Here is a 54,759-nt window from a genome sequence, read left to right on the forward strand (position 1 = left end):
CATCCAGCCCATTGGCTCTCATGGCGGTGGACACGATACGGATGTTTGCAAGATTGCGTGCCAGAATCCCCGTGTCGGTCAGGGCAATCGCATCGCTATAAGCCTCATCCAGCCAATGCGGGCCTTCGACCCAGATGTAACCGCAGCTGTTATCCAAAAAATAGTTCGCCTCGTGACGCCCAATGACCTTCTGATTGAACAGAAATGATCCTTCCTGACCTGTCAGCGGAGATTTGGGCATGCTCAGTCTTGTCCATTCATTTCGATGGGTAGATGGGCTGGAAGAGGCGCCCCGCTTCCCTCTCCCAGATGTTCAGAGGGTGCAACTGTCGTCAATCCCGGATCGATATAAAGCCGCGCTCCGCGAGACAACATGAGCTGATGCAGCATGACATGTTCGCAAACTAAACGGCCGTCACCATCTCGACAATCGTATTTCAACCCCTCAAGCCTCTTAGTGCGATAGAGGCCCAATCCGGCGAACGCACTTTGAACCGGGATCATCGGGGCCTCTATGGGTATGTGATACTGGCGACCGAAAATTACATCCTTCAGTAGTTGTTGCCGCCACCGGCGGCGATGAAACAACGGTTTTCTCGAAGAATGAATACGTTGCCAGACGTCTTCCTCACACCAACCAGCGCATCGCAAAGCATAAAGATCATAATATGCCGGTAAAGCGTTCCCGAACACGCCATCCCAATTTGGCGTTCCACGCTCCAACGCCCTCAGAACAGAATCCGCGCTTAGGTGCGTGTTGGGTCCATCAAGGTCGAGAATCAGCGTCGCATCGTAGAGAGGTTGCACAGAAAACAACCGCTCCAAAACCGCATTTCGAGCAAACGTAATCCGTTCCACCCGGTTCGGTATTTCATTCGACAAGCCATCAAGTGTGAGGATTTCGGCTTGCGGCAAGCGGTTAGCAAAGCTTGCAAGAACCTTTCCCGTTCCATCGGAATTGTCATTCGTCGCGATTACTATCCGGCTTTGATCCAGTCGTCCGCACAAATCGTCGATCCGGGCAAGCGTTTTGACCAGCGCATCACCACCGTCTCGTACCACGCCAATAATATTTAAAGATTGCGACAACATCTATGACAGCCAAACTCTAGCAATGCGGGTAGATTTGGCAATAAAGAAACGGCCCGAAGGCCGTTTCCAATCAATGCAGCTTCGCCTCGACGTCCGCGATGGACGCGTCGATCAGCTTGTTGGCCTGCGCGGCGGTCATCTGTTTGGCCAGAACCTCGGCAGCTGCGGCCACGGCTACCGAAACGGCCTGGTCACGCACTTCCTTGATGGCCGAGGCCTCGGCGGAAGCGATCTGATCACGCGCAGCAGCCAGACGGCGGGCGATGGACTTCTCAAGATCGACCTTGGCCTGCTCAGCGGCCAGAACAGCATCTTGCTTGGCTGCGGCGACGATGGCGTCGGCCTTTTCCTGCACTTCACGCTGCTTGCGCTCGTACGAGGCCAGCAACGTCTGGGCTTCTTCACGCAGTGCGCGTGCTTCGTCCAGTTCCGCTTGGATGCCCGCGGCACGGTTATCCAATGCGCCACCGATCATCGAAGGCACCTTGAAGTAGAACAGGACCGCAATGAACACAAGGAACGCGATGAGCACCACGAAGTCGGTATTGCCCAGTGAGAAGAACGGGCCAGTGGCAGCAAAGGCCGGGCTGGCTGCGCCTGTAGTCAGGATAAGGGCAAGAATGTTGCGCATGACTCTTATCCTTTCACTCGTGTATCGACGGCACCAGCGATAGCGCCGGCATCGGCCTGACCACCCAGAGCGGCAACAAGCTCGGCCGCCGTATCCTTGGCAACCACCTGAATGCTCTCCAGCGCACCGGCACGGATTTCGGCGATCGCCTTTTCCGATTCAGCCGCCTTGGCTGCGATTTCCGCATCTGCCTTGGCGATGGCGTCATCCAGATCGGCCTGGATTTCCGCACGGGCCTCGGCAGCGATACGCTGTGCCTCAGTCCGGGCATCGGCCAGCGCTTTGTTATAGGCATCTTCAGCCTCGACCGCCTTGGCCTTCAGGTCTTCGGCTGCGGCGAGATCGTTGGTGATGGTTCCCGTCCGCTCGGCCAGAATTGCCGCAATACGGGGCAGAGCCACGCGCGACAGGACCAGAAAGACGACGACCAGCGTAACGACGAGCCAGAAGATCTGGTTCGGGAACCAGTCAAAGCAGAGCTGCGGCATCCCGATGGCCGAGCCATGGGAATCCACGCATGCGCCTACAATTTCTTCGGCAATGGGTTCAGTCGCCATGTTGTCCTCCGTCGGAACGTTGTCTTTACAACAGGTGGGCCGCTATGGCCTGGGCCCACCTGCGCGTAAGGATCAGGTTCCGCAGATTAGACGGCGAACATCAGCAGCAGCGAGACCAGGAATGCGAAGATCCCCAGCGCTTCTGCGAATGCGATACCGATGAACAGGGTTGCAGTCTGCGAAGCAGCTGCCGAAGGGTTGCGCAGGGCGCCGGCCAGGAAGTTGCCTGCAACGTTGCCCACCCCGATTGCGGCTGCGCCGGAACCGATTGCTGCCAGGCCTGCGCCGATGTGTGCGAGATCGCCTTCCATGATGAGTTCTCCTTACGATTTGGAAGTTTCGATGTTGGGTTATCGTTCCTGTGTTCAGGGTAGTCCCTGATCAATGATGCGGATGCAGAGCGTCCTTGAGATACACACAGGTCAGAATGGTGAATACGTAGGCCTGGATGAAGGCCACCAGAATTTCGAGACCGTACATTGCGGTGATCGCCAAAATCGAGACCGGCGAGATCACAGCGACAGCGGCAAAACCTGCGAACACCTTGATCACTGCGTGGCCTGCCATGACGTTACCGGCAAGACGAATGGAGTGACTGACAGGGCGCACGAAGTACGAAATCAGCTCGATAACCGCCAGGATCGGACGCAGCGCCAATGGCGCGCTGGACACCCAGAACAAGCTCAGAAAGCCTGCGCCGTTCTTGACGAAACCCAGGACAGTCACGGTCAGGAACACCGATAGTGCCAACGGAATGGTGACAGCGAAATGTGATGTCGTCGTGAAAGAGGTCGGGATCAGCCCCAGGAAGTTCGCGGTGACGATAAACATGAACAGTGTCATGACATAAGGGAAGTACTTGACGCCTTCCTTGCCGCAAATATCCTCAAGCATCTTGTAGATGAAGCCATAGGCCAGTTCGGCAATCGACTGCATCCGCGTCGGGACGATACCGCGCTTGGAAGTGCTCAGCACCAGCAGGCCGATGATCGCCAAAACCGCAAAGAACATCCACAACGTCACGTTGGTCGGCGTGTACCAGGCAATCGCGTCGCCGCCAAACAGCGGCTTGACGATAAACTGGTCCATCGGGTGGAAAACCAGGCTGCTGCCTTCTGCGGCGTGTTCCGCGCCTTCGGCTCCGTGTGCTGTGGTGGTCTCGGTCGCCACGTTCAGTCCCTCTCGTCCTTGCCGGCCTCAGCATCGGCCGCTTTCTGTTTCGCCTGAACCTCTTGCGCGCTGCGGAGCATGACTTTCACCCCGGCGGCAAGGCCCAGCAATGTGAAGAGCACCAGAAAAATCGGGATTGTCCCGAACAGGTTATCCAACCCGTATCCGATGCCAAATCCGATCCCGAGACCGGATACCATTTCGATGACCATCCTCCAGGCAAGTTCGCCGCCGGATATGTCAGCGTCCGCGCGAGGCTTGGGCTGTTTGGCCTTTTTTGCCGCGTCGATCTTGGCCTCAAGCTGCGCCATACGCTGCTTTTGGTCATCTTCGGTCACAGGCGTTTCCTTCGCACAGTCTTGGACATGGTGCTAAGGGCGCGACGGGGCAGAGTCAACGCTGTTGATTGCGGCAGATGAATCGTCATAACAAACTATTATTAAATGATTTTTTTAAAAATCGCACCTGTCGACCTTTGACGCCCGCCGCTCTGTTAGCGCCAAATACCTGGATTCCACATATTCAACCAAATGGTTGACGATAATACACGCATGTGGTTCTGCCAGAGCATGAACGATGATCTCGACACCATATTCTCGGCCCTTGCCGACCCCACCCGGCGCGCCATTCTGGCGATGCTGCTAGAGGACGACATGGCCGTGACGGACGTGGCCGAGCCATTCGAAATGTCGCTCGCCGCGATCTCGAAGCATCTGATGATCCTCACCCGCGCCGGCCTGATCTCACAGGAAAAACGCGGGCGGGTGAAATGGTGCAAACTGGAACCGGACGCAATGCGCGATGCTTCGGTCTGGATGCAAGGGTTCGGGCAATTCGAACCAGTGAATCTGGATGCATTTGAACGTTTTCTGAGAACTGAACTGGACAAACAGCCCGGCGAACAGGGCTAGGCTATACGCCTTGAATTGCCTCAACCGAGACTATGGCGCCGGACGCGTCCGCCCGACACCGCCAAAGCGTCGTGGATCCCGCAACACTCACAGTCAGTGAGGTTCCCGCTGAATCCGCGTCAATCGAAACAGTCTCGACACCGCTTGGCCGTGTAACGCTTTCTGCTGCGACCAGCGCCTCACAACTTTCCTGCAGCGCCAACTGTTCCTGCTTGCTCGTCGATCCACACGCCACAACGACGCCCAATATCAGCGTCATGCCATATGCCTTCATGTTTGCCCTTCCCCGATTACCTGTTCGCATGATGACCGCAACGCTGCCATATCCTCCAACAAATTCAAGCCTCAATCCGGAATACTGATCGAGCCTGCCTGAACCGACGTGCGTCCTTTTAACAAGAGCAGCAAAGCCAATACGGTCAGCGCGATTCCGACCAGCACTAGCGGCCCCGGAACGCCTTTGCCCAAAGCAATTTCCCATAGGATCACCCAGCTTGGCGTTAGATATGTATAAGCCATCACCTTGGCCGACGGCAGGTGAAGCGTCGCATATTGCAACAGCACGAAAGTGACCGCACTGGCACAGATGGCGACATAGAAAAGGCCAATCCACACGATGGCAGGCAGAGCCAGCCAATCCGTAGCAAGCAGATCCGACCAACCATATGCTGTGAGAAGGCAGCATCCCGCCAGCAGCATACCAAATGTAAACACCACCGGCGGCTCTCCCCGGTTCAACTTGCGCACCATTGGGGTATAGATCGCATGGGCCACGCAGCCCCAGAAATAGATGACTTCGCCCTGCCCGATCTCAAAAGCTTTGAATGCAAGCCAATCCGCACGAAAGATGACCCAAAGCGCGCCGATGGCACCGATCAAGAGCGCCGTTGCCATATAGCTTGTGGTAATCTGCCGCAACAATATCCAGCCCGCGAGTGCCGACAGGATCGGAGTCAGGGTAAACACGGCCGCAGCACTGACAGGAGGCGCGGTTTTCAGCCCCTCGAACATCAGCACGAAATACGCCGCAAACAACCCGCCCAGAACGAAATATCGCCAAGGGGCCTTGGCTGCACCAATCGGAAGGCCGGTCGTCATTGCGGCCGCCACTCCGATAACGACAGCGGCAATGACAAAACGCGCAGCATTCAGAGCGGCAGGCGAAATCTCGTTTGCAATCATCGATCCCAACGAAAAGCTGCCCGCGACCAGCGCCGAAAACGCCAGCATGGCCAGATGGCCGCGGGTCTCGGGGCTCATGTTTTCCAGTCCTTGGCCCGTTGTTTGATAAACTTCAGGAACGCCTGAACCTTTGTCGTCCGGTGCAGATCGACATGCGTGACCAACCAAAGTTTGCCTGACCATTCGGGCAGAGGCTCCATGACCTCGACCAACTCAGGATATCGGGCCGCATCCCATCGCGCCATGAAACCGATGCCTGCCCCGGCCAGCACTGCCTCACGAGCCGAATAGTTGTTCGTGCACCGAAAACCAATCGCCTCATTCGGCGCGTTCTGGCGCAGCCAAATGGCAAAGGGCGCGCGACTGTTTTCATCGTCGTATCCGACAAAAGAATGGTCTGCAAATTCAGATACACCCCTTGGCAATCCATTGCGACCCAAATAGGATTGGCTGGCATAGAGGCCGACATCCTGCGGGATGAAGGGTTGCACGACATTGTCCGGCTGATCCGGGGCCGCCCCTGCACGGATCGCAACATGAGCCTCACCATATTCCAAACGAAACAACCTGTCGCCGGTAAGATAGCGCACGATCAGGCCGGAATGCATAGTCCTAAACTCTGAAAGAACCGGCACGATCAACGGCGCCAGCGACGCCAAAGACGTGACCACCAACTCACCCGAAACATCATCGCCGCGCCCCTTCATCCGGCCGGCCAGTTGATTGAACTGATCCTCGGTTGCCTGCGCCACCCGTAACAGGTCTTCTCCGGCCTCGGTCGGCGTGTAGCCACGCGCGTGCCGCTGAAAAAGTTTGACACCCAATCGCGCCTCGATCGCGTCTATGTGGCGAATAACCGTGGCATGATGAACACCCAGCACATCGGCCGCACCGCTGACGGTTCCCATGCGAGCCACCTGATACGCGGTGCGCACTTCGTCCCAATTGTCCATGATACGTGCTTTCCAATGTGCGAATTCCAACAATAGCTGTTAATATATCTGAGTTTTGTTCGCTGATGCAACAAACATATGAGGCGTATCACATGAATTCGCCAACCACTGGATATCACGAAATGACCCGCACAATTCTCCACATCGACGCTTCGGCCCGCCGCACCGGCTCAACCACACGCGATCTTTCAAACCGTATCGTCAAGCACCTCGGTGCCCAGCGTATCATCCGTCGCGATCTGGCGACACCTTTGCCGCTTCTGACCGAAGACTGGATCGACGCCAACTTCACATCGAAAGACGATCGCAGCGCAACTCAGCAAGACTTGCTGTCCCTTTCGGATGAATTAGTCAGTGAATTGCAGGCCGCTGACACTATTGTCATAGGTTTGCCGATCTACAATTTTTCGGTCCCCGCCGCCTTCAAGGCATGGGTAGACCTGATCGCCCGCGCCGGTCTTACCTTTGCCTACAGCGACTCCGGCCCTCGCGGGCTTCTGGACGGAAAGCGGGCCATTCTTGCCATCGCTTCCGGTGGCACCGCTGTCGACTCGGAAATCGACTTCGCCACCGGTTATATCCGCCACGTTCTGGGGTTCATCGGAATAAATGACATCGACATCATCGCCGCCGACAAGATGGCGATTGCTCCAGAAATAGCTTTGAAATCCGCCCAGGAAGCGGTTGCAAAACTGGCGGCCTGATATCTCCGCTGGCCAAGGTCGGCTTTACCGTCCAATCTGAACTCTGGTTTCATCAATCGGATTGGACGGGTTCATGAAAAAGATCGGCATTCTCGGCGGCGTCGGTTGGGCTTCGACGGTGGACTACTACCGGGCCATTTCCGAAGGAGCAGGTCGGCATTTTGCCAAACTCGGGCATGGCTCGCCGCTTCCCGTACCGCCAATGACCATCGAATCCGTAACTCAGGCCCACACCCGTGCGCTGCGCGGTCAGCCCGGCGATGAAGAAAGCTGGGCCGGTTTCGATGCCGTTTTTCGCAACGCCATGCTGGTTTTGCAAAACGCGAGTTGTGATTTCGCTATCATTGCCTCAAACACACCACACGCTCGGCTGCATGCCATTCGACGGGGCGTCGATATGCCGATCCTCAGCATCTTCGACGCCACTGCCAAAGCGACTGCAGCCACAAAGGTCGAGACCGCGCTGGTTCTTGGAACCTCCGTCACGATGCAGGCCAGAGGTTACGCGGACAGGCTCTCGCGGGAAAACATCTCGGCTAATGCGCCCCTGTCCGATGCTGATATCGCCGAAATGCAGGCGATGATTGACAGCGATTTCTATGGCGGCGCGTCTAAGACGGCCCGCGACAGGCTTTTGGCATATTGCGACCGCCACGCCGAACCGGGCACTGCAATCCTGTTGGCCTGCACGGAATTGCCGCTGGCCTTTCCCGATAACTTGGATGACCCGAGCTTCCAAGCCGATGGGCACTTGTTCATCAACCCCTCTGCCGCCCATGTCGCATCAGCGCTCCAAGAGGCGCTGGCCGACGATTGAGCGACCAGCCTTCATCTTTTAATTGATACTCCCGTCGCAGGCGCGCTCCTCAAGGCACGTTCTGTCAGGTCAACCAGTTCACGGTACACCCGATCCGCTCAAAGAACGCCATGACATCATCTCGGGGCATGGCAAGCGTACGGTCATTGACCAGAGGATGCATATAAATAACTTCAGCCTCTTTCGCAGCCGCGTCCATGAAAAAGCTGACCCCGTTTTCAACGCCGTTGATCATCGCCAGCGGACTGACCGCTCCGGGCCGAATGCCCAAATTCTGCATCAGGCGATCAGCAGAGCCAAAGGACAGGTTACCGACGCCCAGCTCAGCTCCGAGTGCCTTCAGGTCGATTTCGCGGTTTTGCTCCAGCGTCACCAAATAGTTGCGTTTCTTCTTGTCGCGCAGATAAAGGTTCTTGATCCGAAGGGGATTTTCGTCCGGAACCATGAACTGATCTTCAACGGCCTTCGACTCCTCAACAGTGCGCAGGGGAATATGCTTGTGCAACTTGTAGCCGAGTCCCCATACCGCAAGCTGTTCCAGCAAAGCATCGGAACTGCGCGGAAGACTGTCCTGAAATGCTGATGATGCGTCCATGAAACCCTCCTGAAATCGCGAAATGCTCATGACGCAACAGGTCGCGCGATGCAACCGCTTGATCCACGCGGTCAAACCGGTGTTAACCTCTGGTCATGAAAATCACGCGGAATACCCCCGAACAACTGATCCTTGCCGACACGCCTTGGTTCATTGGCATCATGCTGATCTTCTTTATTCTGGCCTTCGTCGGCCCCGGTATTCTGTTGATGAGCACCGGTGGCGAGAACGTCTGGTTTGGCTTGGCGTTTGCCGTCATGGGGGGTGGATTGGGGTTTGCCGCCTTTTGCGTCTTTGTTCGGCGAGTGCAGGTGATACTGGACCGGCACCGCAACCGCATCACCATCCGCCGCCAGTCGGTTTTTGGCTACGAAGCGGTCGAGCACATATTGTCGAACCTGTCTCATGCAGAGATCGAAAGCACCACCGCCAAACGCGACAATGGAACAACGACGGTTTATCGCCCCGTTCTGGTTCTACGTGGCGGTATGAGCAAGGGCAGGCACCCAATTGTCGAGACGTTTTCCAGTGGACAAGGCTCGCACCGGCTTGTCACGGCCGTCAATGACTGGCTTCCCGCCCGGGAGGTTGACTCAGACGGTAAATCGGCTTAAGCCCGCGCAAACACCCGGAAGTGTGAAACCTTCCGGTCCCTTGAGTCACTCAGGGATCGCCCCCCACCAGCGAGTTTCGCCCGTGGGGGCAATGCCATTTGGCATTACCCCCACGTTTAGTTCGGTGGGAGGGGGCAATTGTGTATTTAACCGGCGCTACCTAGCTAGAGAGTGCCACATCTAAACCGGCTAAGGAGGCCGAAGGCATGTTTGAAAATCTATCCGAACGCCTTTCCGGCGTCTTTGATCGGCTGACCAAACAGGGTGCCCTGTCCGAAGAAGACGTCAAGACCGCCCTGCGCGAGGTCCGCGTTGCCCTGCTTGAGGCCGACGTCTCGCTGCCGGTGGCGCGTGAATTCGTTAAGAAAGTGCAGGACCAGGCGACCGGTCAGGCGGTGACCAAGTCGATCACCCCCGGTCAGCAGGTCGTCAAGATCGTGCATGACGCGCTGGTCGATACCCTGCGTGGCGAGGAAGACCCCGGCAAGCTGAAGATCGACAACCCGCCTGCCCCGATCCTGATGGTCGGTTTGCAGGGTTCGGGTAAGACCACCACTACCGGTAAACTGGCCAAGCGCCTGAAAGAGAAAGAGGGCAAGAAGGTCCTGATGGCCTCGCTTGACGTTTATCGCCCGGCGGCGATGGACCAGCTGGCGGTTCTGGGCGCGCAGGTCGGCGTTGATACGCTGCCGATTGTACCGGGCCAGAAACCCGTCGACATCGCCAAGCGCGCCAAGCAGCAGGCCACATTGGGCGGCTATGACGTCTATATGTTGGATACCGCCGGTCGTCTGCATATCGACGAAGTGTTGATGGACGAGGTCGAGCAGGTCCGCAATGTGGTTGACCCGCGCGAGACCCTGCTGGTGGTTGACGGCCTGACCGGTCAGGTCGCCGTTGAAGTAGCCGAAGAATTCGACGCCAAGGTCGGCATCTCGGGCGTGGTCCTGACCCGGATGGATGGGGACGGACGCGGTGGTGCGGCGCTGTCGATGCGCGCGGTGACTGGCAAGCCCATTCGCTTCGTCGGTCTGGGCGAAAAAATGGACGCGCTGGAGACCTTCGAGCCGGACCGGATCGCCGGTCGTATTCTGGGCATGGGCGACATCGTTGCCCTGGTCGAAAAGGCCCAGGAAACGATGGAGATGGAACAGACCGAGCGCATGATGAAGCGCATGGTCAAAGGTCAGTTCAATATGAACGACCTGAAGATGCAGCTGGAACAGATGATCCAGATGGGCGGCATGCAGGGCATGATGGGCATGATGCCGGGCATGGGCAAAATGGCCAAGCAGATGGATCAGGCGGGTCTGGACGACAAGATCCTGCGCCAGCAGATCGCCTTGATCCAATCCATGACCAAACGCGAACGCGCCAACCCGCAGCTGCTGCAAGCCAGCCGCAAGAAACGGATTGCTGCCGGTTCGGGGATGGAGGTCAGCGACCTCAACAAGCTGCTCAAGATGCACCGGCAGATGTCGGACATGATGAAAAAGATGGGCAAGATGGGTAAGGGCGGCATGCTGAAACAGGCCATGAAAGGGATGTTCGGCAAAGGCGGCCCCTCGCCCGAAGACATGGCAGCCGGCATGGACCCCAAGGCTCTGGAACAGGCGGCCAAGGCGATGGGCGGCAAAATGCCCGGCGGTCTGCCCGGTCTGGGCGGCGGCATGGGTCTGCCTCAGGGCCTGAGCGGGTTTGGCAAGAAGAAGTAATGAACGCCCCATCGGCATATCCCTGGGAGACTCCGGCCACCGGCCCCGCAGCCGCGCTGGCTGCGCAGTTGGGTGCTTTGGTGCCGCGCATCGAGACCGCGCGTCTGATCCTGCGCGCGCCCGAGTTGCGGGATTTCGAGGATTATGCCGAAATTCTGGTGTCAAACCGCGCGCGCTATATGGACGGCCCGTTTGACCGCAAGGGCGCGTGGCAGGATTTCACACAATACGTTGCAGGTTGGATGCTGCGCGGCGCGGGCGTTTGGACGATAGAGGACAAGACCACCAGAATCGTCATGGGTTTTGTTTCGGTCGCCATGGAGTTTGGCGATCATGAGCATGAACTGGGCTATATGCTGACCGCCACCGCCGAAGGTCGGGGCGTCGCGTCAGAAGCCGTTGCCGCCGCGCGCAGCTTTGCGCTGGAAATCCACGATCTGCCCTCTTTGGTCAGCTATGTTGACCCGGACAATGTCCGCTCTGCGGCAGTGGCCCGCCGTGTCGGGGCATTGCGCGACACGCAAGCTGAAACTGCCTTCGACGAACCCATTCATGTGTATCGCCATTCTCCGAGTGACTCCAACGGCGGGATGGAGGCATACGCATGATCGACCTTCAAATTCCCACTCTGACAACCGAGCGCCTGATCCTGCGCGCGCCGTCTGTTGACGATCTAGAAGCGGAGGCCGATTTTTTCGCCTCTGACGCGGCAAGGTTCGTCGGCGGGCCACTGCGCAAGGATGAAACTTGGCGATCGATTGCCATGTTGCTGGGCCACTGGGCAATTCGCGGTTTTGGTTTCTGGGGTGCCGAAGAAAAAGACACCGGCGCTTACGTAGGCCGGATCGGTCTTTGGTTTCCCGAAGGCTGGCCAGAGCCCGAAATCGGCTGGACACTGATGAGCCATGCCACTGGCAAAGGCTATGCGACCGAGGCCGCGCTGGTCGCGCGCAGCTATGCTTATGACGTATTAGGCTGGGAAACCGCAATTTCGCTGATCGATCCGGCAAACTTGGCCAGCAAAGCTGTCGCCAAACGGTTGGGTGCAGAGTTCGATTGCCACTATGAACACCCAAAATTCGGCACTACGGAAATCTGGCGACATCCCGCCCCGGCTGATCTGGTGAATGGCGGCGTGGAGGCCTACGCGTGACCAACTCAATCCCGACCCTCGAAACCAAACGACTGATTCTGCGCGGACCCGAGCCCGAGGATTACCCGAATTTCAAGGCCACGTTCACCAGCTATCGCGCCCGCTTCATGGGTGGACCGCTGAACCCTTATGAATCGTGGATGCTCTATGCTGCCGAGATCGGCCATTGGCAGATTCGCGGCTATGGCATGTGGATGATCCACGACAAAAAAACCGACAAGACCTATGGCATGGCCGGCGGATGGAAACCGGCGGGCTGGCCCGAGGCCGAGATCGCCTGGGTGATCTGGCCGGATGCGGCGGGTCAGGGCTATGCGCTTGAAGCCACCCACGCGGCGCGGCGCTACTTCTATGACATACTCGGCTGGGAAACCGCCGTAAGCTATATCGATCCGAAAAACCTCGACTCGATCCGTCTTGCGGAACGGCTCGGGGCCCAAAAGGATCACGAGGCAGCGACGATCGACGGCAGCGACGCAGTCTATCGCCATCCGTCGCCGGAAAAGCTGCGCAGCTCGCAGCTGGCGCATGGTATCGAGATGGAGATCGGACACTATGCCGACCCACTGTTCAAACCGAAAGGATGGGCCCTTGACTGAACCCATATCCGATCCCGTAGCACGCGCCGCAGAACTGCTGAAAGAGCACCGCGAAAGCATCGATCGCCTGGATGCGATACTTGTCTATACGCTGGGCGAGCGGTTCAAGCACACGCAGGCCGTTGGCAAGCTCAAGGCAGAACACGACCTTCCCCCGTCCGATCCAGCCCGCGAAGAGGCACAGATCGCACGACTAGAAGATCTGGCGAAAACGGCCGACCTGGACCCCGATTTCGCCAAGGCTTTCTTGAATTTCATCATTCAGGAAGTCATCAGACACCACAAGAAACACCAGGAATAACGGGATGCGTCCCGTCAACGCCATCAAAGGAGACACACAATGGCAATGAAAATTCGTCTGGCCCGTGGCGGCTCGAAAAAGCGCCCCTTCTATCGCATCGTGGCGGCTGACAGCCGCATGCCGCGCGACGGCCGCTTCATCGAAAAGCTGGGCACCTATAACCCGCTGCTGCCGAAAGACAGCGAAGAACGCGTGAAGATGGATATGGAGCGGGTCCAATACTGGCTGGATCAGGGCGCGCAGCCTACCGACCGTATCGCGCGCATGCTCGAAGCCGCTGGCGCCAAAGACAAGGCCGAACGCAGCAATCCGAAAAAAGGCACTCCGGGCAAGAAAGCTCAGGAGCGTGCCGAAGAGAAAGCAGCGAAGGCCGCTGAAGCCGCCGCACCGGCCGAAGAATAAGCAGGGCGCGCGTGCAGGATCAGGTCTTCAGCGCAGATTTCCGCACGCAGTTCAACCTGTTGTTGCGGCTCCGGCGCGACGTGCGCCGGTTCCGCACCGATCCTGTGGACGAGGCAGTGCTGGCGCACTGCCTCGACGCATTTCGGCTAGCCCCATCGGTAGGATTGAGCGAACCCTGGCGCGTGATCCGCGTCGAAACCCAAGCGGCTCGCAGAGCTGCACTTGAGAATTTCGAAACCGCTAACGCCGAAGCGCTGTCTGGCTATTCCGGCGAACGTGCCCGGACATACAGTCGGCTGAAACTGTCGGGCATGAAAGACGCCCCAATTCAATTGGCGGTATTCTGTGATGATGCGACTGACAAGGGACAGGGACTGGGCGCGGCCACGATGCCCGAGATGCGGCACTATTCCGTCGTTGCGGCGATCACCCTGTTCTGGCTCAGCTTGCGGGCCGAAGGGCTGGGACTGGGTTGGGTTTCGATCCTTGACCCTGATCGGCTGAACCGCGATCTGGACGTGCCGGAAAATTGGCGACTTATCGGATATTTTTGTTTGGGCTGGCCGCACGAAGAATCCGACACGCCAGAACTGGAAACCGCAGGCTGGGAAGCACGTGACCAGCAACTGACAGTCCGAACACGGTAGAAGCATATGTTCAGGCCCATCCGACTAGTTCTGTTCATGGCAATCGCCTTTGTTGTCGGAGTATTGTACGAACGCAATGCTCATGCGGAAAGATGCCTTGATGCCGGGGGGCGTGTTGTGTCCAGACTATGTGAAGGAGGGCAAAGATGAGCGACCTGATTTGCGTCGGCACGGTTGCGGGCTCTTTTGGGGTGCGGGGCGAAGTGCGCCTGAAGAGCTTCTGCGCCAATCCCGAGGATATCGAAACCTACTCCCCTCTGACCGATGAAGGCGGCTCGGAGCGTTACCACCTCATTATTACTCGCCCGATCAAGAGTGGTTTCGCTGCCCGTCTGGGTGGGGTCGAAACCAAGGAACAAGCCGACGCACTTAAGGGCTTGCGCCTGTTCGCGCGCCGCGATCAATTGCCTTCGTTGCCGGATGACGAATTCTATCATGCGGATCTGATCGGGCTTGAAGTGGTCGACACAGGCGGGGCGGTACTGGGCAAGGTCAAATCAGTCCAGAACCACGGTGCGTCCGACCTACTAGAAATTCAGGGGCCGGAGTTAAAAAACACCGTACTTTTACCGTTCACAATGGCTGCGGTTCCAACTGTGGATCTGACTTCTGGCCGCATCATTGCCGACCCGCCAGAGGGGTTGTTTTGAAACATGACCGACGCTCCCGCCCGTTCGCATGGCCGAAAGGCCATTCGCCCGTCTCTGAAACCCCGTGAGCTTATCGAGCCGACACCCGATCTGCACGGTGTCTGGAAGGCCAAGATCATCACGCTGTTCCCGTCGGCCTTTCCCGGCGTGCTCGGCGAAAGCCTGACTGGTAAGGCGCTGCAGGAAGGGCTGTGGCAACTCGAAACTATCGACCTGCGCCAGTTCGGCATCGGTAAGCATCGAAATGTCGACGATACACCAGCGGGTGGCGGGGCGGGCATGGTGTTGCGCGCCGATGTTCTGGGTGCCGCAATCGAACATGCGATGGACGGCGTTCGGGGTAATTGGCCCCTGATCTATCTCAGCCCACGCGGACGACGGATGGACCAGCCATTGATGAAGAACCTTGCACGATGCGAAGGCGTGACCCTTCTGTGCGGTCGATTCGAAGGCGTCGACGAGCGCGTTCTAGAACACTATGGCGTTCAGGAAGTCAGTCTCGGGGATTTCGTGATGACCGGTGGCGAAATCGCTGCGCAGGCTCTCATCGACGCCACTGTTCGCCTGATCCCCGGCGTTTTGGGCAATCAGGCTTCGGCGGAGGAAGAGAGCTTTTCTTCGGGCCTGTTGGAACACCCGCAATACACCCGCCCCGCCGAATGGAAGAATCGGCCCATCCCCGACGTGCTAATGTCAGGTCACCATGGTAAAGTGGCCGAGTGGCGACACGATCAGTCGAAAGAAATTACCCGGACCCGCAGGCCGGACCTTTGGGAGACATACCAACGGGAGAAAAATCCAGCAAAAAACTGATCCGGTTCTAAATGAGGGCAAACATCCTCGTGTTGCCCTCATTTGATTTTGATATCCGAGCTATTCGTCAGTACCACGGATGCAAATTTTTGCGGTTTGCTATGCACTCAACGCTTCACTTGGCGCGTCGTATTCTTCATACCCCAACACACGAACTGATCCTGTCGCGACAAGCTGCTCGATTTCGCGCCTAGTAAGCGATGCGCGCGCGGTTGGTCCGAATCCTTCCCCGCCACGCACGCCCATCCGGGTCAACACGCGTGAAAGGCGCAGTTTTTGGATAGCGCTTACCAGGGTCATCGACATTTCACCCGGATAGAAGCTCTCCGACGCGACCCCGTGAGCATAGACCAGCGCGTGTTTTTCCAGCAGGATATGGTAGTAGGTCACGCTTTCTTGCCCTTCCAGAACCGTTACGCCCGGATGGCCGACAAAGCCACACGCAGGCGCAAGGGCTTCGTCCACACCGAAATGCATCTCTAGCCCCGCTCCGGAAACGGCAATCTTGTGTTGCGGTGACAGGATCAGCGGCCGCGAAGGAAGATCCGCTCCGAATGCGCCGGTTTCGATCTTGATCGGGGCCACGTTTTGGTCTGCGTTCGACAGTTCATAACGGCTTGCACCAATCCAACGGATGGCCATCGGGGCGCCGTCTGCGACCAGAACAGTATCCCCAACCTGCATTTCCTCAACCGATACCTCTCCCCGAGGCGTCAGAATCTTCGTTCCTTCAGCAAAACACAGAGGTGTCGGAGGCGGATTTAGGTCAGTGTTCTGAACTTCGATGGCACCATTGCCAAAAGCATCCATTTCGGCCTGCGTCGCGTCGCTTTCCGGCAGGAATGTCAGACGGGTTGTTTCGCCAGCAGTCGGATAGTCATAAACGACGATAGTGTAGACCGGATCGCCCTCGAACTGGTCTGGAACCTGACCAGCCCCCTGATTGTTCAATGTGGGAAGCGTTGCGACCATGTCCAGCGAGAAACTGTAAACCTGCCCCCCAATCGACACCACAGTATCGGGGTCAGGCGTCACGGCATCGCCCTCAAGTACGAAATCCCCATCAGCTCCGCCGAGCGTTTGGTCGAGAAACTCGATCTGAACGGCCGGAGCACCCGTTAGGTTCAAGTTAGCGTTATTGGCCGTGTTGCTGTCGGTCCGCGCCCAGTAGATTTCTGCCATGTTGCCCTTCCCTTTTACTTGGCGTCAACTTTTGCCCGACCGGTGTCAAAAAGACGACGCGTATTTGTTAACATTGTGAAAACGGAGCTATGTCAAGCTTCTACGAGGGCTGTCAGCGTGAAACTTCGACACCGTCGTGAAAAAGTGACTTACCCCGGCATATTTGCGGCTTGCATTGCGCACAACAGAACATGCAATTGCCTTGCCCGAATCCCTATCCGATCTCTCCCGCCTTCCATCGCAACCAGACTTCGGGCCCGCTACGAAAGACGTTGATATCGACCTTTCCGTTCACACCTGGAACCAGACCCGTTCCGGTATATTGCCAAAACCTCCAGAATGCCCCGGGATACACCTGACGCGGATGCCCAGCCACGGAACGTAGCCAGAAATCCGTTCCATGCAGCTTTCCGATTCCGGTGTCTCGATAGAAATCGACAGTGGTATAAACAATAGGACGTCGACCATAGTGCGCTTCGAGAATGGTCAGGAAACGTTCCGCCTCAGCTCTGATCTTGGTGCCATCCGGCCGCAGTGGACAAGTTTTCGAGCGGTGGTTCCATTCCATGTCCAGCACATGCGGCAGATCCGCTCCTTTGGGGACATGACGAATGAACCAACGCGCCTGTTCTGCTGCAGGGCGGCAGAAGTAAAAATAGTGATAGGCCCCCCAAGGCACCCCTGCCGCCTGCGCCCCGCGCCTGTGGTTGTCAAACATAGGGTCAACTACATCGCCGCCCTCGGTCGCTTTGATGAACACGAAATTTACGCCCGCAGATCTGGCGGTGGGCCAATCGATATCTCCCTGCCAGCGGGACACATCTATGCCATGAATAGGAAAGGACTCTGGGCCGCGTCCTTCCCAACTATGCGGGTCGGCATCGCCGAATTCGGGATAGGTCACCAGGGTCAGGGCCATGGCTGAATAGTCAGTTTGCAGGTTGGGTTCAGATTCAGGTACGCGCCGCCCACATGATGCAATGACAAAAAGAGATAATAAAATCGGCAATAGAAGACGCATTGGACTGCTCCGACTCAAATGTTATTAGTGCTATTTGCCTCAGGCTGACAGGATGCGCGTTCTGCGTGGAAAGACAACATTCCAAGTTCATGAAAGTTGGAAATTCGCCGATCCACCACCACGAATGAGGGCTTGAATCCAAGCGCGTTATTCCGTAAACGACCGCAATCCGGAATCGCTTTTTGCGACTCCGGTGTTTTGGTTTGTTTCGCATCCTTTCGTCCGGCTTTCTTCAGCCCGGGCACTTGCGGGCAGGCTGAACCGAGGAAACATTCGACCTGACCTCTGGCGGGCTGCACACGCGGAACCCGATGAAGACCAAGAGCTCTCAGGCCGTTCTCAACTTCGTGGACCAACCACGAGCAGATAGGAGAATTGCGATGGACCTGATCGCACAGCTCGAGGCGGAACAGATTGCCGCCCTGGGGAAAGAGATCCCCGACTTCAAAGCCGGCGACACCATCCGCGTCGGATACAAGGTGACCGAAGGCTCGCGCACCCGCGTACAGAACTACGAAGGCGTCTGCATTTCGCGCAAGAACGGCAGCGGAATTGCCGGTTCGTTCACCGTTCGCAAAATCTCGTTCGGCGAAGGTGTGGAACGTGTGTTCCCGTTGTATTCGACCAACATCGAAAGCATCACCGTCGTTCGCCGCGGTAAAGTCCGCCGCGCCAAACTGTATTACCTGCGTTCGCGCCGCGGCAAATCGGCCCGGATCGCAGAAGTTACCAACTACAAGCCCAAGGCTGGCGCCGAGGCGTAAGGAGCGGAAAGATGAAAAAAGACATCCATCCCGACTACCACATCATCGACGTCAAGATGACCGACGGCACCGTGGTTCAGATGAAATCCACCTGGGGCTCCGAGGGTGATACCCTGGCCCTGGAAATCGACCCCTCGTCGCACCCGGCATGGACCGGCGGTTCGTCGCGCCTGATGGACGCGGGCGGTCGCGTTTCGAAGTTCAAGAAGAAATACGAAGGTTTGGGCTTCTAATCCCGTCACCTTCTCAAAACAAAGGCCGCCCGAAAAAGGCGGCCTTTTCTTTTTCCCGACCCCGGCTCAGGTAAGATCCACCGTGTCTGCATCAGGCGCGTTTTTCTTGACCGACTCGATGCCGTTGTCCCGCGCAGCAGCGCTTTCATAGACTTCGCTGGTGCCTATGACCTGACCATTGGTAGCTTTCAGGTTGAACATCCATTTGCCGTTGCTGGTATCCTTGCGCTCGAATCGCGCGTCATCTTGTGCGTTCTTCTGCACAGACTCGATTCCGTTTTCAGCGCTGGCGCGTTGCTTGTAACCTTCGCTCGCCAGAATGACCTGTCCGTTGCCTGCTTTGAGTCGGAAACGGAATTCACCGGCCTTATCCGTGTAAAGCTCAAATTTCCCTGCCATGATCTGAAAACCTTTCTTGTTGACGATAAGATTTAGGAAATCTACCCGCGATGGCCGCATTGGCAAACCTTTTCCGACCGTTACGTGGAGCCAAGGGTTTCTGTCCTGCCGCAGGGGCGCTTGCATAGGTTTCCGCAAGGCGGAAATTCGACACGAAGTACAGGTGACTCTGCTTCCCTTCGCCATTCACACAACATATAGTGTGCGGCAACAATTCGCCGACAAGGGCGTGGGAGACGAGAAGGACAGGCATGGCACACATTATCGTGGTCGGGAACGAAAAAGGTGGCGCGGGTAAATCGACGGTTTCGATGCATGTCGCTACGGCGCTTGCCCGTCTTGGCCACTCGGTCACGACACTGGACCTTGACCTCCGCCAACGCAGCCTGGGCCGGTATTTCGAAAACCGGCGCAACTTTCTGAACGGCGAGACGCTGGCGCTGCCGAGCCCGGACCATCACGATCTACCCGAAATCGACCCGGCCACATTGAAGCCCGGAGAAAACATCTATGACCATCGCCTGTCGGCTGCCGTATCCAGACTGGAGGGAGACAGCGATTTCATTCTGATCGATTGCCCTGGCTCGCACACCCGTCTCAGCCAAGTGGCGCATTCACTGGCCGACACGTTGATCACCCCTCTCAATGACAGTTTCATCGATTTCGATCTTCTGGCGCGTATCGACAGCAAAGGGGAAAAGATACTCGGTCCGTCGGTTTATTCCGAGATGGTGTGGAACGCGCGACAGTTGCGGGCACAGGCAGGGTTGAAACCCATCGACTGGGTGGTGGTGCGCAACCGCGTCGGCACCCAGCGCATGGTGAACAAGGAAAAGATGCAGCGCGCGATCGAGATGCTGTCCAAGCGCATCGGCTTCCGCATCGCTTCGGGCTTTTCCGAGCGGGTCATTTTCCGCGAATTGTTCCCGCGCGGCCTGACCCTGCTGGACCTAAAGGACATTGGCGTCAAGCAGCTCAACATCTCGAACATCGCTGCGCGTCAGGAACTGCGCGACATGATGCGAGAACTGAACCTGCCCGGCGTCGAAGTGGACTTCTAATCCGGTTTCCGGAACCACGTGAACAGTTCCTTCGGCTCGGTCACCCCACGCAGCATGTAGCGGCCCAGTGAAACCAGTTCATGCTCGCAACCTTCGGCGGCACGGGCGACGTCGTCGGACATCAAAATGCTTTGATCCAGCGCACGATGCATCCCGGCAATCCTTGACGTCTGGTTCACGGCAGGCCCGATTACGGTAAAATCCAGTCGGCTTTCAGCACCGATGTTGCCGTAAAGGATTTGTCCTGCATGCAGTGCAAGAGTGAAACCGGTTGTCGGCAGCCCCGCCTCGGCCCGCGCCATGTTCATTTCATCCATCCTGTTCTGCAACAGGGCAACCGCCTGCAGTGCCGCAAAGGCATCTTGGCGACTATCACCCACGTCGAAGATTGCCATCAGGCCATCACCCATGAATTTCAGGATGTTGCCTCCACAGTCATGCACAGCACCAACCGCCACCGCCAGATAGTCGTTCAGCATCGCGATGATGTCCGGGCCGGGAATGCGCTCCGACAGGCTAGTGAAACCCGCCAGATCGAAGTTCCAGATCACTGCGTCGATTTCTTGCAGCGATCCACGCCTGATTTCACCGGACAAAACGCGCTGCCCTGCATCCCGGCCGAGATAGACCCGCAACAAATCCTGCGCCATCTTGCGATTTGCGGCGGATTTCAGGGCAAGTCCCAAGTGTGGCAAGGCTCTCCGGATTACATCCAGATCGGCGTCCCGAAACCCTTCGGCGTCGTCGGTTGTCCAGGATAGCAATACACCTTCGGGTGTGTTTTCGGGGTCGATGACAGCACCCGGTTCCGTCTTTTCCAGGATCAACCCCATCGCAAAATAGTCAGTTGCCCCGCGTTGATACATGTCGTTGAGAAAAGGGAACCGGCTGGGTTCGTTCCGGTCAATCAGACGTTCGCGCAATTCGCCGGCGCCGGACCGGAGCAACTCATAAAGTGGGCTGCGCGTCCATCGCTCCTGCGGCGTATCACTGTGTTCGTAGTTTTCCAATTCACTGCCCAGATCGCGGTTCCAACTGAACCCTGTTCCTCCATAAATTGGATGAAACGCGCTTTGCGCTGCGTGAAAGCGCATGAGCGGAATGCCTAATTCGACCAGCCGCTCGCAATATCCTTCAAGGATCTCTCGCTGCCCTGCGCCTTCCAGGCCCCGATCCATGAGCCAGCGGACAAGGCGATCGCTATCGCCGGAATGCAGGGATTTTGACATGAATAACTCAGGCATGATACGGCCCATGTGGTGACGATAGCAGCATATTGCCAGCCTCTCACTCCATCCCTGCCAGTCTGCGAAGCATCATTCGCAGCAACGCCGCCTCTCCCTTGGTGAAGTGAGATGCCAGTTTCGCGTCATATTGCTCTGCTATTCCGCGCAGCTCGCGATAAACTGCAAAACCGGCTGTCGTCAGCGCCAATCGCTCTACCCGCCGGTCCTTGTCGTCGCGTTCCCGTGTCAGATAGCGCCTCTGTGCAAGCTTGTGGACGGCGCGGCTGACCTTGGTCTTGTGAATCTTGGCGCGTTCGCCGATTTCCTTGGCCGTTATCTCGCCGTGAATGCCCAGGTGAAACAGCACCCGCCATTCGGTACGCAACATGCCATAGCGATTCTTGTAGACTCGCTGAAACTCCAACGAACTTTCCTCAGCCGCCTGATTCAGCAGGAAAGGCAGGAAATTTCGCAGGTCGAAGTCATCTTTTTCGGTGATTTTCTCGTTTGTCATGCTTGTTAGTTACAAAATCAACTATTATCCGACAAGCAGTAAACGGAGGAACGCGCAATGAACCGTCCGGCTGACCCGCACGAAATGACCCAGGCCAGTACGCCTGTGGGCACGCATCCCGGCTATATGCCCGGCTTTGGAAACGACTTTGAAACCGAGGCCCTGCCCGGTGCCCTGCCGCAGGGTATGAACAGCCCGCAAAAATGTAACTATGGACTATATGGTGAACAGCTCAGCGGAACGGCCTTTACCGCGCCGCATCCCGAACGGACCTGGTGCTATCGCATTCGGCCTTCGGTCAAACATTCGCATCGGTACGAAAAGATCGACCTGCCCTTTTGGAAATCCGCGCCATGCGTAGATCCGGACGTAGTCAGCCTTGGCCAGTACCGCTGGGATCCGGTCCCGCATTCGGACGAAGACCTGACATGGCTGACGGGCATGCGTACTATGACCACGGCCGGAGACGTGAATACGCAGGTAGGCATGGCAAGCCATATCTATTTGATTACTGATTCGATGGTCGACGATTATTTCTATTCCGCCGATTCCGAATTGCTGGTGGTTCCGCAGGAGGGACGCCTGCGCTTTGCCACGGAACTGGGCATCCTCGATCTTGAACCAAAAGAGATCGCCATCATCCCACGCGGGCTTTTGTACCGTGTCGAAATACTGGAAGGTCCGGCCCGTGGTTTTGTCTGCGAGAACTATGGTCAGAAGTTCGAACTGCCCGGGCGAGGTCCAATCGGTGCCAACTGCATGGCCAATCCACGCGACTTCAAGACGCCGGTCGCCGCGTTCGAAGACCGCGAGGTTGCATCCACAGTCACGATAAAATGGTGCGGTCAGTTTCACATCACCAGAATCGGACACAGCCCACTGGACGTGGTGGCCTGGCACGGCAACTACGCGCCATGCAAATACGATCTGCGCAACTATTGCCCGGTTGGCGCGATCCTGTTTGACCATCCAGATCCGTCGATTTTTACCGTCCTGACTGCACCCTCAGGTCAGCCGGGCACGGCCAATATCGACTTTGTCCTGTTCCGCGAACGCTGGATGGTGATGGAGGACACGTTCCGCCCGCCCTGGTATCACAAGAACATCATGTCGGAACTGATGGGCAACATCTATGGTCAGTATGACGCCAAGCCGCAGGGCTTTGTGCCCGGCGGGATGAGCCTGCACAACATGATGCTGCCGCATGGGCCTGACAAAGAAGCCTTTGAAAAGGCGTCGAATTCGAACCTTGGGCCGGACAAGCTGGAAAACACCATGTCCTTCATGTTCGAAACCCGTTTCCCGCAGCATTTGACAACATTTGCCGCCAACGAGGCACCGCTGCAGGATGACTATATCGACTGCTGGACGTCGCTTGAAAAGAAGTTCGACGGCGCACCTGGAAAGAAATGAAGACGGCGGGTTCGCCTCCGTCGCACCACGACAAGGAAATGATATGCCTTTGATGAAATCCTGGGTAGCTTCGGCCAATGATGCCAACCACCCGTTTCCGCTGAACAACTTGCCCTATGGGGTTTTTTCAACTGCCAGCGAAGAGCCCCATTGCGGCGTCGCCATCGGCGACATGATCCTGGACGTCACCGAAGCAGAAGCCGAAGGTCTGATCGCCCTGGCCGAGATTCCGCTGTTCGACGTGCCCTACTGGAATGATCTGATGGAAGAAGGCCCCGCCGTCTGGGCAGCGCTGCGAGAGCGCCTGATCGCCCTGCTAGGCGAAGGATCAGCAGAACAGGACAAGGTCGAAGCGCTGCTTGTTCCAATGGCCGAAGCCGAGATGCACTTGCCTTTTGCGGTCAGCGAATACACCGATTTCTACGCGGGTCGGAACCATGCGTTTAATGTGGGCACCATGTTCCGTGGCCCGGAAAACGCGCTGCCGCCGAACTGGTTGCACATTCCGATTGGCTATAACGGACGGGCGTCCTCGGTCGTGGTGTCCGGAACGGATATCCGTCGCCCTTGGGGACAGCTGAAATCCCCCGATCAGGACCTGCCCGCCTTTTTGCCCTGCCGCCGGTTCGATATCGAACTTGAGATGGGCGCGATCGTCGGCACGCCCTCGGATGGCCCGATCACGGTGCAGGAAGCGGATGACCACATCTTTGGTTACGTCCTGCTGAACGACTGGTCGGCGCGCGACATCCAGGCATGGGAATACCAGCCACTGGGTCCGTTTCAAGCCAAAGCAACCGCAACCTCGATCAGCCCTTGGATCGTGACCAAAGCAGCCCTTGAGCCGTTCCGCTGTGACACGCCAGCCCGCGAGTTCGCGCTATTGGACCACCTCAAGGATTGTGGCCCGATGTTGTATGACATCGATCTCGAAATAACCATGGCGCCGGAAGGCAAGGACGCCACAACCATCGCGCGGACGAATTACAAGGAAATGTATTACTCCGCAGCGCAGCAACTGGCCCATCACACCACTTCGGGTTGCCCGATGAATGCGGGTGATCTTCTGGGGTCCGGTACGATTTCAGGTGCGGCCAAACCCGAACGCGGCTCACTTCTGGAACTCAGCTGGGGCGGCAAAGAGCCGCTGACGCTGGACACCGGAGAAACCCGCAGCTTCATCGAGGATGGCGACACACTGACTCTGAAGGGCTCTGCCAAAGGCGACGGTTACACCATCGGTTTCGGTGATTGCGTCGGAACCATCCTTCCCGCCCTTGAAAACCCCTACGCACGGTAAGGAACTCACCATGGCCAAAGCATTCGCGTCCCAGGGGGACATGTCGGAAAAGAAAATCTCGTTCACCGAAGTGGGTGAAGGGCTCTATGCTTTCACCGCCGAGGGCGACCCGAACTCGGGCGTCATCATCGGCGATGACAGCGTGATGATCGTCGAGGCGCAGGCGACTCCGCGTCTAGCCAACAAGGTGATCGAATGCGTGCGGTCTGTGACCGACAAACCGATCACCCATGTGGCGCTGACCCATTATCACGCGGTGCGGGTATTGGGCGCCAGCGCTTTTGGCGCGCAACAGATCCTGATGTCTGACATGGCCCGCGCCATGGTGGTCGAACGCGGTCAGGAAGACTGGGACAGCGAATTCCAACGTTTCCCGCGTCTTTTCGAAGGCCATGAAAGCATCCCCGGCCTGACCTGGCCCACAACCACCTTCAGCGACACGATGACCGTTTATCTGGGCAACCGCCGGATCGACCTGATGCATCTGGGGCGCGCGCATACCGCCGGTGATATCGTGATCCATGTGCCAGACCAGAACGTGATGTTCACTGGCGACATCGTTGAATACCACTCGGCCTGCTATTGCGGCGACGGGCATTTCAGCGACTGGGGCGACACTCTGGACGAGATCAAGTGGTTCGATGTCGACGCCATCGCACCGGGTCGCGGCGACGCGCTGGTTGGCAAGGACATGGTCAATGCCGCCATCGAAAACACCCGCGATTTCGTCGAAAGCACCTACCGCCCGGCAGCCAGGGTCGCGGCGCGAGGCGGATCTCTCAAAGAGGCATGGGACGCAGTGCGCGCCGAATGCGACCCGAAATTCGCCGACTACGCGATTTACGAACATTGCCTGCCCTTCAACGTAGCGCGCGCTTATGACGAGGCACGCGGCATTGATACCCCACGCATCTGGACCGCCCAACGTGATCTGGAGATGTGGGAGGCCCTGCAGGGGTGACCTTGTCGTGGGCGACTTTGATCCAGATCGTGTCGCCCTGTTGAAAACGATGAGACGATAAACCAGACCCTTCGGCGCGCTCGTGGCGGAGGAAAGGAGAATTGCGCCTTTTGCGCAGAGTAAATGGGAGGAGAGCCCGTGAACAAAATCTTCGAAGTGCCGCTTTATGCCTATGAGCGCAGTCCCGACCAGGATGCGTCCGCCCCGGTACGCCACAAAGTGATTGTCGTCGGTGCCGGCCCGATCGGTCTGGCCGCCGGCATCGATCTGGCCCAGCAGGGGATCGAAGTGGTTGTGCTGGACGACAACGACAAGGTCAGCTTTGGCAGCCGCGCCGTGTGCTACGCCAAACGTCCGCTGGAAATCCTCGACCGGCTCGGTTGTGGCCAACCGATGGTCGACAAGGGCGTCGAATGGAACATCGGCAAGGTCTTCTTTGACGACCGGCAGGTTTATGATTTCAACTTGCTGCCCGAAGAAGGGCATCAGCGCCCCGCCTTCATCAACCTTCAGCAATACTATTTCGAAGAATACATGGTGAACCGGGTCCGCGAGTTGCAGGCCGAGGGTGCGCCCATCGAAATTCGTGGCCGTAACAAGGTCGAAGCTGTAGGCACTCATCCCGACCACGTGAAGGTCGAGGTGGAAACTCCAGAAGGTTCATATACGCTCGAGGCAGACTGGCTGATCGCCTGTGACGGCGCGGGCTCGCCCATCCGGGCGATGCTCGGCAAGGATTTCGTCGGACGGGTGTTCGAAGACAACTTCCTGATCGCCGACGTCATCATGGAAGCCGACTTTCCAACCGAACGCTGGTTCTGGTTCGATCCGCCGTTCAACAAAGGCCAATCAGCGCTGTTGCACAAGCAACCCGACAATGTGTGGCGGATCGACTTGCAACTTGGCTGGGACATCGACAAGGAACGCGAAAAGCGTCCCGAAAACGTGATCCCTCGCCTCAAGGCGATGCTGGGCGAGGATGTAAAATTCGAGCTGGAATGGGTCTCGATCTATACCTTCCAATGCCGCCGGATGGAGCAGTTCCGTCACGATCGGGTGATCTTTGCCGGCGATGCTGCTCACCAGGTCAGTCCGTTTGGCGCCCGAGGCGCGAATTCGGGCCTGCAGGATACCGACAACCTGATCTGGAAACTCAAACTGGTGCTTGAGGGCAAGGCCCCCGAAAGCCTGCTGGACAGTTATGACTATGAACGCATCCATGGTGCTGACGAAAACATCATGAACTCGACTCGCTCGACCGACTTCATCACACCGAAATCGGATATGTCACGCATCATGCGTGACGCGGTTCTGGACCTTAGCGAGCGTTATGAATTCGCGCGACCGCTGGTAAACTCCGGCCGTTTGAGCGTGCCCTGCACCTATGACGGCTCGCCGCTGAATTCTGCTGATGCGCTGAACGGTCCGGCCCGCACGCGGCCCGGTTCCCCATGCCCGGACGTCAAGCTTAAGGATGGGTATTTGCTGCCGATGCTTGGCGACAAGTTCACGTTGCTCACCATCGACGCGGACGCCCCCGACACAATCGACGAAGACGGGATCGTGGTCGAACGTCTGGCGCTTTCGGTCAAGGATGATCCGACGCTGGAACTCAAACGCCGCTATCTGGGGGATGCCGACAGCGGCGTCTACCTGATCCGGCCGGACCAGCACGTTGCTGCCCGTCGTGATTCATTCGAAGAAAACTCGTTCCGGCATGCCATCCGCCGGGCCACCGGCAAGGAGTAAGACCATGGCCGATCTGATCCTGAAACCCAATATCGACAAAGCCGACGATTTCTATGCCGCACTTTTAGCAGCCCACGAAGGGCTGGAGAAAGCCGAAAGCGACGCATTGAACGCCCGACTTGTTCTGGTTCTGGCCAACCATATCGGTGACCAGTCGGTTTTGAATGAGGCTATCAAAGCCGCCACGCTCAAGGAGGAGCTAATCCTATGAAAATCGAGAAAATTCATCATGTGGCGTACCGATGCAAGGACGCCAAGGAAACCGTCGAATGGTACGGCAAGATGCTGAACATGGACTTCATTCTGGCGATTGCCGAGGATCACGTTCCATCCACCCACGAGCCTGACCCATACATGCACCTATTCCTAGATGCGGGCGACGGCAACGTGCTGGCGTTCTTCGAACTGCCGACCAAGCCTGAAATGGGTCGTGATCCGAACACGCCGAAATGGGTGCAGCACATCGCTTTCAAGGTGAAGGATCGCGATGAGTTGCTGAAGTTCAAGGACCACCTCGAAGCCAACGGCGTCGAAGTTCTGGGTGTCACCGATCACTCGATCTTCCACTCGATCTATTTCTTCGACCCCAGCGGCCACCGTATCGAACTGGCCTGCCCGGACCCGGAAGAGGAAAAGATGCTGGCCAAGCTGAATGACGTAAAATGGGAGATGCTGGAAGAATGGTCAAAGACCAAGAAGGCACCCAAACATGCAGACTGGCTGCACGCCAAGGAACTGAGTAACCTCTGAAGACAGGGGTGACACGATACAGGCAACCGGCCCCGCACCGGTTGCCTTGTCATTTGGGAGACCAGGATGAACGATGTAGTGCTTTATGATTACTGGCGGTCATCAGCCAGTTACAGGCTGCGGATCGCGCTCAATCTGGCGGGGATTGCCTTTCGTTCGGTTGTAATCGACCTGACCAAGGGCGAACAGCGTAGCCCCGAACATCTGGCCCGCAATCCGCAAGGCTTTGTCCCGGTTCTCGAAATCGATGGTCTAAAGCTCACGCAGTCCCTGTCCATCCTGGACTATCTTGACCAAACACGGGGCCTGAACCTGCTGCCTAAAGACCCTGCCCAACGCGCCAAGGCACAGGCTCTGGCGCACTCGATTGCGGTCGACATCCATCCCGTCTGCAACCTGCAGGTTGCCAAACACGCCACAATGCTGAGCGGTGGCGCCGAGGGCATGCCCGGCGACTGGATGCGCCATTTCATCCGCCCCGGGTTGGTCGCGTTCGATACACTCTTGTCCGAATACTCTCAGGCTCCCTATTGCACTGGCTCTGCACCCGGTCTGGCTGATATCTGCATGATGCCCCAGATCTACAACGCCCGCCGTTGGGATGTTGAGATTTCGGATCTGCCGCGCCTGCTGGCGGTCGAAGCCGCCTGCGCGGATCACCCGGCCTTTGCCGCAGCTCACCCCGACGAAAATGCACCCACAGCGAACTAAAGAGCGTTGAATTCACGCCTCGGCGCGGGTTTCCCGAGACCGATAAACGAACCCGATATTGCCGATCTGCCTTTGCAGGTCTGCAACCGCCAGACCAAGCGCGATCCCCCCAGCAATCGCCAGCGCGTCGACCCACGGCGTGTCTCCATCAATACCGGCAAGGGGAAGAAGGAGTTCGGGAACGTAGCGGTGGAGCAGATAGATGGGGAACGCCGCTTGCGCCAACCGCATGATCGGGCGAACCAAACCCTTTGGCGCAGGAATGCGCGGTACAAATACCAACAGGGCGGCAAGGGCCAGAAGGCTCAAGTATTTGATCCAGCCTCCGTACCAGTTGCCACCCAGATACGCGGCCAGCGGCATGATCAGACAAGCAGCCACCAGCAGGATCAGGCGCTGAGTCCTTGTGCGGGCTGATACGATGCACCACCCAAGCGCGAACAGGTAAAAAACCCATGGCACCGTGAATTGCGCCCGCCCATGCATCGGGAATAGCTCGGGTATCGTAACGCGCAGGCCAACGGCGATTCCCAACAACCCAAGACCGATCGCAAATCGACTTTGTCGTGCCAGCCAGTTGCGCAGCGGTGGAAACAGAAACGGAGCGGCCAGCAACAGGGTCATCTGCACATAGGCTTCGACGAACCAATAAAGGTACGGCAGCATCAGATGTGTTTCTGGTGTGGTCCACGCAAAGTTCCCGACCAGAAAGACCGATGCCCAGGGGACCTGACCCCAGACCAGTGCATAGACTGCAAGGATCAGATAATACGGAACCAGAACTGCGATCATCGGGGTCAGGAAACTGGGCAGGTCTCCTGTTTTCAAGGCATCCCAGCGATAGCTGGCAACACTCATTCCCATCAGCATCACCATCGCGGCCGCCCCGCCATAGACCGGCCATAGGGTCTGATGTGCCGTCACAACTGCAAGAATGGCCAGCGCGCGGGCCATGATCTCGGTCGGCACGTAGGGCGAACGATTGGGCCTGGTTCTCTCAAGCTCTTGGACCGGCATCTTTTCCCAGCCGTCCGGAGCGCCGCCAAGGCAGGTGTCAAGAGCCAGCGACAGTTCCACATGGCACAGGCTGTCACCCCCGAGTGAGGCAAAACTGTCGTTCCCACCCACGATCTTGGGCGCAAATGCAGCCTGGAATGCAACCAGAACTCCGCGATCCTGCGGTTCATCGCTTGCCGCTGCCTTGGCCTTTAGTTCAGGATAGTCAATCTTGCCGTTCGGTCGCCGCGGCAACGCCCTGACATGAACAACTTGAAAATGCTGACTGCCAATTCCGGCCAAGCGGGCCGCTTTGTCGGCAACTCCTGTAGACGCACCACAAACGGCAATCCGGATTGAGCTGTCATCCCCCCAAACCGCAACCTCGAACCCCAGTTCCGCCAACGCATTTTCCAACGCGTCGTGACCAATTCTCAGCCCAGCAATTTTGGAAATGCGCGACAGCCGTCCAGTAATTCGGAATACCCCATCTGCACCACAACATGCCAGGTCGCCAGTCGCCAACGCGTCCAACTCTGCCGGTTTGCCCAAGTCCAAATAATCGCGGGCATAACCCATCATCACGTTCGGACCTGTAAAAACCAGTTCCCCTTCGGTTTCCGCCTCGGAAACCTCAAGGCCGTCAACATCTCGCAAAAACATCCGACCGCCTGGAATGGCAATGCCGATGCTGTCAGGATGCGATGCTGCCAGCTTTGGCGGCAGCCAGCTGATACGCGCGGTAGCTTCGGTCTGACCATACATCACGAAAAACCGTCCGCCGCGCCGCTGCATCCTGGCGTTCCATTGTAACACTTGCGCAGGTGGCATGGCGCCACCCGCAACGGTCAGGGTCCTGACAATCGACGGAAGCGTATCTCCGAGACCGGCGCTTTCCAACAAACGGAAATGATGCGGCACGCCCGCCAGGCTAGTCGCACAGGATTGCGACAATTGCTCGGAAAACCCCACGTCCAGTATTGAACCCGGCGCAAGCCACAGACTGGCCCCGCTTGCCAGATGTGAATGCAGGACAGACAGGCCATAGGAGTAGTGCAGCGGCAGAACCAGCGCCGCACGGTCCTTCGGCCCGATTTCCAGATATTCAGCGATGGCTCTGGCGTTGGCCTCGATCGCGCCAAACGACAGACGAACCCCGCGCCCATGTCCGGTGCTGCCGGACGTTTGCAACAACAATGCAAGGTCGGGATGCAGGTCGGTCAGTTGCCAATCATGCATGAAAAGGCGCCTGCGCCCACCCGTCAAGCGAAAGCTCGCCGTCGGGCGAAACCGGGTCTCAAGGTTGCGCGCTGTCTCAAGATCGCCATCAGGCAAAGGCATGACAGCATACCCCGCCGCCAATGCACCGATATAGGCCGCGATGACCTCCGCCGTTGCCGTCATCTCGATAGCGATCACGCTACGATCTGTCGGCAAACGCCGACCGAATGCCTCTGCCATGTCAGCAAGATCGGCATAGGTCGTCACCTTTTCCCCGCCCATAACCAGACATGGGTGGTCTCCAAATGCTCTCAAACTGTCGAGGTGAAAAAACATCGCGGCCTCCGTCTGAAGGCAGGGGATATTTTTCCTTATTATTTTTGTCAAGAATGAAATTCTGTTACCATGGGCCAGACAAAAAACCGCTCGGCCACTATGCCCGAGCGGTTCCAATTCACGTCATTGGAAATGATCAAAAGCCTCTAGCGTGCGGTTTCAACCTGGCGCAAGCTCGACGCTTCGGCGCGGGAAAGCTGTTCGCCTTGTTTGCGCTTCATCAAAACCTCGCGTGCCTGAGCATATTGATCGTCTTGCCAAAAGATCAGGCATCCGTTGCAGCCTCGACCGCAGCACCCTTCGGTACCGACCCGGTTGGTCTTGAACCGCCGGTCATTCGCCCCTTCGCCGATGCTGTCGACCAGTGCGTCGCGGCGGCGCTCATAAGCTTTCGGATTGTCGCGGCCCGATATTTCCAGACCTTGCGTCAGCTTGTCGAAACGCACCCTGTTCCACTGTTCGTCTGTCAGGGCACGTTCCTTGCGCAAAACCGAAAACACCGGGAAGCGGCCACGCAGTTCGTCGATGTCCTCGTGATCGAACAACGTGAACGGCAGACGGATCACGGTCTTGGTGCTTCCGTGTATCACATCCAAACGCTCGCTATCTTCGGCACGTTCAAAATCGTAGGCCCTCAACAATACCGTTTCACGCGCGATGGGCGAGACAAACTCAAGCACCTCGCCGGCCTCAAGCTTGTTCTTCACCTCAACAAGGAATGCATCATCAGTCACCTCGGTCACAACGCCTGCATATTCCCATTGGGCAAGCGAGGCGGTGTGTTCATAGCCATGCGAATAGTTTGACAGGCGCCCATCATGAAAGGCCAGCGTGTACCCCCGGTTTCCGACCGCCTCCAACTCGCGCATGTAAGGTTTGGGGTCCCAGTTCTCGGGATCGGCATAATAGTCGTCGATGGCCATGCGATAGGCCCGCGCGACGATGGCGGCATAGTATTCCGACTTGCCACGCCCTTCGACCTTTAGGCTATCTACGCCGATCTCAAGATACTCGTTGAGTTTGGGCATGATGCAAAGGTCTTTGGAGTTCAGGATATACGATCCCCGCCCATCCTCCTCGATGGGCATCAACTCGCCGGGGCGGCACCCTTCTTCCAGCAAAAACTCGAACAGATCGGCATTCTCGTCCGTGATGTTTAGATCTTGCACCGTGCCGTCCTTCATCCGCATGCGGAATGAATAGTTCCAGCGGCAGGAGTTGGCGCAGTTACCCTGGTTGGCACCGCGCTCGGCCATGAAATTCGACAACAGGCAGCGGCCTGAATAGGTCATACACATGGCCCCGTGCACAAAGGCCTCAAGCTTGATATTCGGGCATTTCTCGCGGATCTCCTTGAGTTCCGCAAAGGATACCTCACGCGCCAAAACACACAACTCGGCCCCCTGATCCTGCCAGAATTTTACCGACAGCCACGAACAGATGTTGCTTTGAGTAGAGACATGCAGCGGCAGTTCCGGCGCGCGTTCGCGTACGTATTGGAACACGCCCGGATCGGCCACGATCAGGCCGTCCGGCTTAACCTTGCGCACCGTGTCAATGTATTCATCAAGCTTGGGAATATCCTTGTTGTGCGAAAACAGGTTCAGCGTCAGATACGCCCGCCGACCATGTTCATGGCAGAATTCGACGCCCTCAATCACTTCATCCAGCGAAAACTCAGATTTCGTGCGCAGCGACAAATCCGGCGTACCCAGATATACGGCATCGGCCCCGTATAGGATCGCCATCTTCAGCTTGCGCAGGTTGCCCGCAGGCATCAGCAGTTCGGATCGGTTCTGTGACATGATCTTGGCCAGACTTTAAGAGAATGGTGCGTTCTAAGGGAGAATAGAGTCATTGTGAACCGTTTTCTTATCGTCGCCAAACGCGCCCGCACGGTTGCACACGATCTGTTTGGTGGCGATGAATTGCCAGAATTGGCTTGGGTGATAGTCTTCTCCGACTTGGTCCAGGAGAACGTTATGCCCGACATCACCGGCTATCATGCCCACGTCTATTTCGACGAGAAAACACAAGAAACCGCCCGACAAATCTGCGAAGAGGCCACGCGCCTGTTTCCGGTCAAGATGGGCCGCGTGCATTCAAAAAACGTCGGACCCCACCCGCGATGGAGTTGCCAATTGGCTTTCGGCCCCGAAGCCTTCTACCGGGTGATTCCGTGGCTGATGCTCAACCGGCAGGGTCTGACCATTTTCACACACCCGGAAACCGGCGACCATCTGGCCGACCACCGGGATCGGGCAATCTGGATGGGCGAAATGCTGGACCTGGATTTGTCGATCTTCGACGGCTTTGACGACTAAGACAGTGCCCGCGCCTGATCCCGCAGGATGAATTTCTGTATCTTGCCGGTCGATGTCTTCGGCAATGCCCCGAACACAACCGTTTTGGGTGCCTTGAAATGGGCCATGTTGTCCCGGCAGAACGCAATCAATTCCGCCTCCGTCGCTTCGCGCCCGGGTTTCAGCTCGACAAAAGCACAGGGTGTTTCTCCCCATTTTTCGTCCGGTCGCGCCACCACCGCTGCTTCCATGACCGAGGGGTGCTTGTAAAGAATACCCTCGACCTCGACCGAAGAGATATTCTCGCCCCCCGAAATGATAATGTCCTTGGACCGGTCCTTGAGCGCGATATACCCGTCAGGGTGCATCACCCCCAGATCGCCCGACGCGAACCAGCCGCCCTTGAATGCCTTATCGGTAGCATCGGGGTTCTTCAGATACCCCTTCATCACGATATTGCCCTGCATAAAGATCTCGCCCATGGTCTCGCCATCGGCCGGGACCGGTTCCATTGTCTCGGGGTCGGCCACCATCAGACCTGACAGCGCCAGATATTTGACTCCCTGCCGAACCTTGAGCGCGGCGCGTTCCTCGGCGCCTTTCTGATTCCATTCCTCTTTCCAGGCGCAGACGACAGAGGGTCCGTAAGTTTCCGTCAGGCCATAGACATGCGTGACCTCTACGCCCATCGCCTCCATCTTTTCGATCACAGCCGCAGGTGGTGGTGCACCAGCGGTCATCGCCTTGATCTGGCAATCAAAATTCTTGAGATGATCGGGCGCGTTCGCCAGCATGTTCAGCACGATGGGTGCGCCGCAGAAATGGGTGACCTTCTCTTCCCGGAAAGCATTAAAGATCGGCTCGTCCCGCACGGCGCGCAGGCAGACCGATGTTCCCGCATTCGCGGCCATAGTCCAGGGAAAGCACCAGCCGTTGCAATGAAACATCGGCAAGGTCCACAGATAGACCGAATGCTGCGGCATTCCCCAGGTGAGGATGTTGGACGTAGCATTCAGCGCAGCACCGCGATGGTGATAAACGACGCCCTTGGGGTTTCCGGTGGTTCCAGAGGTGTAATTCAGTGCAATCGCATCCCACTCGTCACCAGGCAGTCCCCACGCGAAATCCGGATTGCCCTCGGCCAGAAGCGCTTCATAGCTGAGCGTCCCCAGCTTTTCGCCACGCTCGAAACTCGGGTCTTCGATGTCGATCACCAGAAGATCGGGAAGGTCGATCTGGGAAAGAGCGTCTTTGACAACACCCGAAAACTCGGGATCGACCAACAGAACCTTGGCCTCGGCGTGCTCCAGAATGAAGGCGACGATGGGGGCATCCAGCCGCGTGTTGATCGCGTTCAAAACAGCACCAGCCATAGGCACCCCGAAATGCGCCTCGTACATCTCGGGAATGTTAGCGGCGATGATCGATACCGTATCGCCCTGCCCGATCCCATGGACCGAAAGCGCACTGGCCAGACGTCGGCAACGGGCATAGGTTTCGGCCCATGTATAACGCCGATCACCGTACACGACGGACGGATAGTCGGGATATACCGCCGCAGTGCGTTCCAGATAGCTGAGTGGTGACAAGGCCGTGTAATTAGCCCGGTTCTGGTCCAGATGGCGCTCATAGATATTTGGCAAAGTCATCACCCGTTTCCTCCCTGATCTTCGAACCGAAGTTTGAGCACAAAGCACAGCATCTGACAAACCGGTAATATTACCCATGCGGCGCCGGTCTGGAGATAAGTGATCAAACGAACTGGCCCTATATAATTGTGCCCTTTCGCGGTGATCTGGTTTATGGAAAACAATCTGCTCTGGCGGGCTGTGCCCCGTAGACCGAGCACCGCTTCATCTTGAAAGGACATGTCATGGACGGCACGTTCAACGAAAACGATCTCTCCCGTGTGGTCGAAGCCGACCGCGCTCATATCTGGCATCATCTGATCCAGCATAAACCATTTGAAACCAATGACCCGCGTATCATTGTCGAAGGCAAGGGCATGCGCGTCTGGGATCAGAAGGGTAAGGAACACCTTGATGCCGTTTCCGGCGGTGTGTGGACCGTCAACGTCGGCTATGGCCGCGAATCGATCTGCAAGGCGGTCTATGACCAACTGATGAAACTGTGTTATTTCGCCAATTCCGCCGGTTCGATCCCCGGTGCGATCTTTGCCGAAAAACTGATCGACAAGATGCCGGGCATGAGCCGGGTCTATTACACCAACTCCGGCTCCGAGGCGAACGAGAAGGCCTTCAAGATGGTTCGCCAGATCGCGCACAAGCGCTATGGCGGTAAGAAGACCAAGATACTTTATCGCGACCGCGACTATCACGGCTCGACCCTTGCCACCATGTCAGCGGGTGGCCAGGACGAACGCAACGCACAATACGGCCCGTTCGCGCCCGATTTCGTACGCGTTCCGCACTGCATGGAATATCGCAAGCACGAACTGGGTAAAGAGGAGTTGTCCGGCGAAGCATTCGGCCGTGCAGCGGCAGATGCGATCGAAGAGGTGATTCTGCGCGAAGGCCCCGATACCGTCGGCGCGCTGTGCCTTGAGCCGGTGACGGCGGGCGGCGGCGTGATCGAAGCGCCCACCGGATACTGGGAACGGGTGCAGGAAATCTGCAAGAAATACGACGTGCTGTTGCATATTGACGAGGTCGTCTGCGGCGTTGGCCGCACCGGTACCTGGTTCGGTTACCAGCAATATGGAATCAAGCCGGATTTCGTGACCATGGCCAAGGGTGTTGCCTCGGGCTATGCCGCGATCGCCTGTATGGTGACCACCGAAGAGGTGTTCAACATGTTCAAGGAAGACGCCAGCGATCCGATGGGCTACTTCCGCGACATCTCGACTTTTGGTGGCTGCACCGCCGGTCCCGCCGCGGCGATCGAGAATATGCGCATCATCGAGGACGAGAACCTGCTGGGCAACTGCACCGAAATGGGCGCCCGGATGATGGGCAACCTGCAGGCACTGATGGAGAAGCACAAGGTTGTCGGTGATGTGCGCGGCAAGGGCCTGTTCCTGGGTGCCGAACTGGTCGCCGACCGTTCGACCAAGGAACCGGTGGACGAGAAACTGGCGCAGGCAGTAGTTGCAGACTGCATGTCGCAGGGCGTGATCATCGGTGTGACCAACCGGTCGCTGCCGGGCCGCAACAACACCCTGTGTTTCTCGCCCGCGCTGATTGCGACGCCGGATGACATCGATCAGATCACCGATGCCGTTGACGGCGCTCTGGGCCGCGTTTTCGGCTGACAAAACTCGATCACCTGCCCTTCTCTCCCCGATTTGGGGCAGGTGTCCTCCCGAACCGGCGCGCCCACCGCGCCGGTTCATTCATTCCAAGAAGCTGTAACCAGCGGAAACCTCGTTCGCTTTCTCAACCGACCATCTCTATCCGCCAGCCAATCGTTACCCAGGCCAGATCCTAAAGCTCCAAAATCGTGCTGCCTGTGGTCTGCCGCGCCTCTAGCGCCCGGTGTGCATCCGCCACCTGCTCAAGCGGGAAGCGCTGATCTATGCGGATCTTGACCTCACCACCGGTGACCTTGCCGAACAGGCGCCGCGCCATCGCCTGACAGACGCTGTGATCGGCAATATGGGTAAACAGCGTTGGGCGGGTGATTTTTAGCGAGCCCTTTTGCCCCAGAACCGCCAGGTTGAAAGGCGGCACGGGCCCCGAGGCATTACCGAACGAAATCATCATGCCCAAAGGTTTGAGGCAATCCAGCGACCCTTCGAAAGTATCCGCGCCCACAGAGTCCATGACGGCATCAACCCCCTGACCTCCGGTCAATTCCCGAACCCTTTCGGCAAAATTCTCAGTCCGGTAATTGATGCAATGCGCGGCACCGTGAAAACGGGCAAGTTTGCACTTCTCTTCCGACCCGGCGGTTCCGATCAGGGTGATCCCCTCTGACTTGGCCCACTGGCAGGCGATCAAACCGACTCCGCCTGCCGCCGCATGAAACAACACCGTATCCCCGCGTTTCAACGGCGTGGTGCGATGAAACAGGTACTCGACGGTCATCCCCTTGAGCATCATAGCCGCCGCTTCATCAAAGCCAACCTCATCCGGCAGCGGGCAGACCTGTGCGGCCGGCATCACCCGCGCGTTGCAATAGGCTCCGGGCGGGGTCGCCGCGTAAGCTGCGCGCTGTCCAAGCTCAAGATGAGTTACGCCTTCTCCTACGGCTTCGATCACACCCGAGGCCTCCATCCCCAAAGCGTGCGGCAACGCCAATGGATAAAGGCCAGAGCGCTGGTAGACGTCGATAAAGTTCAGCCCACAGGCACGGTGGCGAATGCGGACCTCACCCGGACCCGGCTCGCCGACGGGGCGATCCTCGATCCGCAGGGCATCCGGTCCACCTGTTTGATGAATGACCACGGTGCGCGCTGTATCGTTCATGACTGTCTCCTCTGTCTCTTGTTCAGGCTAACATACCCTGCACATTGAACAATCCTCTGATCGCAAAGAGGTGATCCGCGTTTTAGGCCTGGCCGTGTTATAATGCTTGTAGGCGCTGCCGGTCGGTCCGGCCAATAGCGTCATGTCAGCCGGATCATTCCGAGGCGCATCTCCGCCAAGGAAAGGGATGATCATGGCAAAAACAATCGGAAATCCGATCAGCTGGGCCGCCCGCAATCTCGGCGCCACCAGCGATCACCTGACTGACAGCATCGGTCAGATCGGCAGTACAGATGTCGAGCATCCGCCGATGGTGCAGACACTGACGATGCAAGACCTCAAGGCGTCTCTTCGCGCAGGTCGCGAAGACTTTCTGGCGACGCGCGCAGATGCCATTTTCATTGCAATCATCTATCCGCTTGCCGGGATCGTGCTATTCGGCCTCGGGCTGCAAAAGAATATGGTCCCGCTTCTGGCACCTCTGGTCGCCGGTTTCGCGATCCTGGGTCCGGTTGCCGCCGTGGGCCTTTACGAAATCAGCCGCCGCAGGGAAATGGGCAAGGAAGTGCACTGGCTGGACGCCTTTGGCGTATTCCGCTCTCCCTCTTTCGGGGCCATCCTCGCTCTCGGATTTTATCTGACGATGCTGTTTCTTGTATGGCTGATGACCGCGCAAAGCATCTATGCGCACACTCTTGGCCCGGAAACGCCGGCCTCTTTGTCGTCCTTTGTCCGCGACACCCTGACGACGGGCGCAGGCTGGGCGATGATCGTCATCGGAACCGCCGTCGGCTTTTGCTTTGCGTTGATTGCGCTGGCCATCAGTGTTGTCAGCTTCCCGCTGTTGCTTGACCGCAAGGTAGGTGTGCCGGTGGCGGTGGTCACCTCGGTTCGTGTCTTGCGCCACAATCCGGTGGTCATCCTGACCTGGGGTTTCATCGTCGCGGCGTTGCTGGTGCTTGGATCGATCCCACTGCTGCTGGGATTGATTTTTGTCATGCCGCTTCTGGGCCACGCGACTTGGCACCTCTATCGCCGCGCCATCGCCTGAGCCTTGGTCGCAGCGCGCACCGGCCCTTGGCCGGTGCGTTCCGCCTGTCGGGCTATCCCGCGACTTTCAAAACGATCTTGCCGATATGGCCCGAGCTTTCCATACGCGCGTGTGCCTTGGCCGCATCGGCCAGATCAAACTCGCTGTCCATCACCGGCGCCACCTTGCCCGTATCCAACAGCGGCCAGACCGCCTCACGCAGGTCTTGTGCGATCTGCGCCTTGGCGAGATCGCTTTGCGGGCGCAGGGTGCTGCCGGTCAGTGTCAGGCGCTTGACCATCATCAGGGCAAAGTTCAATTCGACCACCGGCCCTTGCAGAAAGGCGATTTGTACAAGTCGCCCATCCTCGGCCAGTGCCTTGACGTTGCGCGGGATATAGTCCCCGCCCACCATGTCGAGGATCAGATTCGCTCCACCTTCGCCGCGCATCACTTTGACGAAATCCTCGGTCTTGTAGTTGATCGCCCGTTCGGCACCGAGGTTCACACAAGCATCACATTTTTCGTCCGATCCGGCAGTGGCAAAGACCCGTGCACCGAAAGCGTTGGCCAATTGGATCGCGGTTGTTCCGATCCCGCTCGATCCTCCATGAACCAGAAACCGTTCGCCCGCTTTCAACCCACCGCGGGTGAATACATTCGACCAGACGGTGAAGAATGTTTCGGGCAGGCAGGCGGCCTCTTTCATATTCATTCCCGCTGGCACCGGCAGGCAGTGCGCGGCGGGTGTGGCCACGTATTCGGCATAGCCCCCGCCTGGCAATAGTGCGCAAACCTTGTCGCCAACCGACACCCCTTCGACACCGGTGCCGACGGCGACCACCTCGCCCGAGGCTTCTAGACCGGGCAGGTCCGAGGCCCCCGGCGGCGGATCATAGGCCCCTGCGCGTTGCAGGGCGTCGGGGCGGTTGACGCCTGCATAGGCCACTTTCAGAACCACCTGTCCGTTTGCCGGTTCGGGCATCGGGCGTTCGGTCAATTGCAGAACGTCCGGCCCACCGGGGGTGGTGATTTCGACGGCGCGCATTGTTTGGGTCATCGGCATATCTCCTTTGGCACTTGCCTAGCAGGCGGCAACCGCACCGCATAGCCGCAAGCGACCGTTCTGTGTCTATTTCCGGGGGGACAGCGAACCGGGCAAATCCGGGTCGGATTTCGAAGGCGCGCGCACCTGTCCCGCCAACCAGTTTGGCACCGCGAGAAATGGTTTGAGCAACGGGTTCTTGTTGACCTGGGCCTTGACCTTTTCGAACTGCATGACATCGCCGATGCGGCGGTCAAGAAACTCCCACGTCGCCTGATGGCCGGGCGAGTCGTCGCCCAGCCAGAACAGCACGGTCGAGGAATAGACCCCCGAAAGCGTCATGCGCTTGGTGTACCAGTTCACATCCTCGGACGTGTCCCCAAGCGCGGTCCAGATCAGATCGCAAGTCCCCCAGATCGCCTTGGCCCCATCGGCGGCATGGGTGGGCAGAGAGAACAGCGTCACGCCGCGACGCACCGCTTCCTTGTCGACGACCGCCTCCAGCCGAAAGCGCACTGCAGCGGCGATTTTCTCCCGAAATTTCAGATCACTAAGGTCCTCGACCTCAAGCCGCTGCAGCATCTCGGCGTCGCCGCGCGCATGGTACGCCAAGGCGAGGTCCACCGCGCCGCGCGGGCAGATTGCGCGCGCCAGACCTTCATCGATTTCAGTATCAGCGATGGCGGCGCGAAAGGTGGCTTCGGACCAGCCGTCAAAGGGAACGTGCGACAGGGCCGCGTCCAGCAGTTGCTCTTTTGCGTCTTCATATGCCGTGGTCATCGCCGCCTCCTTATCTTGGGCCCAGTACTAGACAAGTTCTTTGCGCTTTGCTATACGGCCACCTCCTGCAAATTTCATTGCAACTCTATCTAGAAAGGTGGTGACAACCACATGCAGGTTAGTGTTCGCGACAACAATGTCGATCAGGCGCTTCGTGCCCTGAAGAAAAAGCTGCAGCGCGAAGGCGTTTTCCGTGAAATGAAGCTCAAGCAACATTTCGAGAAGCCGTCCGAGAAAAAAGCGCGTGAGAAAGCTGAAGCGATCCGTCGTGCCCGTAAACTGGCGCGTAAGAAACTCCAGCGTGAAGGTCTGCTGTAAGCAAACCGCCTCCGGCTTTGGATGACACTATTTGACGACCCCCGCGGCCCCGCCCCGGGGGTTTGTCGTTTTTGTACCGGTTTTCACACCCCCATTGTACGAAATGTACAAAAGAAAACCGGGTGGTTTCACCGCTGTCGCATCACACCCAACCCACGGCGGCGCACCACGCGGCGGCCCTGCAAGCTTTCGCGGACGACGATCAGCAGCCCGGCCCCGACGATCAGGACCAGCCCAACCCATGTCGTCAGCCCCGGCAATGCGCCAAAGACGAGATAGCCCCACAACACGGACCAGGGCAGATAGGTGTATTCGAACGGTGTGACCACACTGGCCTCGGCCAGACGATAGGCCTGGCTGAGAGCAAAGAACCCGACGCCCGAGATACAGCCCAGCGCCAGCAGCAGACCCCAGTCGGTCGCGCTGGGTGTGGTCCAGTGCCGATAGAGAAACGCAATGCTCGGGTGTGGCGATGCGACGTCGATGATCGAAAAGACGATCCCCAAGAGGCCGCCCGCCGTGATAAAGAACAAGATCGAAAACAGCGTCAGCGTACCGCCGTTGCTGCGGCTTCCGATTCGCCGGGTGCAGATGATCGAGACCGCATAAGCCACGGCAGCCAACAGCGCCAGCACGGCGGCGGGCTCGAACACGGACGCGCCGGGTTGCACGATCACCACGACGCCGATCAGCCCCAGCACGACCGCGAACCAGCGGAACAGCCCGATCCGTTCACCCAGAAAGAAGGTCGCGAAGATGGTGACGAATATCGGCGTTGAAAATGTAATGGCGGCAGTTTCGGCCATGCCAATGGCCGCAAGAGCCATGTAGTAGACCAGGTAAGAACAAAAACCCGACCCCGCGCGCAGCAGTTGCAGCGGCACCGAGCCCAGCTTCAATGGCCAGAGAGAGCCTTCGTACCAAGCAATCGCAACCACGATCGGCAAGGCAAAAAGGCCGCGCCAGAACACGATCTGGTGCACGGCGAAGTCACCGCTGAGGCTTTTGATGATCACGTCCTGAACCGGAAACAATGTCGTGGCCAGCAACAACCACGCAATCCCCTGCAAAGGATGGTTGTCAACGTGGGCAAGCCCGGTATTCGAGGGCGAAGGCGTGCTTGAGGTCATCTGAAATCCGCATGTTCCCGGATCGAGAATGACCGGTTGCCATCAGGCGTCTTGCATGTTGGCGACCGGGTGGTCGCGGACAGACCTGGTCAATAAAAAATGCTATTTTGCGATATGTTTTGCGCTGTGGCAGTCCGCAGCGCAGAGGTTTTGATCCAGCCACAAAGGCGGCCGGTTCCGGCTTTTCCCGCAATTATAGGTTGTTACGGGAAGCCCAAACGTCAAACGCCGCAACAAATCCGTCACGACATCGCCTCAATACCGCCACGAATCAAGGAAACAAAGGGGTGTCAAAAGGCATATTGGATCGGTAACAGGCAGTTTCGAACGACATATGCTGGCAGAGGTCGACGCGAAATACGCAACCAACGGACCGCCCCCTGACGTTGGACGCGAGCGAGACCGACCCTGCAGCACCTTGTCGACAAGATTGCAGGCAACCACCATCGAGCAGAACGTGAGTGAGTTCACGTACGCCTTTCTGGCCAAAACACCACTCGCGGGTCGGCGCGCAGACTTCGGGGCGCGCCGGCCCGAACCTTTCAATAGATCTTGGGCACGTAAAGCTCGTCCGGCAGCACCCGGCGTTCGTAATCCGGGTTGTATCTGCGATCCGGCAGCGTGACCTTTTCCTGCGGCACATCCTCGTAGGGGATCTTGGTCAGCAGGTGTTCGATGCAGTTCAGGCGCTCGCGTTTCTTGTCGTTGCCTTCGACGATATACCAGGGCGCTTCGGGGATGTTGGTGCGGAAGAACATGTCTTCCTTGGCCTTGGTATAGGATTCCCAGCGGATGCGGGATTCAAGATCCATCGGGGACAGTTTCCATTGTTTCATCGGGTCATGGATTCGCATGAGGAATCGCAACTGCTGTTCCTCGTCGGTGATCGAGAACCAGTATTTCAGCAGGATGATGCCCGAGCGAACCAGCATGCGCTCGAATTCGGGAACGTCCTGAAAGAACTGTTCCACCTGGTCTTCGGTTGCAAACCCCATCACCCGTTCGACGCCCGCGCGGTTGTACCACGAGCGGTCGAAGAACACGATTTCACCGGCGGCGGGCAGGTGCGGCACGTAGCGCTGGAAATACCACTGGCTTTGTTCACGGCGGCTGGGGGCCGGGAGGGCCACCACGCGGGCGACGCGCGGGTTCAGGCGCTGGGTGATCCGCTTGATCACGCCGCCCTTGCCGGCGCTGTCGCGGCCTTCGAACAGGATGCAGACCTTGGCGCCGGTATGCACGACCCAGTCCTGCACCTTGATCAGTTCCGCCTGCAGACGCAGCAGGTTGCGGAAATAAGTCTGGCGGTTAAGCATCTCGGGGTGCTGATCGCGATAGATCTTGCGCACCTCCATCGACAGCATCGGTTCGTTGAATTCGATCTCGATATCTTCGTCGAAGGTGTCCTGCAGCTCCGCTTCGAGCCAGTCCTCGGGTGAAATTTCTTTTTCGTAGGTCAATCTCTGCTCCTCAATGCTCACGTCTTTCAAACACTGGACGGGTTCTGTGACCCCGGCATGTCAGCGGCCGCGTCGGCACAGGCGAGGCACGCTGTGGGTTTGAGAGGTGTAATGTCTGGAAATTTGAATGTGGACCTCAATTCAGGCAGATACAAGCGCCTGCCCCCTTGAACGGCCGCAATCTTGCCGCCACCAAGGGCGCAAACTTGCCAAAGAGGTATCGATGCCCGTTTTTCCATCGTTTCTGCCGTTGATCTGGCCGTGGTTCATTCTGTTCGCGGCCCTCATCGCGGCGCTGAGGCAGCGCATGGGGCTGGCGCTTGTGCTGCTGGGCCTTTTTGGCGGCGTGGTGGTGGCGCTCGGTTATCTGACGTCTTTGGCGCTTGGGGTGATCGCGCTTGGGCTGGCGGGGGCGTCGCGGCTTGGGCGGCTGAGCGGGTGGGCCGGTATTGCCGGGCATGCGGCACTGATGCTGTGGTGCCTCGTCTTGGGGGCACATCTGCTGCCCGGCGTGCGGAACCTGATGGTGCTGGACGAGGTGATGTCAGGACCCGCAAGCGCGACGTTCACCCAGTATTACAACATCGACAAGCCGATGGTGTTCTTTGCCGTTGTGCTGGCCTGCCCGGTGATCCTGCATCAGGGCAGCCCGTTTCGGCCGCGTGCGCTGATGCTTGGCCTTGCCCTGCTGCCCGCCCTGTTCCTGCTGACCCTGCTGACCGGCGCCTTGCGGTTCGAGCCGGGCCTGCCCGGCTGGTGGCTGATCTTTGCGCTGTCCAACCTGCTGCTGACCTGTCTGGGGGAAGAGGCCTTCTTTCGCGGCTACCTGCAAACCGGCCTGATCCGGTGGCTGGGGCCGGTCGCGGGGGTGGCGGCCGCCAGCGGGCTATTCGGCCTTGCGCATATCGGCGGTGGCGTGGCGCTTGCCGGTTTCGCCGCGCTTTTGGGGCTGGCCTGTGGGCTAGGCTATTGGGCGACCGGTCGGCTGTGGGTGCCGGTGGCGATGCATTTCGGGTTCAACTTTGCCCATCTCGCCCTGTTCACCTATCCCGCCCCGGTCTGATTCCGTCAGACCGGCAAGGCGGTGGTCTTGAACACGGTGCGCAGCGCGAACGAGCTTTGCATCTGCGCCACGCCGGGAAGGCGTGAGAGGTATTGCCGGTGGATGCGGGCGAAATCCTCGGTGTTCTCGGCGACGACCTTGAGAATATAGTCGGCCGTGCCCGCCATCAGGTGGCATTCCAGAACGTCCGGAATGCGCGCCACTGCCTTTTCGAAGGCTTCAAGCACCTCTTCGGCCTGGCCTTGCAGGGTGATTTCCACGAAGACCGTGGTGGGAACCCCGAGTTTGCGGGAATCCAGCAGGGCGACGTAGTCTCGGATATACCCCTCGGCCTCGAGCCGCTGCACCCTGCGATGGCAGGCGGACGGCGACAGGTTCGCTTGTTCCGACAGTTCGGCATTGGACATGCGGCCCTTGCGCTGGAGGGCCGAGAGAATCTTTCTATCTGTTGCGTCCAAGCTCATTCACGCACATCCATTGCAGATTTATGACAAGATATCGAAGATTATCCCGAATTATCTTCAAAGCGCGAGCAGAGTTTCACAGAAATTGCAGATAAGAGTGCACATAATTTGGGCAGTTTGTGAACGGAGATCGCAAAAATGAAAATCGGTTGCCCCAAGGAAATCAAACCTCAGGAATTTCGCGTCGGCATGACGCCGAACGCAGCGCACGAAGCCATCGTGCGCGGCCATGAGGTTCTCATCGAAACCGGCGCCGGCCTGGGTGCCGGGTTTGACGATGCCGCCTATACCGCCATCGGCGCGCGGATCATCGACACCGCCGAAGAAGTGTTCGCCACCGCCGACATGATCGTCAAGGTCAAGGAGCCGCAGGCCGTCGAGCGCAAGATGCTGCGCGAAGGCCAGCTTCTGTTCACCTATCTGCACCTGGCGCCGGACCCGGACCAGACCCATGATCTGCTGGCCTCGGGCGCGACCTGCATCGCCTATGAGACCGTGACCGACCGCAATGGCGGCCTGCCGCTGCTGGCGCCGATGTCCGAGGTTGCCGGCCGTCTGGCCCCGCAGGTCGGCGCATGGACCCTGCAAAAGGCCAATGGCGGCCGCGGCGTCCTGATGGGCGGCGTTCCGGGTGTTGGTCCGGCAAAGGTCGTCGTGATCGGCGGCGGTGTTGTTGGCACCCACGCGGCCAAGATTGCCGCCGGCATGGGCGCTGATGTCACCATCCTCGACCGGTCGATCCCGCGCCTTCGTTACCTCGATGACGTTTTTGGCGGCACCTTCAAGAACCAGTATTCGACCGCGGGCGCCGTGGCCGAGCTGATCGAGACCGCAGACATGGTGATCGGCGCGGTTCTGATCCCGGGCGCGGCTGCGCCCAAGCTGATCAGCCGTGCACAGCTTTCGACGATGAAACCGGGCGCGGCCCTGGTGGACGTCGCCATCGACCAAGGCGGCTGTTTCGAGACCTCGAAAGCCACCACTCACGCCGATCCGGTCTATGAAGTTGACGGCGTCATGCACTATTGCGTGGCCAACATGCCGGGTGCGGTTGCGCGCACCTCGACCATCGCGTTGGGCAATGCCACCATGCCGTTCATGCTGTCGCTGGCCGACAAGGGCTGGAAGAAAGCCTGTGCCGACGATCCGCACCTGCTGGACGGTCTTAACGTGCACGCCGGCAAGCTGACCTATGCAGCGGTCGGCACCGCGCTTGGCCTCGACGTGGTCGACCCCAAGTCGCTGGTATAAACTTAGCCGGGGCGACATCTGCCCTGTTACGCGCCGCGCTTCATGCGCGGCGCGTTTGCATTTGGGTTTGGGTTTGCATTTGGGTTTTACGGTATCTCAATGAACCAACTGCGCCGCGCGGAATGCGCGACGCGGGGCCCAACGGGAGGAATGGTGCGCAAGCGCCATGACGACGGGCGGGAGCGCCTGTGGCTTTTCGGAGAAACACCCGAGAAGTCTGCATCGACAATGTCACCAGAGCGCGGGGCGCGTCAGTGCATTGGCGATACCGGGTGTTCCCGAAAGGCTTTAGCCCGCTTTCTGAATTTCCACCGAATGCGGATAGGGGATCGAGATGCCCTTGGAGTCAAAGGCTTCCTTGATGGCCTTGGTCAGTTCGAACTTGACGTCCCAGTAGTCGTCCGCCGCACACCACAGCCGGGCAGTCAGATCGACCGAGCTGTCGCCGAGGCTGGTGACCTTCACCCATGGCTCGGGGTCGGCCATGATCCGGCCGTCGGCCCTGGCCACGTCCAGTATGATCTCCATCGCCTTGTCGGCGCTGTCACCATAGTCGATGCCGAACACCAGATCGACGCGGCGGGTGTCATGGGCGGAGTAGTTCATGATGATCGAACCCCAGGACTGACCGTTGGGCACGATGATCTGCACATTGTCCGGGGTCACCAGTTCGGTGGTGAACAGATTGAGATCCTTCACCGTTCCCGCCGTGCCGCCGATATCGACAAACTGGCCCAGCTTGTAGGGCCGGAACACCACCAGCATGACGCCCGCGGCCAGATCGCTGAGCGTGCCCTGCAGCGCCAGACCGATGGCCAGCGAGGCGGCACCGAGGATGGCAACGATACTTGTGGCCTCGATACCGAAAATGCCCAGGACGGCGACCAGCACCATCGCCAGGACCGCCCATTTCACCAGGCTCGCCATGAAGTTGCCCAGCGTCGGGTCGATCTGTGGTGTCGCGTTGATGCGCTTGCGGACCATGCCGCCGATGGCTCCGGCGACGATCCAGCCCAAAACCAGTACGATCAGCGCCTTGACCGCGCTCAGCAATAGCGGAGCGAACGCTCCGGCCTGTGTCATGACCTCTTCCACTGTCCTCTCCTTCTGTCATTGCGGGCGATTTCCACGCCCAATTGCGGAATTCGATGGCATATCCCAGAACCGTTTCAAGCGGTCCAGGGGTATGAATCGGCGGTTTTCCCCGTAACTCTGTCGGCTTGTCCGCTGTCCGGGGCGATCAGCGCGGCAGCTTGCCCGTCAGGACATAGCGCAGGATATCCACAACCTGACGCGGCTCTTCGGCCACGGCAAGGGCTGCGGCATCGACCTCTTTCAGCGCGTGCTGGTGATCGGGGCCGTGCAGGACGATGATCGACTTGCCCAGCGCGGCGGCATACCCGGCATCAAAGGCCGCGTTCCATTGCTTGTACTTGTCGCCGAAGCGAACCACCACGACATCGGCATCGGCGATGCCCTTGCGGGTGCGGATCGCGTTGACCATCGCCCCCTTGTGGTCGTGCCAGTACTTGTTCGGCTCGGCCCCCAGAATGGTGGTGCCGCAATCGTCGCTGGCATCGTGATCGGTCACCGGGCTGTTGAAAGTGACATCCAGCCCCTGCGCGCCGTCGATGATCTGTTCGCGCCAGTCCGTGTGAATTTCGCCCGAAAGGTAAACGTTCAAACCCATTGCAATCTCCTTTGCTCGTTGCGCGTGTATCACGGGAACGGGCCGCAGGACAAACCGGCAGCGCCGGGCTGGCAATACCCGTCACGCGCGCGCGGCAAAGAACATGTTGGTCTGGCTTTTGATCGGCAATTCATGCACCTCGGCAAAACCGGCCTCGCGCAGCAGCGCCATCGCCTTGTCCGGCCCCATGCAGGTGCCCAGACCGGGCCCGCCCTGTGCCAGAGATTGCGTCATGCAGTGAAACAGGCTGAACCCGTAATAGACGGCGCCAAGCGGGTTTGTGTTGTCGGCCAGCCGATCCGCGGCCCGAGGCTCCATCACCATCAGCACGCCGCCGGGCGCAATGCGTTGGCGGACATTGCGCAACGTCGCTTTTGGTTCTGCCAGATCGTGCAGGCAGTCGAACATGCCGGCGAAGTCAAAGACCGGCTCTGGTGCGATATCAGCGATCACGCCCTGCACGAATTGCACATTGTCCGCGCCCGCTTGCAGCGCCGCCGCCTGAGCCTGCGAAATCGAGGGGCCGTCGGGGTCGAACCCAGTGATCCGCGCCTCGGGATAAGCTGCGGCCAGCGCCAGCGAGACCTTGCCGACACCGCAGCCGATATCCAGTGCGCGGCCACCGGCCGCGAGGCGTTCGTCAATTTCGGGCAGTTGTTTCATCCAATAGCTGGCCAGCCGGTGCTGATAGGCGCCGCCATTCATCAGGTCGAGCGCATCGATCCAGTCCTGATCATAGGCGTCGAAATTCACGCCGCCGCCGTCGCGAAAGGCCCGCGCGACCGCCGGGGCCTGTGACAACAGCGATGGACCTGCCAGAAACAACCCGCCCATGAAGTGATCGGTTCCTTCGGAGGCCAGCAGAAAACCGTGTTCGGGCGGCATCGAAAAGGTCCCGGCCTGTTCATCATGCTCCAGCCATCCTGCAGCTGTCATGCCGTGCAGCCATTCCTTGACATAGCGGGCGGTCAGGCCGGTCCGGTCTGCCAGCTCTGCTGCTGTGACCGGTTCGCCATCCTTCATTGCCTCGAACAGGCCCGACTTGAGGCCGAGATAGCCCATTCCGATTGCCATCGTCCCGGCCATGTCACGATAGACGTGCGCGGCGAATGTTCCGATACGTTCCTTGTCCATGATGCATCCCCCCATGGCCAGAGGGTCAGACGCCTCCGGCGTGACGGGACCATCGTATCAGGTTTCGGCAAAATCTGAAAACCCGGGTCAAACCTTTCTGGCGACAATGAAGCGCCGGGCGTCCTTGGCGGGAAAGCTGTCGCGCTCGACGATTTCGAACCCTGCACGTTCGATCGCCGAATCCAGCTGCGCCTCGGACATGAAGCGAACGAGGGGGGCGCGGCCCACAAGCTGCATCAGCGGCAAAATCAGCCGCATCACCCGGTATTTCAGACTGCTCCCCGTTGACGGGGCGCAAAAGGTCTTGGAGATGAGCAGCCCGCCGGTTTTCGTCACCTCGCGCGCCTCGTGCAGGGTGGCGTCCAGATCTTCGACCAGATGCAACAGGTTGAACGCCATCACCACGTCAAAAGGGCCCTCGGGCGGTTGTCCGGCCTCGGCCTGCACAAACCGCACATTGGCCTGATGTTGCTCTGCCGCCTTGCGGGTGCCAACGGCCAGCATGCCTGGCGAGACATCAGTTGCGGTGATCCCGGCCACCTGCGGGGCCAGCCGCAATGCGGTGGTGCCGGTACCGCATCCCAGTTCGAGAACCTGATCGGACGGTTTCAGATAGGATGCCGTCCGTGTCAGGGTACGCTCATAAGAGTCCATGTCCCGGATCGGCGTGCGGGCATATTTCTCGGCAATCCCATCCCAGAATTTTTCAGCTGCGATCATGACCAATCTCCTTTGCGGCAAAAATAGTCATGCGAATATGAAATAGAAATTGCCGAAATTTGCAGGGCGCTTATACATTTATGCATGGATAAACGTGGCGAGTTCGACTGGAACCACATACGCGCCTTTCTGGAAACGGCGCAGTCCGGGTCCTTGTCGGCGGCGGCGCGGCGGCTTGGGCAGTCACAGCCGACTCTCAGCCGACAGGTATCCGCTCTGGAGGCCGATCTGGGGGTGATGCTGTTCGAACGGGTCGGCCGGTCGCTGGAACTGACACAGGCCGGACTGGAGCTTCTGGATCACACAAGAGCGATGGGAGAGGCGGCCAACCGGATCGCGCTGGCGGCCTCGGGGCAGGCGCAATCGGTCGAAGGGCGGGTCCGGATCACCGCAAGCGATATCCTGTCGGCCTATGACCTGCCCGAAGTGTTGCGGGATATCCGCGAACAGGCACCATTGCTGGAAGTCGAGGTTATCGCCGCCAACGACATCCGCGACCTGATGCGCCGCGAGGCGGATATCGCCATTCGCCACATCCGGCCTGATCAGCCCGACCTGATCGCACGACTTGTTGGCGAGGCGAATGCGCGGCTTTATGCGGCCTCGTCCTATCTGGATCAGGTGGGCCGCCCCGCAACCAAGGCCGAGCTGTCCGGCATGGAATTCGTCGGTTTCGGCGATACCGACCGGATGATCGAGTACATGGCCCCGCTGGGCATCGACCTGCAGGGTCAAAACTTTCGCCTGAAGACGCAGAACGGCATTGTTGCCTGGGAATATGTGCGCAACGGGTTTGGCGTCATGGCGATGTCGGAAAGTGTGGCAGCGAAGTTCCCCGAGGTGGAACCGGTTCTGCCCGACATGGCCCCCATCCGTTTTCCGGTCTGGCTGACCACGCACCGCGAGCTGCGCACCAGTCGCCGGATCCGGCTGGTTTTCGACCTGCTGGCGGACTTTCTTGCGACGAAGAACGCCCCTCCCCTTACGTAAGAAGCCAACTCACCAGTGCACGGATTTTCCGAATTTGCGGCTTGCCCATCCGGGCGCGGTTGTGGAAAAGGCGCGCAACAGGTGAAGGGTATCGCACAGGAGAATTCTACCGAAGCAAGAAAACTTATGTTTTTCGGGGAATTGCGAGTATCATACCAAGACTTCCCCTGTGGAAGTGTGGCAAACAGGAGGGAACAGTGTCACAAAAAATCGTCCTTGGATACGACGACAGCGCAAGCGCCAAGTCGGCTCTTGATTTCGCGGTCGACCTTTCCAAGGCGCGTGGATGCGAGCTTGTCGTCGCCCATGTGCTGGAATGGTCACCCTATTCGTTTCTGACACCGGAAGAGATCGAAGAGCGTCACAAGCGCCGGTCTCAGGAGCTCAAGCGGGCCGAAGATGCGCTGCTCGAACCTGTCCGCAAAAGCTTGCAGGACAGCGGCGTGGTTGTGTCGACCGTCCTGAAATACGGTCAGGTCGCGGAAACGCTGTGCGATATCATCAACGAAACCGGTGCGACACAGCTTGTGATTGGCCGAACGGGGCATTCATCCCTGTCATCCCGGCTTTTCGGCTCTGTCGCGGGAAGTCTGGCGCAGGCGGCGCCGGTCCCGGTCACTATTGTTCCGTAAGCGCGAGAAAAGGGACAGTCATGAAAAACGTGTTCAAAGCTTTTGCTTTTGCAGCGCCCGCGATGTTGGCCATGGCCGCATCGGCGCAGGCGCAGACCATCGACGAAAAGGTCAACGAGGTGTTTGCCAGTTCCACCGGCTGGTTCGTCAACCTGATCTTCAGCCCGTTTCCGGGCACAAACTTTCCGTGGATTGTGGCGTGGCTGGTGGTGGCCGCGACGATCTTCACTGTATATTTCGGCCTGATCCAGTTCCGGGCATTCCCGCATTCGATCGCGCTGGTCAAGGGTGACTATTCCGACCCCAACGACGCGGGCGAGGTCAGCCACTTTCAGGCGCTTGCAACGGCGCTGTCGGGCACCGTGGGCCTTGGCAACATCGCCGGTGTGGCGGTTGCCGTCGGCATCGGCGGGCCGGGCGCCACGTTCTGGATGATCCTTGCGGGTCTGATGGGCATGGCATCGAAATTCACCGAGTGTACGCTGGGTGTGAAGTACCGCAACGAATACGAGGACGGCACCGTTTCGGGCGGACCGATGTATTACCTGACCAAGGGGTTCGAGGAACGCGGCATCCCGGCAGGCAAGATCCTTGCGGTTCTGTTTTCGATCTTCTGTATCCTTGGCGCGCTGGGTGGCGGCAATATGTTCCAGGCCAACCAGGCGCATGCGCAGATCTCGAACGTGGTGGGTGAGTATCCGGGCTGGATCACCGGCATTCTGTTTGCGGCCATCGTGTTCGCGGTGATCGTGGGCGGTTTGAAATCCATCGCGCGCGTCACCGAAAAGGTGGTTCCGTTCATGGGTATCCTCTATGTCGCGACCGCACTGGTCATTCTGGCAATGAACGGGGACAAGATCGGTTGGGCCTTTGGCCAGATCTTTGAAGGTGCGTTCACCGGGCTTGGCGTTGCCGGCGGTCTGGCCGGGGCGCTGATCCAGGGCTTCAAGCGTGCGGCGTTCTCGAACGAGGCGGGCGTGGGCTCTGCCGCCATCGCCCACTCGGCGGTGCGCACCAAGGAGCCGATCACCGAAGGGTTCGTGTCGCTGTTGGAGCCGTTCATCGATACCGTCGTGATCTGTACCATGACCGCACTGGTGATCATCATCACCGGGCAACTGGTATCCGACCCGAATACCGGGCTTTACCTGCTGAACGAGGATGGCACCACCATCCAGACAGTCGGCGGCGTGTCCGGCGTGGCGCTGACCTCGGCGGCGTTCTCGTCCGCCTTTGGCTGGTTCCAGTACATTCTGGCCATTGCGGTGATCCTGTTCGCCTTCTCGACCATGATCAGCTGGTCCTATTATGGCCTCAAGGCCTGGACCTTCCTGTTCGGCGAAGGCCACACCAAGGAGCTGGTGTTCAAGGTCATCTTCTGCATCTTCGTGGTGATCGGTGCGGCGGCCAATCTTGGCCCGGTCATCGATTTCTCGGATGCGGCGATCTTTGCCATGGCGGTGGTCAACATCATCGGCCTCTACTTCCTGATGCCGATCGTGAAGGCCGAGCTGAACAGCTATCTGGAGCGCCTGAAATCAGGTGAGATCAAGAAGTACACCTGAGCTGCGCGCACGGCGCTGAACAGAGCCTCTCCGATCCGTCGGGGAGGCTTTTTTCTGACTTTCTGACGGCTGCGGAGTACCGGATCATGGAGCGACATGCGGGTGGATGTCTGTGCGGCGACGTTAGGATCGAGACATCGGGACGCCCGTTGCGCGTTGGGGTCTGTCACTGTCTGGATTGCCGCAAGCATCATGGCGCGCTGTTTCACGCCTCGGCCATATTTCCGCAGGATGCGGTAACAGTGGCGGGCGACACCCATGAGTACCGGGGGCGGCATTTTTGCCCCCGATGCGGGTCATCGTTATTTTCCGTCAGCCCGGGCGAGGTCGAGGTGCATCTTGGCACGCTGGACGCGCCCGACCAGTTCGTGCCGACCTATGAGCTGTGGACCATCCGGCGCGAGCCCTGGCTGCCGCCGTTTGCGGTTTCCCGGAGGTTTGAACGAGACAGCGGGGAAGACTAGCTCCGAGAAAAAACGCGCGGAGACCCAGCCCTTCGCTGCAGTTGTTGCAGATTGTCAAAGATGGTCCGCGCCGCGGACAAGAAAATTTCAGCGAATGTCAACTCAGAGCCCATACCTCGCAGATGCTGCACTCTGCGGGAATGGCTGCGAAGCGCTCAAGGACGACATTGTTCCCCGATAGGTCGAACCAAATCGGGCAATGGCTCAGGCCTCTTGATACCGCGGTGCGGCCCACGAGTTCTGGCATCAGCTGCACGTGCGAAGTCAAATTATTGCCAAATTCACCCAAAACAGGACGAAGAAGGCAATAACGTTTGCGCAAAAAACCGACCGTCTTAACGGACTTCGAGGTCTAGCCGCAACCTTCCGGCTTACGGCCCATGGGCAGCCGTGCACTTATCGTGACCTCCGGCATCACGCCGCATGAACTTATTAACATCGCCGCCCGGGCCGGTGCCGACACCTCGACCTACGGATGAAGAGTGCGAGATGTGTTTCGTGTGGGACGGTCATTGGATTTGCGCCGTAGGTGGAAAGACGAGAGGGTGGTGCTAGGCGCCGCCCCGGAAAAGAGAAAACCCCCACGGTGTGAACTTGAACGGCAGGTGAAAATGTTCTTCGATGCGTTCGATGCCAAATCGAAAGACCGCAGTTTCAAGAAACGACGGTTCTGGTAAGGTGCGACCAGCTTGCCGGTAAAAATCTCCGACCTCGAATTCGACCTCGTAGAGCCCTGGCTGTACGCCTTGGCCCTCGCTCACCGGATGGTGCAGTAGCCCGTCCGCGCCGCACGCGCCGGATGCGATTTCCGTTCTCGCAGGTCGCAGGTGCCATAGCCGAACCGCCAGTCCGGCAGCGGGTATGCCATCCGCAACATCCACTGCATGAATTGATATTCCTCCGGCAACCGGATCGGTTGGATGGGACTGATGCGTCACGACACTCTTCTC

General features: G+C 58.5%; 63 protein-coding genes (1 of these 63 running past the window's edge). 33 read left to right on the plus strand and 30 right to left on the minus strand.

What is annotated here, in order from left to right:
* The 7 genes from AC2FMY_RS12685 to AC2FMY_RS12715 all read right to left on the minus strand — a co-directional run.
* Nucleotides 1-241: the beginning of a class I SAM-dependent methyltransferase gene (locus AC2FMY_RS12685; RefSeq protein ID WP_496745999.1), read on the minus strand. Its footprint begins 521 nt before the window's first position; only the first 241 of its 762 coding nucleotides appear in the window; it begins with the start codon at nt 239-241; the stop codon falls past the left edge of the window.
* A gap of 2 nt (nt 242-243) precedes the next feature.
* On the minus strand, nt 244-1,092 hold the full coding sequence (locus tag AC2FMY_RS12690; RefSeq protein WP_496745997.1) for a hypothetical protein: 849 nt from the start codon (nt 1,090-1,092) through the stop codon (nt 244-246).
* Nucleotides 1,093-1,162: 70 nt separating this feature from the next.
* Nucleotides 1,163-1,723, minus strand: a complete 561-nt coding sequence (locus AC2FMY_RS12695; RefSeq protein ID WP_496745996.1) for a F0F1 ATP synthase subunit B — start codon at nt 1,721-1,723, stop codon at nt 1,163-1,165.
* 5 nt (nt 1,724-1,728) lie between these two features.
* Complete coding sequence (locus AC2FMY_RS12700; protein WP_480750666.1) at nt 1,729-2,280, minus strand: F0F1 ATP synthase subunit B'; 552 nt, start codon at nt 2,278-2,280, stop codon at nt 1,729-1,731.
* 86 nt (nt 2,281-2,366) lie between these two features.
* Nucleotides 2,367-2,591: a F0F1 ATP synthase subunit C gene (locus tag AC2FMY_RS12705; RefSeq protein ID WP_005981269.1), complete on the minus strand. Its 225-nt coding sequence runs from the start codon at nt 2,589-2,591 to the stop codon at nt 2,367-2,369.
* Between the two features lie 70 nt (nt 2,592-2,661).
* The gene (locus AC2FMY_RS12710; protein ID WP_480750667.1) at nt 2,662-3,450 is read right to left on the minus strand and encodes a F0F1 ATP synthase subunit A; all 789 of its coding nucleotides are present in this window, start codon (nt 3,448-3,450) and stop codon (nt 2,662-2,664) included.
* Between the two features lie 2 nt (nt 3,451-3,452).
* The gene (locus AC2FMY_RS12715; protein WP_496745994.1) at nt 3,453-3,788 is read right to left on the minus strand and encodes an AtpZ/AtpI family protein; all 336 of its coding nucleotides are present in this window, start codon (nt 3,786-3,788) and stop codon (nt 3,453-3,455) included.
* A gap of 231 nt (nt 3,789-4,019) precedes the next feature.
* Between AC2FMY_RS12715 and AC2FMY_RS12720 the strand changes: the two genes are divergently transcribed.
* Nucleotides 4,020-4,361, plus strand: a complete 342-nt coding sequence (locus AC2FMY_RS12720) for an ArsR/SmtB family transcription factor (RefSeq protein ID WP_480750669.1) — start codon at nt 4,020-4,022, stop codon at nt 4,359-4,361.
* Nucleotide 4,362: 1 nt separating this feature from the next.
* On the opposite strand, the gene AC2FMY_RS12725 is transcribed toward AC2FMY_RS12720, so the two are convergent.
* From AC2FMY_RS12725 to AC2FMY_RS12735, 3 genes are all read right to left on the minus strand, one after another.
* Nucleotides 4,363-4,635, minus strand: a complete 273-nt coding sequence (locus tag AC2FMY_RS12725) for a hypothetical protein (RefSeq protein ID WP_496807472.1) — start codon at nt 4,633-4,635, stop codon at nt 4,363-4,365.
* A gap of 71 nt (nt 4,636-4,706) precedes the next feature.
* Nucleotides 4,707-5,621 (minus strand): DMT family transporter, encoded by a 915-nt coding sequence (locus AC2FMY_RS12730; protein ID WP_496745992.1) that lies wholly within the window; start codon nt 5,619-5,621, stop codon nt 4,707-4,709.
* A complete protein-coding gene (locus AC2FMY_RS12735) occupies nt 5,618-6,496 on the minus strand; it encodes a LysR family transcriptional regulator (protein ID WP_496745990.1) in 879 nt (292 codons plus the stop codon). The genes AC2FMY_RS12730 and AC2FMY_RS12735 overlap by 4 nt, the downstream gene beginning before the upstream one ends.
* 122 nt (nt 6,497-6,618) lie before the next feature.
* On the opposite strand from AC2FMY_RS12735, the gene AC2FMY_RS12740 reads away from it, so the two are divergent.
* Together AC2FMY_RS12740 and AC2FMY_RS12745 are read left to right on the plus strand one after the other, a co-directional pair.
* Entirely contained in the window at nt 6,619-7,200 is a 582-nt protein-coding gene (locus tag AC2FMY_RS12740; protein ID WP_480750672.1) for an FMN-dependent NADH-azoreductase, read from the plus strand.
* Between the two features lie 73 nt (nt 7,201-7,273).
* On the plus strand, nt 7,274-8,017 hold the full coding sequence (locus AC2FMY_RS12745; RefSeq protein ID WP_496745988.1) for an aspartate/glutamate racemase family protein: 744 nt from the start codon (nt 7,274-7,276) through the stop codon (nt 8,015-8,017).
* A 64-nt stretch (nt 8,018-8,081) separates the two neighbouring features.
* Here AC2FMY_RS12745 and AC2FMY_RS12750 read toward each other — a convergent pair whose 3' ends face one another.
* Complete coding sequence (locus AC2FMY_RS12750) at nt 8,082-8,612, minus strand: prolyl-tRNA synthetase associated domain-containing protein (RefSeq protein WP_496807473.1); 531 nt, start codon at nt 8,610-8,612, stop codon at nt 8,082-8,084.
* A gap of 95 nt (nt 8,613-8,707) precedes the next feature.
* Between AC2FMY_RS12750 and AC2FMY_RS12755 the strand changes: the two genes are divergently transcribed.
* The 10 genes from AC2FMY_RS12755 (at nt 8,708) to trmD (ending at nt 15,506) form a co-directional block, all read left to right on the plus strand.
* Entirely contained in the window at nt 8,708-9,226 is a 519-nt protein-coding gene (locus tag AC2FMY_RS12755) for a hypothetical protein (protein WP_496745984.1), read from the plus strand.
* A gap of 206 nt (nt 9,227-9,432) precedes the next feature.
* A complete protein-coding gene (gene ffh / locus AC2FMY_RS12760) occupies nt 9,433-10,941 on the plus strand; it encodes a signal recognition particle protein (protein ID WP_496745982.1) in 1,509 nt (502 codons plus the stop codon).
* On the plus strand, nt 10,941-11,549 hold the full coding sequence (locus tag AC2FMY_RS12765) for a GNAT family N-acetyltransferase (protein WP_496807474.1): 609 nt from the start codon (nt 10,941-10,943) through the stop codon (nt 11,547-11,549). Before ffh ends, AC2FMY_RS12765 begins: the two co-directional genes overlap by 1 nt.
* Complete coding sequence (locus AC2FMY_RS12770; protein ID WP_496807475.1) at nt 11,546-12,094, plus strand: GNAT family N-acetyltransferase; 549 nt, start codon at nt 11,546-11,548, stop codon at nt 12,092-12,094. Before AC2FMY_RS12765 ends, AC2FMY_RS12770 begins: the two co-directional genes overlap by 4 nt.
* Complete coding sequence (locus AC2FMY_RS12775; RefSeq protein ID WP_496745976.1) at nt 12,091-12,693, plus strand: GNAT family N-acetyltransferase; 603 nt, start codon at nt 12,091-12,093, stop codon at nt 12,691-12,693. Before AC2FMY_RS12770 ends, AC2FMY_RS12775 begins: the two co-directional genes overlap by 4 nt.
* The gene (locus tag AC2FMY_RS12780; RefSeq protein ID WP_496745974.1) at nt 12,686-12,994 is read left to right on the plus strand and encodes a chorismate mutase; all 309 of its coding nucleotides are present in this window, start codon (nt 12,686-12,688) and stop codon (nt 12,992-12,994) included. Before AC2FMY_RS12775 ends, AC2FMY_RS12780 begins: the two co-directional genes overlap by 8 nt.
* Before the next feature lie 39 nt (nt 12,995-13,033).
* Nucleotides 13,034-13,396: a 30S ribosomal protein S16 gene (gene rpsP / locus AC2FMY_RS12785; RefSeq protein WP_480750681.1), complete on the plus strand. Its 363-nt coding sequence runs from the start codon at nt 13,034-13,036 to the stop codon at nt 13,394-13,396.
* 11 nt (nt 13,397-13,407) lie between these two features.
* The gene (bluB, locus tag AC2FMY_RS12790; RefSeq protein WP_496807476.1) at nt 13,408-14,043 is read left to right on the plus strand and encodes a 5,6-dimethylbenzimidazole synthase; all 636 of its coding nucleotides are present in this window, start codon (nt 13,408-13,410) and stop codon (nt 14,041-14,043) included.
* A 146-nt stretch (nt 14,044-14,189) separates the two neighbouring features.
* Complete coding sequence (gene rimM, locus AC2FMY_RS12795; RefSeq protein WP_496745970.1) at nt 14,190-14,693, plus strand: ribosome maturation factor RimM; 504 nt, start codon at nt 14,190-14,192, stop codon at nt 14,691-14,693.
* 3 nt (nt 14,694-14,696) lie between these two features.
* Nucleotides 14,697-15,506 (plus strand): tRNA (guanosine(37)-N1)-methyltransferase TrmD, encoded by an 810-nt coding sequence (trmD, locus tag AC2FMY_RS12800; RefSeq protein ID WP_496807477.1) that lies wholly within the window; start codon nt 14,697-14,699, stop codon nt 15,504-15,506.
* A 99-nt stretch (nt 15,507-15,605) separates the two neighbouring features.
* Here trmD and AC2FMY_RS12805 read toward each other — a convergent pair whose 3' ends face one another.
* Nucleotides 15,606-16,688, minus strand: a complete 1,083-nt coding sequence (locus AC2FMY_RS12805; protein WP_496745967.1) for a Hint domain-containing protein — start codon at nt 16,686-16,688, stop codon at nt 15,606-15,608.
* Nucleotides 16,689-16,902: 214 nt separating this feature from the next.
* Nucleotides 16,903-17,709: a glycoside hydrolase family 25 protein gene (locus AC2FMY_RS12810; RefSeq protein WP_480750686.1), complete on the minus strand. Its 807-nt coding sequence runs from the start codon at nt 17,707-17,709 to the stop codon at nt 16,903-16,905.
* Between the two features lie 380 nt (nt 17,710-18,089).
* On the opposite strand from AC2FMY_RS12810, the gene rplS reads away from it, so the two are divergent.
* Both rplS and rpmE read left to right on the plus strand, forming a co-directional pair.
* Nucleotides 18,090-18,473: a 50S ribosomal protein L19 gene (gene rplS / locus AC2FMY_RS12815; RefSeq protein WP_480750687.1), complete on the plus strand. Its 384-nt coding sequence runs from the start codon at nt 18,090-18,092 to the stop codon at nt 18,471-18,473.
* An 11-nt stretch (nt 18,474-18,484) separates the two neighbouring features.
* Nucleotides 18,485-18,706, plus strand: a complete 222-nt coding sequence (gene rpmE, locus AC2FMY_RS12820; RefSeq protein ID WP_480750688.1) for a 50S ribosomal protein L31 — start codon at nt 18,485-18,487, stop codon at nt 18,704-18,706.
* A 66-nt stretch (nt 18,707-18,772) separates the two neighbouring features.
* On the opposite strand, the gene AC2FMY_RS12825 is transcribed toward rpmE, so the two are convergent.
* Nucleotides 18,773-19,105, minus strand: coding sequence for a YegP family protein (locus tag AC2FMY_RS12825; protein ID WP_480750689.1), 333 nt, complete (start codon nt 19,103-19,105; stop codon nt 18,773-18,775).
* Between the two features lie 251 nt (nt 19,106-19,356).
* On the opposite strand from AC2FMY_RS12825, the gene AC2FMY_RS12830 reads away from it, so the two are divergent.
* The gene (locus tag AC2FMY_RS12830) at nt 19,357-20,166 is read left to right on the plus strand and encodes a division plane positioning ATPase MipZ (protein WP_480750690.1); all 810 of its coding nucleotides are present in this window, start codon (nt 19,357-19,359) and stop codon (nt 20,164-20,166) included.
* Here AC2FMY_RS12830 and AC2FMY_RS12835 read toward each other — a convergent pair.
* The gene (locus AC2FMY_RS12835) at nt 20,163-21,395 is read right to left on the minus strand and encodes an adenylate/guanylate cyclase domain-containing protein (protein WP_496807478.1); all 1,233 of its coding nucleotides are present in this window, start codon (nt 21,393-21,395) and stop codon (nt 20,163-20,165) included. The two genes, AC2FMY_RS12830 and AC2FMY_RS12835, sit on opposite strands and share 4 nt — an antisense overlap.
* Before the next feature lie 58 nt (nt 21,396-21,453).
* Entirely contained in the window at nt 21,454-21,906 is a 453-nt protein-coding gene (locus AC2FMY_RS12840) for a MarR family winged helix-turn-helix transcriptional regulator (protein ID WP_496748287.1), read from the minus strand.
* A 57-nt stretch (nt 21,907-21,963) separates the two neighbouring features.
* Between AC2FMY_RS12840 and hmgA the strand changes: the two genes are divergently transcribed.
* The 7 genes from hmgA (at nt 21,964) to maiA (ending at nt 28,790) form a co-directional block, all read left to right on the plus strand.
* Entirely contained in the window at nt 21,964-23,319 is a 1,356-nt protein-coding gene (hmgA, locus tag AC2FMY_RS12845; RefSeq protein ID WP_496748286.1) for a homogentisate 1,2-dioxygenase, read from the plus strand.
* 43 nt (nt 23,320-23,362) lie between these two features.
* Nucleotides 23,363-24,619, plus strand: coding sequence for a fumarylacetoacetase (gene fahA, locus AC2FMY_RS12850; protein ID WP_496748285.1), 1,257 nt, complete (start codon nt 23,363-23,365; stop codon nt 24,617-24,619).
* 10 nt (nt 24,620-24,629) lie between these two features.
* Complete coding sequence (locus AC2FMY_RS12855) at nt 24,630-25,580, plus strand: MBL fold metallo-hydrolase (protein WP_480750695.1); 951 nt, start codon at nt 24,630-24,632, stop codon at nt 25,578-25,580.
* A gap of 138 nt (nt 25,581-25,718) precedes the next feature.
* Nucleotides 25,719-27,329, plus strand: coding sequence for an FAD-dependent oxidoreductase (locus tag AC2FMY_RS12860; RefSeq protein ID WP_496748284.1), 1,611 nt, complete (start codon nt 25,719-25,721; stop codon nt 27,327-27,329).
* A gap of 4 nt (nt 27,330-27,333) precedes the next feature.
* Complete coding sequence (locus AC2FMY_RS12865; protein WP_496748283.1) at nt 27,334-27,540, plus strand: DUF2783 domain-containing protein; 207 nt, start codon at nt 27,334-27,336, stop codon at nt 27,538-27,540.
* A complete protein-coding gene (locus tag AC2FMY_RS12870) occupies nt 27,537-28,079 on the plus strand; it encodes a VOC family protein (protein ID WP_480750698.1) in 543 nt (180 codons plus the stop codon). Before AC2FMY_RS12865 ends, AC2FMY_RS12870 begins: the two co-directional genes overlap by 4 nt.
* Before the next feature lie 66 nt (nt 28,080-28,145).
* Nucleotides 28,146-28,790, plus strand: a complete 645-nt coding sequence (gene maiA / locus AC2FMY_RS12875) for a maleylacetoacetate isomerase (protein ID WP_480750699.1) — start codon at nt 28,146-28,148, stop codon at nt 28,788-28,790.
* 12 nt (nt 28,791-28,802) lie between these two features.
* Here the strand turns inward: maiA and AC2FMY_RS12880 are convergent, their stop codons facing one another.
* Both AC2FMY_RS12880 and AC2FMY_RS12885 read right to left on the minus strand, forming a co-directional pair.
* Nucleotides 28,803-31,343 carry an AMP-binding protein gene (locus AC2FMY_RS12880; RefSeq protein ID WP_496807479.1) on the minus strand — a complete coding sequence of 847 codons (2,541 nt, stop codon included), beginning with the start codon at nt 31,341-31,343 and terminating at the stop codon, nt 28,803-28,805.
* Nucleotides 31,344-31,489: 146 nt separating this feature from the next.
* Nucleotides 31,490-33,148, minus strand: coding sequence for a U32 family peptidase (locus AC2FMY_RS12885; protein WP_480750701.1), 1,659 nt, complete (start codon nt 33,146-33,148; stop codon nt 31,490-31,492).
* Between the two features lie 177 nt (nt 33,149-33,325).
* Between AC2FMY_RS12885 and AC2FMY_RS12890 the strand changes: the two genes are divergently transcribed.
* The gene (locus tag AC2FMY_RS12890; RefSeq protein ID WP_496807480.1) at nt 33,326-33,667 is read left to right on the plus strand and encodes a DOPA 4,5-dioxygenase family protein; all 342 of its coding nucleotides are present in this window, start codon (nt 33,326-33,328) and stop codon (nt 33,665-33,667) included.
* Here AC2FMY_RS12890 and AC2FMY_RS12895 read toward each other — a convergent pair.
* Complete coding sequence (locus AC2FMY_RS12895; RefSeq protein ID WP_496747362.1) at nt 33,664-35,295, minus strand: acyl-CoA synthetase; 1,632 nt, start codon at nt 35,293-35,295, stop codon at nt 33,664-33,666. The two genes, AC2FMY_RS12890 and AC2FMY_RS12895, sit on opposite strands and share 4 nt — an antisense overlap.
* A 224-nt stretch (nt 35,296-35,519) precedes the next feature.
* Between AC2FMY_RS12895 and AC2FMY_RS12900 the strand changes: the two genes are divergently transcribed.
* The gene (locus AC2FMY_RS12900) at nt 35,520-36,917 is read left to right on the plus strand and encodes an aminotransferase family protein (RefSeq protein WP_480750704.1); all 1,398 of its coding nucleotides are present in this window, start codon (nt 35,520-35,522) and stop codon (nt 36,915-36,917) included.
* Nucleotides 36,918-37,089: 172 nt separating this feature from the next.
* Here AC2FMY_RS12900 and AC2FMY_RS12905 read toward each other — a convergent pair whose 3' ends face one another.
* A complete protein-coding gene (locus AC2FMY_RS12905) occupies nt 37,090-38,073 on the minus strand; it encodes a quinone oxidoreductase family protein (RefSeq protein WP_496747360.1) in 984 nt (327 codons plus the stop codon).
* 193 nt (nt 38,074-38,266) lie between these two features.
* On the opposite strand from AC2FMY_RS12905, the gene AC2FMY_RS12910 reads away from it, so the two are divergent.
* The gene (locus tag AC2FMY_RS12910) at nt 38,267-39,124 is read left to right on the plus strand and encodes a DUF2189 domain-containing protein (protein WP_480750706.1); all 858 of its coding nucleotides are present in this window, start codon (nt 38,267-38,269) and stop codon (nt 39,122-39,124) included.
* 52 nt (nt 39,125-39,176) lie between these two features.
* Here the strand turns inward: AC2FMY_RS12910 and AC2FMY_RS12915 are convergent, their stop codons facing one another.
* Together AC2FMY_RS12915 and AC2FMY_RS12920 are read right to left on the minus strand one after the other, a co-directional pair.
* A complete protein-coding gene (locus AC2FMY_RS12915) occupies nt 39,177-40,163 on the minus strand; it encodes an NAD(P)H-quinone oxidoreductase (protein ID WP_496747357.1) in 987 nt (328 codons plus the stop codon).
* Nucleotides 40,164-40,235: 72 nt separating this feature from the next.
* The gene (locus AC2FMY_RS12920; RefSeq protein WP_480750708.1) at nt 40,236-40,928 is read right to left on the minus strand and encodes a COQ9 family protein; all 693 of its coding nucleotides are present in this window, start codon (nt 40,926-40,928) and stop codon (nt 40,236-40,238) included.
* A gap of 111 nt (nt 40,929-41,039) precedes the next feature.
* Between AC2FMY_RS12920 and rpsU the strand changes: the two genes are divergently transcribed.
* Complete coding sequence (gene rpsU, locus AC2FMY_RS12925) at nt 41,040-41,246, plus strand: 30S ribosomal protein S21 (protein ID WP_024088814.1); 207 nt, start codon at nt 41,040-41,042, stop codon at nt 41,244-41,246.
* 128 nt (nt 41,247-41,374) lie between these two features.
* On the opposite strand, the gene AC2FMY_RS12930 is transcribed toward rpsU, so the two are convergent.
* Both AC2FMY_RS12930 and ppk2 read right to left on the minus strand, forming a co-directional pair.
* The gene (locus AC2FMY_RS12930; RefSeq protein ID WP_496807481.1) at nt 41,375-42,376 is read right to left on the minus strand and encodes a DMT family transporter; all 1,002 of its coding nucleotides are present in this window, start codon (nt 42,374-42,376) and stop codon (nt 41,375-41,377) included.
* 542 nt (nt 42,377-42,918) lie between these two features.
* Nucleotides 42,919-43,851: a polyphosphate kinase 2 gene (ppk2, locus tag AC2FMY_RS12935; RefSeq protein ID WP_496807491.1), complete on the minus strand. Its 933-nt coding sequence runs from the start codon at nt 43,849-43,851 to the stop codon at nt 42,919-42,921.
* Between the two features lie 208 nt (nt 43,852-44,059).
* On the opposite strand from ppk2, the gene AC2FMY_RS12940 reads away from it, so the two are divergent.
* Entirely contained in the window at nt 44,060-44,899 is an 840-nt protein-coding gene (locus AC2FMY_RS12940; RefSeq protein ID WP_496807482.1) for a CPBP family intramembrane glutamic endopeptidase, read from the plus strand.
* A 5-nt stretch (nt 44,900-44,904) separates the two neighbouring features.
* On the opposite strand, the gene AC2FMY_RS12945 is transcribed toward AC2FMY_RS12940, so the two are convergent.
* Nucleotides 44,905-45,363: an Lrp/AsnC family transcriptional regulator gene (locus AC2FMY_RS12945; RefSeq protein WP_496747349.1), complete on the minus strand. Its 459-nt coding sequence runs from the start codon at nt 45,361-45,363 to the stop codon at nt 44,905-44,907.
* A 138-nt stretch (nt 45,364-45,501) separates the two neighbouring features.
* Between AC2FMY_RS12945 and ald the strand changes: the two genes are divergently transcribed.
* A complete protein-coding gene (gene ald, locus AC2FMY_RS12950; protein WP_480750713.1) occupies nt 45,502-46,614 on the plus strand; it encodes an alanine dehydrogenase in 1,113 nt (370 codons plus the stop codon).
* A 288-nt stretch (nt 46,615-46,902) separates the two neighbouring features.
* Here ald and AC2FMY_RS12955 read toward each other — a convergent pair whose 3' ends face one another.
* The 4 genes from AC2FMY_RS12955 to AC2FMY_RS12970 all read right to left on the minus strand — a co-directional run bounded on the left by AC2FMY_RS12955 (nt 46,903) and on the right by AC2FMY_RS12970 (nt 50,158).
* Nucleotides 46,903-47,697: a mechanosensitive ion channel family protein gene (locus AC2FMY_RS12955; protein ID WP_480750748.1), complete on the minus strand. Its 795-nt coding sequence runs from the start codon at nt 47,695-47,697 to the stop codon at nt 46,903-46,905.
* Nucleotides 47,698-47,854: 157 nt separating this feature from the next.
* Nucleotides 47,855-48,304, minus strand: coding sequence for a YtoQ family protein (locus AC2FMY_RS12960; protein WP_480750714.1), 450 nt, complete (start codon nt 48,302-48,304; stop codon nt 47,855-47,857).
* Nucleotides 48,305-48,385: 81 nt separating this feature from the next.
* Nucleotides 48,386-49,438 carry a class I SAM-dependent methyltransferase gene (locus AC2FMY_RS12965; protein ID WP_496747346.1) on the minus strand — a complete coding sequence of 351 codons (1,053 nt, stop codon included), beginning with the start codon at nt 49,436-49,438 and terminating at the stop codon, nt 48,386-48,388.
* Between the two features lie 87 nt (nt 49,439-49,525).
* Nucleotides 49,526-50,158, minus strand: a complete 633-nt coding sequence (locus AC2FMY_RS12970; protein WP_496747344.1) for a class I SAM-dependent methyltransferase — start codon at nt 50,156-50,158, stop codon at nt 49,526-49,528.
* A gap of 84 nt (nt 50,159-50,242) precedes the next feature.
* Here AC2FMY_RS12970 and AC2FMY_RS12975 point away from each other — a divergent pair, with 84 nt between their 5' ends.
* The 4 genes from AC2FMY_RS12975 (at nt 50,243) to AC2FMY_RS12990 (ending at nt 53,809) form a co-directional block, all read left to right on the plus strand.
* Complete coding sequence (locus tag AC2FMY_RS12975) at nt 50,243-51,148, plus strand: LysR family transcriptional regulator (protein WP_496747342.1); 906 nt, start codon at nt 50,243-50,245, stop codon at nt 51,146-51,148.
* Between the two features lie 197 nt (nt 51,149-51,345).
* Complete coding sequence (locus tag AC2FMY_RS12980; RefSeq protein WP_480750718.1) at nt 51,346-51,780, plus strand: universal stress protein; 435 nt, start codon at nt 51,346-51,348, stop codon at nt 51,778-51,780.
* A 20-nt stretch (nt 51,781-51,800) separates the two neighbouring features.
* Complete coding sequence (locus AC2FMY_RS12985; RefSeq protein WP_496747340.1) at nt 51,801-53,345, plus strand: alanine/glycine:cation symporter family protein; 1,545 nt, start codon at nt 51,801-51,803, stop codon at nt 53,343-53,345.
* Between the two features lie 86 nt (nt 53,346-53,431).
* The gene (locus AC2FMY_RS12990) at nt 53,432-53,809 is read left to right on the plus strand and encodes a GFA family protein (protein WP_496747338.1); all 378 of its coding nucleotides are present in this window, start codon (nt 53,432-53,434) and stop codon (nt 53,807-53,809) included.
* Nucleotides 53,810-54,360: 551 nt separating this feature from the next.
* Here the strand turns inward: AC2FMY_RS12990 and AC2FMY_RS12995 are convergent.
* The gene (locus AC2FMY_RS12995; RefSeq protein ID WP_496747336.1) at nt 54,361-54,747 is read right to left on the minus strand and encodes a hydroxyisourate hydrolase; all 387 of its coding nucleotides are present in this window, start codon (nt 54,745-54,747) and stop codon (nt 54,361-54,363) included.
* Nucleotides 54,748-54,759: the final 12 nt, after the last annotated feature.

The sequence above is a fragment of the Ruegeria sp. YKSE079 genome (assembly GCF_059612845.1).

Coding starts and splice junctions, on each gene's coding strand:
- AC2FMY_RS12840 (WP_496748287.1), bottom strand. CDS start 21,906: ATGACAAACGAGAAAATCACCGAAAAAGATGACTTCGACCTGCGAAAT.
- AC2FMY_RS12970 (WP_496747344.1), bottom strand. CDS start 50,158: ATGATCGCAGCTGAAAAATTCTGGGATGGGATTGCCGAGAAATATGCC.
- AC2FMY_RS12975 (WP_496747342.1), top strand. CDS start 50,243: ATGGATAAACGTGGCGAGTTCGACTGGAACCACATACGCGCCTTTCTG.
- AC2FMY_RS12965 (WP_496747346.1), bottom strand. CDS start 49,438: ATGGACAAGGAACGTATCGGAACATTCGCCGCGCACGTCTATCGTGAC.
- AC2FMY_RS12870 (WP_480750698.1), top strand. CDS start 27,537: ATGAAAATCGAGAAAATTCATCATGTGGCGTACCGATGCAAGGACGCC.
- AC2FMY_RS12740 (WP_480750672.1), top strand. CDS start 6,619: ATGACCCGCACAATTCTCCACATCGACGCTTCGGCCCGCCGCACCGGC.
- AC2FMY_RS12940 (WP_496807482.1), top strand. CDS start 44,060: ATGCCCGTTTTTCCATCGTTTCTGCCGTTGATCTGGCCGTGGTTCATT.
- AC2FMY_RS12700 (WP_480750666.1), bottom strand. CDS start 2,280: ATGGCGACTGAACCCATTGCCGAAGAAATTGTAGGCGCATGCGTGGAT.
- AC2FMY_RS12725 (WP_496807472.1), bottom strand. CDS start 4,635: ATGAAGGCATATGGCATGACGCTGATATTGGGCGTCGTTGTGGCGTGT.
- fahA (WP_496748285.1), top strand. CDS start 23,363: ATGCCTTTGATGAAATCCTGGGTAGCTTCGGCCAATGATGCCAACCAC.
- AC2FMY_RS12910 (WP_480750706.1), top strand. CDS start 38,267: ATGGCAAAAACAATCGGAAATCCGATCAGCTGGGCCGCCCGCAATCTC.
- AC2FMY_RS12920 (WP_480750708.1), bottom strand. CDS start 40,928: ATGACCACGGCATATGAAGACGCAAAAGAGCAACTGCTGGACGCGGCC.
- AC2FMY_RS12825 (WP_480750689.1), bottom strand. CDS start 19,105: ATGGCAGGGAAATTTGAGCTTTACACGGATAAGGCCGGTGAATTCCGT.
- rpsP (WP_480750681.1), top strand. CDS start 13,034: ATGGCAATGAAAATTCGTCTGGCCCGTGGCGGCTCGAAAAAGCGCCCC.
- AC2FMY_RS12690 (WP_496745997.1), bottom strand. CDS start 1,092: ATGTTGTCGCAATCTTTAAATATTATTGGCGTGGTACGAGACGGTGGT.
- rpsU (WP_024088814.1), top strand. CDS start 41,040: ATGCAGGTTAGTGTTCGCGACAACAATGTCGATCAGGCGCTTCGTGCC.
- AC2FMY_RS12915 (WP_496747357.1), bottom strand. CDS start 40,163: ATGACCCAAACAATGCGCGCCGTCGAAATCACCACCCCCGGTGGGCCG.
- AC2FMY_RS12705 (WP_005981269.1), bottom strand. CDS start 2,591: ATGGAAGGCGATCTCGCACACATCGGCGCAGGCCTGGCAGCAATCGGT.
- AC2FMY_RS12955 (WP_480750748.1), bottom strand. CDS start 47,697: ATGACACAGGCCGGAGCGTTCGCTCCGCTATTGCTGAGCGCGGTCAAG.
- AC2FMY_RS12835 (WP_496807478.1), bottom strand. CDS start 21,395: ATGTCAAAATCCCTGCATTCCGGCGATAGCGATCGCCTTGTCCGCTGG.
- AC2FMY_RS12880 (WP_496807479.1), bottom strand. CDS start 31,343: ATGTTTTTTCACCTCGACAGTTTGAGAGCATTTGGAGACCACCCATGT.
- AC2FMY_RS12895 (WP_496747362.1), bottom strand. CDS start 35,295: ATGACTTTGCCAAATATCTATGAGCGCCATCTGGACCAGAACCGGGCT.
- hmgA (WP_496748286.1), top strand. CDS start 21,964: ATGAACCGTCCGGCTGACCCGCACGAAATGACCCAGGCCAGTACGCCT.
- AC2FMY_RS12695 (WP_496745996.1), bottom strand. CDS start 1,723: ATGCGCAACATTCTTGCCCTTATCCTGACTACAGGCGCAGCCAGCCCG.
- AC2FMY_RS12805 (WP_496745967.1), bottom strand. CDS start 16,688: ATGGCAGAAATCTACTGGGCGCGGACCGACAGCAACACGGCCAATAAC.
- AC2FMY_RS12990 (WP_496747338.1), top strand. CDS start 53,432: ATGGAGCGACATGCGGGTGGATGTCTGTGCGGCGACGTTAGGATCGAG.
- AC2FMY_RS12730 (WP_496745992.1), bottom strand. CDS start 5,621: ATGAGCCCCGAGACCCGCGGCCATCTGGCCATGCTGGCGTTTTCGGCG.
- AC2FMY_RS12945 (WP_496747349.1), bottom strand. CDS start 45,363: ATGAGCTTGGACGCAACAGATAGAAAGATTCTCTCGGCCCTCCAGCGC.
- AC2FMY_RS12735 (WP_496745990.1), bottom strand. CDS start 6,496: ATGGACAATTGGGACGAAGTGCGCACCGCGTATCAGGTGGCTCGCATG.
- rpmE (WP_480750688.1), top strand. CDS start 18,485: ATGAAAAAAGACATCCATCCCGACTACCACATCATCGACGTCAAGATG.
- AC2FMY_RS12960 (WP_480750714.1), bottom strand. CDS start 48,304: ATGGGTTTGAACGTTTACCTTTCGGGCGAAATTCACACGGACTGGCGC.
- AC2FMY_RS12885 (WP_480750701.1), bottom strand. CDS start 33,148: ATGTCACAGAACCGATCCGAACTGCTGATGCCTGCGGGCAACCTGCGC.
- maiA (WP_480750699.1), top strand. CDS start 28,146: ATGAACGATGTAGTGCTTTATGATTACTGGCGGTCATCAGCCAGTTAC.
- AC2FMY_RS12930 (WP_496807481.1), bottom strand. CDS start 42,376: ATGACCTCAAGCACGCCTTCGCCCTCGAATACCGGGCTTGCCCACGTT.
- AC2FMY_RS12890 (WP_496807480.1), top strand. CDS start 33,326: ATGCCCGACATCACCGGCTATCATGCCCACGTCTATTTCGACGAGAAA.
- AC2FMY_RS12985 (WP_496747340.1), top strand. CDS start 51,801: ATGAAAAACGTGTTCAAAGCTTTTGCTTTTGCAGCGCCCGCGATGTTG.
- AC2FMY_RS12810 (WP_480750686.1), bottom strand. CDS start 17,709: ATGCGTCTTCTATTGCCGATTTTATTATCTCTTTTTGTCATTGCATCA.
- AC2FMY_RS12900 (WP_480750704.1), top strand. CDS start 35,520: ATGGACGGCACGTTCAACGAAAACGATCTCTCCCGTGTGGTCGAAGCC.
- rimM (WP_496745970.1), top strand. CDS start 14,190: ATGAGCGACCTGATTTGCGTCGGCACGGTTGCGGGCTCTTTTGGGGTG.
- AC2FMY_RS12765 (WP_496807474.1), top strand. CDS start 10,941: ATGAACGCCCCATCGGCATATCCCTGGGAGACTCCGGCCACCGGCCCC.
- ald (WP_480750713.1), top strand. CDS start 45,502: ATGAAAATCGGTTGCCCCAAGGAAATCAAACCTCAGGAATTTCGCGTC.
- AC2FMY_RS12755 (WP_496745984.1), top strand. CDS start 8,708: ATGAAAATCACGCGGAATACCCCCGAACAACTGATCCTTGCCGACACG.
- rplS (WP_480750687.1), top strand. CDS start 18,090: ATGGACCTGATCGCACAGCTCGAGGCGGAACAGATTGCCGCCCTGGGG.
- AC2FMY_RS12855 (WP_480750695.1), top strand. CDS start 24,630: ATGGCCAAAGCATTCGCGTCCCAGGGGGACATGTCGGAAAAGAAAATC.
- trmD (WP_496807477.1), top strand. CDS start 14,697: ATGACCGACGCTCCCGCCCGTTCGCATGGCCGAAAGGCCATTCGCCCG.
- ffh (WP_496745982.1), top strand. CDS start 9,433: ATGTTTGAAAATCTATCCGAACGCCTTTCCGGCGTCTTTGATCGGCTG.
- AC2FMY_RS12745 (WP_496745988.1), top strand. CDS start 7,274: ATGAAAAAGATCGGCATTCTCGGCGGCGTCGGTTGGGCTTCGACGGTG.
- AC2FMY_RS12830 (WP_480750690.1), top strand. CDS start 19,357: ATGGCACACATTATCGTGGTCGGGAACGAAAAAGGTGGCGCGGGTAAA.
- AC2FMY_RS12750 (WP_496807473.1), bottom strand. CDS start 8,612: ATGGACGCATCATCAGCATTTCAGGACAGTCTTCCGCGCAGTTCCGAT.
- AC2FMY_RS12905 (WP_496747360.1), bottom strand. CDS start 38,073: ATGAACGATACAGCGCGCACCGTGGTCATTCATCAAACAGGTGGACCG.
- AC2FMY_RS12770 (WP_496807475.1), top strand. CDS start 11,546: ATGATCGACCTTCAAATTCCCACTCTGACAACCGAGCGCCTGATCCTG.
- AC2FMY_RS12865 (WP_496748283.1), top strand. CDS start 27,334: ATGGCCGATCTGATCCTGAAACCCAATATCGACAAAGCCGACGATTTC.
- AC2FMY_RS12720 (WP_480750669.1), top strand. CDS start 4,020: ATGAACGATGATCTCGACACCATATTCTCGGCCCTTGCCGACCCCACC.